We start from the raw sequence: 54239 nt of genomic DNA, 5'->3' as shown, positions 1-54239 counted from the left end.
GCAGGAACTGCTGTCGCAGGAGCTCGACATTGGCCGTTTGCAGGCAGCGCTGGCCCGCATGAAACGCCAGCATCTGCAGCTTCAGGTGCTGGACCGGCCCACGCCGTTTGCCTTTCCGTTGATGGTCGAGCGCTTCCGGGAACAGTTGTCGAACGAAAGCCTGGCGGACCGGATTGCGCGCATGGTGGCGCAGCTCGACCAGGCGGCTGACGGTCCGGCGGGCCATCAGAATGAAGGCAAGGCCAGCGGCGCCGCTGACGCCGCCGTCGAAAACGTTCGTCTGTCGGTGGCGTTTTCCCAGGACACCTTGTCCCGTCCCTCGGCTGGCCGCGCCAAGGGACGCAGGCCTGGATTGTGATGCTGGCCGAACAAGCTGCACCGGGCCGCCCGCTGGCGATTGAATGCGCCGGCGAGATGCTGTGGCTGCTGCCCGAGCGTGCGCTGTGGTGGCCTGCCGGGCGGGTGCTGTGGGTGGCCGATCTGCACCTGGGCAAGGCGGCGACCTACCGGGCCCTGGGCCAGCCGGTGCCTGCTGGCACCACGCGCGAAAACCTGGCGCGGCTCAGTGCCTTGCTGCACCACTACCAGCCGGCGCAGCTGGTGTTCCTCGGCGACTTTTTGCATGCGGCGCAGGCCAGGACGACTTCCCTGCTGGCGGAACTGGCCGGCTGGCGCCAAGGCCATGCGGCCTTGCCCTGCGTGCTGGTGCGCGGCAACCATGACAGCCGTGCCGGCGATCCGCCGCTGTTACTGGACATCGAAACGGTCGATGAGCCGTGGCCCATCGGGCCTTTCGCCGCCTGCCACCATCCGCAGAAAGTTGCGGCGCGCTACGTGATTGCAGGCCATCTGCATCCGGCACTGACGTTGCGCGGGCCGGGCCGCGACCATCTGCGGCTGCCGTGCTTCAGTTTTGACGAGCGCTGCGCCGTGCTGCCGGCGTTTGGCGAGTTCACCGGCGGCTGGCAGGTCGAGCGCCAGCCGGGGCGCACCCTGTATGCCGTGGGTGGCCAGGCCGTGTGGCGCGTGCCGGCGGGGCGCTGAAAGCCGCCGGCGGCAGGATTTATGAATGAAATATGCCTTTTGCGCACGCCCCGCAAGCGCAAGCAGCTATTGAAACAGTAGCGTTTACGGAGGGGCCATCCGGCGCGGCTTATTGCAGCAGCGGCGTGTCCGGGAGTTCGTTGGGATGGTCCGGGGACGCGTCGGTCCGCTCGAAATGCGCCACCAGCACCGCCGAGGTTTCTTCCAGCGCCTGCGTCAACCCGTCCTCATAGCGTCTTTCACGGAAGGCGCTGGCCATGTGCTCCACCACCGCCTGCCAGTGGCTGTCGCCGACATGGCGCCGCAGGCCCCGGTCGGCAACGATTTCAATCGCGTGCTCGGCCAGCAGCACATAGACCAGCACGCCGTTGTTGTGCTCGGTGTCCCAGACGCGCAGCTTGCCGAACATCGTCACGGCGCGCTGCCGGATCAGCTCGGCCAGCGACGTTTCGCCATTCAGCCGCCAGAGGTAGCTCATGGGCAGCGACGACTCGACGCAGATGCGGATCTGGCCGCTGTGGCGCTGTTCGCTGGCGCCGACGCGTTCGGCCAGGCGATGCACCATGTCGGGCGGAATCGCGCGCCGGGTGTCGGAGACATCGAGCCAGAGGTGCTTGAGGAGCAGGGTGAGCTTGTTCATAAGTCCGTTACCAGTTGCCCGAGGCCCCGCCGCCGCCGAAATTGCCGCCGCCGCCACTGCTGAAGCCTCCGCCGCCACGGCTGCCGCCGCCGAATCCACCGCCACCGAAACCGCCCCCGCCAAAGCCTCCGCCCCAGCCCGAAGACCGGCCGCCCATTCCTCCCATGCCGCCGCCAAGTCCTGAAATAAGCGCGAACACCATGCCGGCCACTGCCGCGATGCCGCCGATGACCAGGCTGCTGGTGAACAGCCAGGCCAGCACGCCGACCGCGCCGCCGGTGGCCACCGAACCCAGCTTGCGGCCCAGCACGCTCGACAAAATTCGCCCGCCGATGGGCACGGCAAAAAACAGGAAAACCGCCAGCGTCGTCCAGTCGAATCCGCCGTCGCTACCGCGCCCAGCATTGCCCTGCTGCGGCGCCGGCAGCTTTTCGCCAGTGATGCGCGCCATGATCTGGTCGGCGGCCGCGTCCAGGCCGCCGGCGAAGTCGCCCTGGCGAAAGCGCGGCGTGAGCGCGGTTTCGATGATCTGGCTGGCCGCCAGGTCGGGAATCGCGCCTTCCAGCGCCTTGGTGGTTTCGATGCGTACCGTGCGGTCGTTCTTGGCCACCACCAGCAGCAGGCCGTCGCCGATGTCCTTGCGGCCGATTTTCCAGCTGTCGCCGATGCGCTGCGCATAGGCGGCAATGTCTTCGGGCTGGGTCGTGGGCACCATCAGCATCACCACCTGCGCGCCGCGCGACTGCTCGAAAGCCGTCAGCTTGGCTTCCAGCGCGGCCTTCTGGGCCGCTGTCAGCGTGCCGGTGCCGTCCATCACATGCGCCGTCAGTGGCGGGACGGGCTGCACGCCACCCTGCGCCCAGGCGGCCAGGCTGGCGAAGGGTAGCCAGACCGCCAGTAACAGTGCCTGTAAAAGGAAACGGAACCGCATGGACAGCCCTTGCCGCTTATTTCTTGTTGAAATCGACCACCGGCGGCGTCGATATCTGCGCTTCATTGGCCACCGCAAAGTTCGGTTTCACCTTGTAGCCGAAGACCATGGCCGTCAGGTTGTTCGGGAAGCTGCGCGCCAGCACGTTGTATTCCTGCACCGTCTGGATGTAGCGGTTGCGCGCCACGGTGATGCGGTTTTCGGTGCCTTCAAGCTGCACCCGCAAATCGCGGAAGCCCTGGTTCGCCTTCAGGTCCGGGTAGCGTTCGCTGACCACCATCAGCCGGCTCAGCGCGCTGCCCAGTTCGCCCTGCGCCGCCTGGAACTTGGCGAAGGCGGCCGGGTCATTCAGCGTCTCGGGCGTCACCTGGATCGATGTCGCCTTGGCGCGCGCCTCGATCACCTTGGTCAGCGTGTCCTGCTCGAAAGCCGCTTCGCCCTTGACCGTGGCGACGATATTGGGCACCAGGTCGGCGCGGCGCTGGTACTGGTTCAGCACCTCGGACCAGGCCGACTTGGTCTGCTCGTCCAGGCTCTGGAACTGGTTGTAGCCGCAGCCCGAGAGCAGCAGGCTCAGCAGGGCGGCGAAAGATAGGCTGAATAAACGCAATGTCATGAAAATGCCTCCAAAAATTCAAGCCACAACACTACCATAGCCGGGGGCGATCCCTCCAGTTTTTGCCGGACAGGCGCACAATTCCGGACCGGGTCCCTTGCGCCCATCCTCTGACTGATTCGATTGTCCCCATGCGAAAACCCAAAGCACTCCCTGCCAGTACCGGCAACCCCGACGAAACCGAAGCGGCGTTTTACGACGCGCTGCAGCAAGGCGACATCGATAAGCTCATGGCCTGCTGGGGCGACGAGGACGAGATGGTCTGCGTGCATCCGGGCGGCTCCCGGCTGGTCGGCGCCGGCGCCATACGCAGCGCGTTCGACGCCATGTTTGCCAACGGCTCGCTGCGCGTGCAGCCCCTCAAGGTGCGCCGGGTGCAGTCGCTGGGCGCCAGCGTCCACAGCGTGCTCGAACGCATCGAAGTGCTGACCGAAGAAGGTCCGCGCCATGCCTATGTGCTGGCCACCAATGTGTACTTGCTCACGGCGCAGGGCTGGCGCATGGTAGCGCACCATGCGAGTCCCGGCAGCCTGCACGAGTTGCAGGAAGTCTCCGAATCGCCCGTGCTGCTTCACTGACCGGTGCATGCGGCCATGAACTACGGCGCCCCCTGGTGGCTGCCCGACGGGAATATGCAAACCATCTGGGCGGCTTTGCGCGCCCGGCGCTTTGACGGGCTGGCGCCCGTGTTCCAGCGGGAGCGCTGGGCCACGCCGGATAGCGACTTTGTCGATGTGGACTGGCTGGATGATGCCCCCACGCTCCCCGCTGCGCGTGGTTCGCTGCCCCCCGGGGTGGCGCTGCGCCTGCGGCCCGGCGAAGCCGGTTCCGCGGCCCCTGCTGGTGGGGAAATGGCCTCCACGCTCCCCGCTGCGTGTGGTTCGCTGTTGAATGTTGCGCCCCCACGGTCGCTCACTTCGTGTAGCTTCCTGCCCCCAGAGGGGGTCGCTGCGCCTGCAGCCCGGCAAAGCCGGTTCTGCGGCCCTGGCTTGAACGGTCCTGATGCGCGTGCTTCGGTACGCCCCGAAAAGGCATCGGAACAACCGCTGCTGGTGCTGTTTCACGGGCTGGAAGGTTCCTCTGGCAGCCACTATGCCCAAGCCTTTGCCGATGTGGCGGGCCGCCGGGGCTGGGCCTGCGCCGTGCCGCATTTTCGCGGCTGCTCGGGCGAGATGAACCTGGCGCCGCGCGCCTACCATTCGGGCGATTTTGCCGAGATCGACTGGCTGCTCAGGCGTTTTGCCAGCCGGCACCACGGGCCGGTCCTGGCGGTCGGTGTCTCGCTGGGCGGCAATGCGCTGATGCGCTGGGCCGGCGAAATGGGCCGGGACGCCGGCCAGGTGGTGGTCGCCATTGCCTCGGTCAGCGCGCCGCTTGACCTGGCCGCCAGCGGCCGGGCCATAGGGCGTGGCTTCAACCGGCAGGTCTACACCCGCATGTTCCTCAAGACCATGGTCCCCAAGGCGCTGCAAAAGCTGGCCCAGCACCCCGGCCTGTTCGACCGTGCGGCGCTCCTGGCGGCCCGCGACCTGTATGCGTTCGACCATGTTTTCACCGGGCCGCTCCATGGCTTCAAGGGGGTGGACGACTACTGGGCGCGGGCCTCGGCCAAGCCCCATCTGGGCCGGATTGCCGTTCCCGCGCTGGCGCTCAATGCCCTGAACGACCCCTTCATCCCGCCCGGCAGCCTGCCCGGGAGCGCCGAGGTCAGTCCCGACGTGACGCTGTGGCAGCCGGCGCAAGGCGGGCATGTCGGCTTCCCGTCGTCCGGTTTTCCTGCGCATGTGCGCGCCATGCCCGAGGCCGTGGCCGACTTTCTGGCCGCGCAGCTTCAGGCCGTGGCATGCCCCTGAAATGCCCAAGGCTGGCAAAGCAGCGCAAAATAAGCCCATGGATGACATTGTTCGACAAGCGATTGCCAAGTGGCCCAACGTTCCCGACTGCTTCGGCTGGCTCGGGCTGGATGCGCGCGGCAACTGGTATATGCGCGACGACCAGGCGCAGGCCGCCGGGCCTTTTGCGCCGGCAAAAAAGGGTGACAGCCACGCTGCCAGCAAAGGCTCGCTGCTACAGCACGAAAAGCTCATTGACTTCATCCAGCGCAATTACGAAAGCGATGCCAGCGGCCGCTGGTTTTTCCAGAACGGGCCGCAGCGCGTCTATGTGGAGCTTGAAGCCACGCCCTTCATCTGGCGTGTGAATCCGGCGCCCGGTTTTGGCGTGACGGCGCACACCGGCCAGCCCGCGCGCGTCCAGCGCTGCGTGCTTGACGAGCAGGGCCGGCTCTACCTGGAGACCGATCTGGGCTTCGGCCTGGTCCACACCCAGGACATGACGCATGCCGCCGATGCGGTGGCGCAGGGCTTGTGGGTGCCGCAGGAGCTGGAAACAAGCGCCTTGGCGGCACGGTTCGGCTATGTTTCCAGCCCGCAAGCTACCCAAAAAGCATAGCAGTATATGCTTGCGCAGCTTGCGTAAACGGTCATTTTCATTGAATTTTTACGAAAAAAAGCCGGTCAGTGACCGGCTTTTCTGGTTTGCGATGCTGCTGTGTTTATTTGGCAGCGTTCACCATGTAGACCACCGCTGAACGAATGTCTGCGTCCGAGCCGGCAGAGCCGCCCTTGGGTGGCATCGCGCCCTTGCCCTTGATGACGCTGGCGGTCAGGGCGTCAATGCCGGTCTGGATGCGCGGCGCCCAGGCTGCCTTGTCGCCAAACTTGGGCGAGCCGGCCACGCCTGCGGCATGACAAGCCACGCAAGCCTGTTTGTAAAGCGCTTCGCCAGCGCCTGGATTGGCGGCTGCCACCTGGACCGCTGCGGCAGGCGCCGTTGCGGCGGCGGGCGCTGCTGATGGCGCGGGCGTGGCAGCGGCCACCGCGGCAGGCGCCGCCGGCATGGCCGGAGCCGCCGCTGCAGCGGGCGCATCCGCTGCGCCTGCTGCTGGCACGGCGGGCTCTGCAAACTTGCCGCCTGCGGCGGCTGTCATGTACACCACGGCGCGGCCGATTTCAACGTCCTGAAAGTCGCCGCCGCCCTGCGCCGCCATGGCGCCCTTGCCCTTGAGCGCGGAAGTCAGCAGCATGTCGTAGCCGGTGGCAATGCGCGGCGCCCAGGCCGCGGCGTCGCCGAACTTGGGAGCGCCTGCCGCGCCCGCCGCATGGCAGGCAATGCATTGGGCTTTGTAGACTTCCTCGCCTGCGCGAAGGGGCCGGTTGGCGTCGCGGATTTCAACCATGCCGACTTTCTGGATGCGCTCGGCAATGGCGCGGCCGCCATCGTCGGCACCGGCCATGGGTTTGTCGGCCGAGGCGACGTAGTAAACCAGGCCGATAATTGCAAAAACCGGAACAACAAAAGAGAAAAAAACCGCTGCCAGCAACTGCTTGGGGGTTTTGATCGGGCCCGTGTGGGCTTCTTCATGGGCCGTGGTGTGATCGTTTGCGCTCATGGCGTCCTCAAAAACAGAAAGTCGGGGACTGTTGCGGGCTGCTTCAGTAGGCTCGCATTATAGCGGGGGCCATGGAAATCCTGACGTGGTCCGGGCCGGCTGATAGAATCCGTAGTTATGCCCGGTTTTGCTTGTCCAAGCCGGTCAGTCGCCTCAAGCTTCCGGATTTTGGCGAAAGTCGTTTATTTTCAGCGTTGCGGCTGTAGCTCAGTGGATAGAGTATTGGCCTCCGAAGCCAAGGGTCGTGGGTTCGATCCCCGCCAGCCGCACCAACATTACATAAGTCCTTGATTGAAAAGGGCTTTTATTTCTCTTTTTCGTCTGCTGCATCGCCTTGCTACAAAGGCAGTGCTAACTTAAGAAAGCAACCAAGCAAGCAAGCCAGTCAGTAACCTACAGGAGCCCAGAAGTAGGTGCTGATGGTGGGGTCGTAGCCCGGGTTGTCGAACTTGGCGACATAGGTCAGGCCATTGGAGTAGGTGGCGAGGGCGCCGGCGGCGTACTGCTGGCCCGAGACCCATGCAGCCGGCTTGGTGCAAGCCACAGGAGCCCAGAAGAAGGTGCTGATGGTGGGGTCGTAGCCGGGGTTGGCGAGCTTGGCGACATAGGGCAGGCCATTAGAGTAGGAGACGAGGGCGCCGGCCGCGTACTGCTGGCCCCTGACCCAGGCAGCCGGCTTGGTGCAGCAAGCAACCGGAGCCCAGAAGAAGGTGCTGATGGTGGGGTTGTAACCCGGATTGGCGAACTTGGCGACGTAGGTGAGGCCATCGGTATAGGTAACTCGGGCGCCGGCGACGTACTGCTGGCCCAGGACCCAGGCAGCCGACTCTGCGCAGCCAGCCGCCTCGGGCTTGTTTAAGCGCTGCATATAGACATCAAGCAGATTATTGGCGATCTCATTGGATGCAGACCAAGCCACTGTGACACTGCCGCCAGTCAGTGGCAAGATGTTCTTGGGCGTCGCGGCAATGGTAAAGACATCCCCAATCGGGTCGCCCTTGCTGGTGTACCTTTGACCCTTGTTGCCGCTCGCACCCGAGTACCAGAACAGCAAATAGCTTCCATCGACCAGCACGGTCCTTCCAGTGAAGATCGTAAACTCCGGGTTTCTGAATTCACTTCTGGCTGCTATCGGTTTTTGCGGACCGACCAAACTGCCATTGCCATCAATCAATTGACTGTAGGGGCCGGTGGCATTGGCGCCGAACATCATGTATTGATCGCCTTTTAACGGCATCAAAATACCACAATGGGTCGGCGCAAGTATTTGTTTAGGAACCAGGTTCTTGTCGTAATAAGACACTGACGTAATCGTTGGCTCACTCATTGCACCGAAGCATCCCGAGGAGTTCGCGGTGTCAATCATGCGCTTATAAACCAGGTATCCCCCATCAGGAGACGCTTGAATCGAGTAATCGATGGGCCTCGAAGGTGGAAAGCTGTCGGCTGACAGCACGACAGGGCTGCCGCTGCGTTGGCCCGAACTGTTATAACTCTGAGCGGAAAAACTGTTCCTTACGGTGCCTGAGGACTCGTCTCGCGATGTCCAGCTGACCACGAAGCCCCCGTCTGTCAATGGCACGACCGTTACAAAGCCATAGGTGGTAGAAGTTCCAAAGGTTGTGGCAACAGCGGTTTCCGGCATGATTTGAATGCCGCTGGCATTGAACTTCTGAATAAATGCACCAGATGAAGCGTTAGGCGACGTGATTACTTTGCCTTGCGCATCCCGTGCACCCTTGTACGCGACGACGATGTCACCGTTGGTTAGCACGGCAATGGAGCCGTCTTGAACAGTGAGCTGCAGTCGGGTTTCACCGCCTACCCTATTGCCTTCACTATCGAAGCGTTGGAGGTAAAAGCGCGATCCATCTCGTGCCGGGTTCATGGTGGTGGTGTCCCACACCAACAGATAGCCGCCATCAGCGAGCGCGCTGGAAGTCTTCAAATCCTGATAATCAGCAGTCGTGGTATTTACCAGCGTAGGTGGCTGGGGTACAAGCGTCGCGCTCACAGTCGAAACATTCACGCTGGACATGCCTTGGCCAACTGCAGAAGTCACTGATTGCTGGGCATGGGCTGCCTTGCCAACCACACTAACCGTAAGGGCCAAAGCGAGCGAAGCCGCTAAAACTGTTTTGTTCATCACATGCTCCTAGGGAAACGGATAAGGTCGTCAAATCAGGATAAGGCTGACAAAAGTTATTCAGCGGATCCAATGATGACGGGGCTTGAGCATGCCAAATCCCTGTGCCGCCCTCTACTTTTTTTACATCCAGTCGCAATCCTTTTGTTAACCGCTGTGGTGATAAATATTTCCCCTTGAGGTGACGTAGCAGAGTGCTGGCCGCCTACTTGGGCGGGTCATGCAAAGGAAATTCAGTCAAATTTTTGGGTAGAGCGTACTGAAGCACAGCGGTGTAATTTTCCTGTTCTATACCCCAACCCATGAGCTACACCAGCACCTTGTTGCAGACATCACCCAGACTGATGGGCAAGTTGATCGGTACGGTAAGTACAGCGACCTGCTGGTACTGCTCTGGTAACTGGCGCGTACAACTCCGTCAAATTTGCACCAGCTCAGTCGAGCTGCACGCTTAAATCATCGACCCTTCACGGCTGTCCGTAGGTTGTATCTGCAAGAATCTATTTAGAGAAACCGTGTTTCAGGTGTCGGACTTGATACGCTGCTTCACGAATTCGATCCCCGCCAGCCGCACCATTTTCGACATCCGGAAACCCTTGCGTTTCCTTGCCATCACGCCAACCGACCCGGTTGGCGTTTTTGTTTCCGGTTGCCGTGTTTGCGTGAACGCAGGAGTGCCTCAGGGCGAACGAACCGGCATCACATGCACCAGGTCCAGGTCGAGGCGAACGTTGACCGGCGTGCCCACCGCCAGGCTTTGACGCTGCACGCCCGAGAGCGTCAGCCGCAGGCGTGCGCCGGGGATGGCGGCCAGCGTCAAGGTGACCAGCGTGATTTCACCCAGGTGGCGCGCTTCCATCACTTCCGCGCTGAAATCGCCAGGACGCTCGGCTGCGCCTGGACCGAGCAGCGCAATGGCGTCGCTCGGCAGCACCCAGTTCACCGCTTGCCCCACGGGCAGCCTGCCTTTGTCGCGCACCTGGAGCACGGGCGCCTGCAAGGCTGCACCGCCTTCACCCGTCCAGCGCAGCAGCCCCTGGCCCGGTGCATCGGCAGGCCCCATCCATTGCCCCATGAAGCGGTTGTGAATGCCCACCAGGTCGGCGACCCGGGCGTTGCGCGGTGCGTGGTGAATGCTGGCCGGCGAGCCTTGCTGGAGCACCTGGCCCGCATCCATCACCACCAGCCGGTCGGCCAGCATGCGGGCTTCGTTCAGGTCATGCGTGACCAGGACGATGGGAATGAAAAGTTCGCGGCGCAAGTCCGCCAGCAGCCTGTACAGGCCCTGGCGGCTCATCTGGTCCACGGCGGAAAACGGCTCGTCGAGCAGCATCAGCCGGGGTTCGCGCGCCAGCGCCCGGGCGATGGCGACGCGCTGCTGCTGTCCACCCGACAGGCCCGCCGGCCGGCGCATCTGCTGGTCCGGGCTCAGGCCGACATGGTCCAGCCAGTGACGCGCCTGCGCCAGGCGTGCCTCAGGGGGCAGGTGCAGCAGCGGCAGCGAGACGTTGGCGATGGCGTTCAGGTGGGGCATCAAGGCATAGCTCTGGAACACCAGGCCGACGTGGCGGCGCTGCGGTGACAGGTACACGCCCCGCGCCGTGTCGCACCACACCTCGCCACCGACCACGATGCGGCCGCGCTCCGGCCGCATCAGCCCGGCCAGGATGCGCACCAGCGATGTCTTGCCCGCACCCGAAGGGCCGACCAGCGCCAGCAGTTCGCCAGGTCCGCAATGCAGACTGCCGCTCAGGGGCATGGGAAGCAATTGCTCGACTTCGACGTCAAGTGCCCGGGCCCGGCTGCTCATCGCCGTACGGACAGCCGCGCCGACGCGAAAAACGAGGCGCCCACCGCCGCCAGGGAGAACACCACCAGCAGCAAAGCCATCTGGTTGGCGCCCGCGAGATCGAAGGACTGCACCCGGTCGTAGATGGACACGGCAATGGTTCGGGTTTCCCCAGGAATGCTGCCGCCCACCATCAGCACCACGCCGAACTCGCCCAGCGTATGCACGAAGGTCAGCACCACCGCCGACAGCACGCCGGGCCAGGCCAGCGGCAACTCGACGCGCCAGAAGGACAGCCAGCCGTTCAGGCCGCTGACCGCTGCCGCTTCCGCCAGGTCACGCGGTATCGCTTCAAATGCCCGCTGGACCGGCTGCACCAGAAACGGAATGTTGAACACCAGCGACGCCACCAGCAGGCCCAGGAAGTTGAAGCTAAGGCTGATCCCCCAGGTGTCGGCCAGCCATCGGCCGATGGGCGACGCGCCGCCCAGCGACACCAGCAGGTAATAGCCCAGAACAGTCGGCGGCAGCACCAGCGGCAGCACCACCAGCGCCTCGATCCAGGCCTTGCCTGAAAAACGCGTGTAGGCCAGCCAGCGGCCCAGCAGCAGCCCGGCCGGCAACAGCACCAGCAGCGTGACCGCCGCCAGCTCAAGCGAAAGCGCCAAGGCCTGCCAGTCCATCATTCGGCCGTGCCGCGCTTAACGAGCAGGCATGGCAAAGCCATGGCGCTCCATGATCTCGCGGGCAGCGGGCGTGGAGATATAGGTGTAGAAGGCCTTCGCTTCTGGCGGCGCTCCCTTGAGCAGCACCATGCGCTGCCTGAGCGGCTGGTGCCAGTTCTCGGGGATGAGCTGGAAGGCGCCGAGTCTGGAAATCGCCGGAGCGCGCGCCAGCGACAGGGCAATGATCCCGCCCTGCGTCGAGCCCGACGTGGCGAACTGCGCCGTTTGCGAGATGTTTTCCCCCAGCACGAGTTTGCCCTGCAGGCTCTCCCACAACCCGGCGTGCTGCAGCGCTTCCCTGGCGCGTGCGCCATACGGCGCGTGTTCGGGGTTGGCGATGGCGAATTTCTGCAGCCGGCCGTCCTTGAGCGCGGCGGCCAGGTCCTTGAGCTCGCCGTCGGCCCTGAGCGGCGAGCCGGGCGGCACCATGATGCCGATGCGGCCTACCGCGTAGGCACGTCCCCGGTCCTGCGTCTTGCCTGCGTCAGCCAGTTCATAGACAAAATTCTCGTCCGCCGACATGAACAGGTGGAACGGTGCGCCTTGCAGGATCTGGGTCTTGAAGTTGCCCGAGGAGCCGAACACGAGCACCAGCTGGTGGCCGGTTTCCTTCTCGAAGCGTGCCGCCACTTCTTCCATGGCGAACTTGAGGTCGGAGGCCGCCGCGACCGTGGCTTTCCCGGCGTGGGCGGCCAGGCAGAGCAGCAAGGCGCTGGCGGCAAGAAGGTGCCTCGTGTGCTTCATCGCGTGTTTCCTGAGGTTGAAAACCCTGGCCGGGAACCGGCAAGGCACGCTTTTTCGGGCTGCGCGGTTCGCCAGGCCAAAAAAGATGCAGCGAAAAGCATAACGCATCCGCCGTGACGGAACGTGCCACTTGTCCATGCACGCGGGTCAGGCCCAGCCATCGCCGAAGGCCGGCGCTCCTGGAGTGCATCCGTTTTATCCAGGAAAACGCATTTTATGTATCAAACAGGCCTGTTGCGCACGGCTGGTATGCGCAAGCAGCTATAAATTCAGTAGCAAATATGTCAGGCTTTGCGCGACACTAGGGTTGCGCGTTGGCGGAATGCGCCTGCCCGCCGCTGACCAGGCGTTCCAGCGCGGCTTCATCTGCCTGCGGGTTGCCCTCGCTGAAGGTATCGGCATCCCGAAGCACGGAAGCAAACTCCAGGCCGGTGGCGCTCTCGACCCAGGAAAGCGGCACTTGCTGGAGCTTGAACAGCTTGTCGAAGTTCAGTGCCTCGAACGCGATGCCTTCGATCAGCGTGTCTTGCGACAGGTGAAAGGCCGTGGCCCGCAGCGCCCCGTCCTGGTTGAACCACGCCACCACCTTGAAACCGCCCAGCGCCACCTGGACCGATGCGTAGACCGGATCGTCGTCCAGGAAGACCGGGCCGCTGAAGACGCAGATGCGCGCGCTCTTGGCGGACTCGTTCTTCACGCCGGCCTCCAGCAGCTTCTTTTCAAGCTGGCCCCATTGGCCGTTGTAGCCCATCATGGCGCGGTTGAACGCAGGCACCTGCGGCACGGCGTTGGCGTAGGAGCAGGTGAGGTCTGCCGCCGCCTTGGCGAAGGCCAGGCTGGCGCCCCATTCGGCGTCTTCACGGCGTGAAAGGTGGCCCTTGTCAAAGCCGCTCTTGGCGTACCACCTGTCGTCGAGTTGCGCATCATGGTCAACGCGGCTGTCGCGCAGCCAGTGGTCTTGTCGCGTGCCGCTTCCGAGCGCGGCATAGCGGTGCTTTCCGTGCACATTGATGGCGCTGACCACCGGCACCCGGCGCACCGCGTGCAGGATCGTGCTGAAGTGGTGGTACTTGAGCGTGAACGAGCCGGGCGCGTCCTTCAGAAAAGCCAGCTGCCTGCGCAATCGGGCGCTGGGCACCGGCATGGGAATCCGGATTCCCATAAATTCTTCCTCGAATCCCGTGCAGGTCGAATAGTCCTGCGCGTCCTCCAGCTTTTTCTCGTTCTGGGTCAACAGCGAAACCGTTTGGACGGGGGTTTCGCCCACGATGGACTGCACGACGGGCGGTCCATTGCCAATGCTGACCCGGATCTCGATCAGGCTTGCCGGAAGCGGCGACATGCCGGCTGGCGATGCGGCAACGGGCGCGCCCCTGAACTCGGGTTCTTCCAGAATCCTGGGCCGTGGAAGCGTGGTGAACGGGCGGCTGTCGGTGTAGGCGGGGCTTGAGAAGACCTGGACCAGCGGATGCAGCGCCACGGCGCTTTCCGGGGCGAGCAGGTGCTTCATGAGGGCGCTGACACGCACCCCGCGATTGCTCAGCCAGACGACGCGCGACTCGTCGATCCGCCCGTTTTCGACCTCGATCACCTGGTCGCTTTTGTCAAGGTAGCGGCCGGCCGCGTCGGTCTTGGCAACCCCCGAGCTGTGAAGCGCAATCACCTGCCACTCGTTGTTGAACACCGGCGCGCCGCTGCTTCCGGGCGCCGTGTCGCTTTTGTAAATCAGGACATCGGGCAGATCGTTGTCGATGATTTCGTTGTTACGCAGCGCGATCTGCTTTTCCTTGCCATCGGGATGCTGAACGATGGTTGCGTAGTCGCCCGTGCCCGCCTTTCCCAGCCGGCCATTCAGGATGAGGTAGCCCTGGTCGCGCAGATCGCGCAGGCCGGTCACATCGCGCGGGCGAACGGCGACCAGCGCCAGGTCCAGCGCCTTGGAGGTGTGCAGGAAGGCCTCGGGGTCCAGCGCATGGACCACCGGCTCGCCCAGCTTTCCGAACGGATCGTATTCGTAGCCGAACTCGATGCCGGCGTCATCGGCCAGCGCTGCGAATTCGGCGACATCGGACACGGGGAACACATGGTGATTGGTCATCATGAGTTCAGGTGACACCATGAAGCCGGTGGCAAAGGCGGTCCGCCGGTCCTTCTTGTCGAAGTAGCGAATCCTGCCCACCGCGCGCGACTGCGCATAGCCGGTGAGCAGGTAGTTGATGGGCAGCAGATCGTTGGTGCCAAGGTAGCGCTCGAAAGCCAGGCTCGCGTTTTCCCGTGCCGACGCCGCAATCATCGCGCGCCGGCGCTCAAGGTGGTTCAGGCCGTCAAGCACCAGTGCGGAACGGGAAACGATGCGCGACTGGACGCTTCTGACCTGCGCGGGATTCTTCGGAAAGTCCGCCTCGGCCTTCAGGAGCAGTTCGACAGGTAGCTTCATACGAGAACCTCGATCTGGTTTGGGCAGTTGAAACTTTAATCCGGAACCAATCAGCCTGCACCATCAAAAAATGAAAGCATGGTATCTGTTGGCTTTGCCTTTTGGTGTTTCAATGCAAGGCGCGTAAGATGAAACGACCAACTGCCGACCAACTCTTGAGGGAGCCATGCCATGAGCAACCATGTCTACAAACTGCTGGAACTGACGGGTTCTTCCAGCGTCAGTATTGAAGAGGCCGTGAGCAACGCCATTGCCAAGGCGCATGAGACGGTGCGCAATATCCAGTGGTTCGCCATCACCGAAACCCGCGGCCATGTGGTCGATGGCAAGGTGGCGCACTGGCAGGTTTCCCTGAAAATCGGTTTCACGCTTGAGTAGCGGTTTTCATAGCCCTGGAACCTGCCATGTACCAACGAATCCTGCTGGCGTATGACGGCTCTGCTCCCGGACAGCAGGCCTTGCTGGACTGCCATGAAATTGCGCAGTGGAGCGGTGCCGAACTGACACTCATCGCTGTCATGCCGCTGCCCCTGAACAACCTCGGGCTTGAAGGCGGCATTTACGACGAAACGCTGCAGGAAAGCGAGAAGGAACGCTACCAGGCCATTCTTGACACGGGTCTGCGCAATCTGAGCGACGCCGGCCTGAAGGCCAGCGGGCAAGTCGTGACCGGCGATGCCGTGAGCGAAATCACCCACTCTGCCCGCCAGATCAAGGCTGACCTGATCGTGGTCGGCCACAAGCACCTGGACGGCTGGGCCGCCCGCTGGTGGAGGGGCTCTGTCTCCAAGGCATTGATTGAACAGTCGCCCTGCAGCGTGCTGGTGGTGATCACGCATTGAGCGGCTTGCCGCAGCTTTCATGCGACCTTGCGGTGCCCGTTTTTGCTGCTGAATTTATAGCTGCTTGCACATGCTGCGCGTGCCTTAGAGGCATATTTGATGCTAAAACGAATGCATTCCACCGTTTGTTTGCGAAATGCAGACAGAATCCTCGTTCTGCTGACTGACTTTCAAACCGAATGAATTCGATTCTTTTCCTTGACACCGCCGCCTACTGGGCTTTCCGGGTGGCGGGGTATGCGCTGCTCAATCTGGGGGAAGATGCTGCGCTGATTGCCCTGATGTTCTGCTGAACCAGGGCGCAGCCCGGAACGGTCCGGACTGCGAAAAGGCCTGCTTCAAGCCAGGCCGTGGCTCATCAGGCTTTTTTGGCCCAGGCGCTGCACCAGGCCTTGGCGCCAACCTGCTTGCCGGCAAACAGCGGGCAGGCCCCGGCGGCATCGGTCGGTTTGCCCTGGTACAGCGCGCAGTTGGCGCAGTTCTGGCCAGCGGCGTATTTCGGGTACTTGGCCTTGTCCGCTTTGGTGGCGTCGCTTTTATAGCCCAGGGCAACCGCCTGCGGCTCAGTTTCCTGAACCAGTGGCGCTGCCGCCTGGGCCTGAACCAGGCGGGTCGAGGCAAGCACGCCTGCGCCAACAATGGACTGGATGACAAAAATTCTACGATTTGATTTCATGTGGGTTCTCGATTTTTGAGTTGGACCTGACCGGATACAGTGAAAAATGCGTCGCCGCATCGTCAAGGCATCGATCAGGCAGCAGGGGTTTCCGCAAGGAATGAAGCCGATGCCGCCAGACCAGGCCATGTCCCGATTTCCTAGCCAATATAGGCAAAAACGAGTTTACAGCCAAGCTTTCAGAGTTGCTTGCAAACCAGCGTGTTCCCATGATCCATCGCAAAGTGTTTGTGCAAAACCTTGCCAGATTCGCTGTGGTGGCTTGTCTTTAGCAGTCCGGGGAAGGGACTTGCTTTGTGTTTGATATTAAATATATAGCAAACTATCTATATGAGTTGTGCGGAAAGCAGTTATTTGGCTTAAACCATGAATTGCCCCAAGGCACGGTACCCGCTTTTGACGCTCGGGCGCCGGGCCCGCGAAAACCTTGGGTGAAACCTGCCATTCCTGTGGAGTTGGAGACAAGGCCGGCATTGTCATTTTCAAGTAAGGCTATGCTTGGAGACCATCCTGGCCGGGTGCGGTATTGCCTTGGGAAGCCATCCTTTTCCCATAAGGCGATGGCGCACCCGGTCATTTCTTCACGTTAACGAGGGCTTTCACCATGAAGAGACAATTTTTACGCACGGTTCCAGCGCTGCTTGCCTTGTCACTGTCGCCAATGTTCGCGGCCGCACAGGCTGCCTGGCCCGCCAAGACCATCACGCTGGTTTCTCCTTATGCACCGGGCGGCACTACCGACGTGCTGGCGCGGATGCTGGCTGCCAAACTGCAGGGCGTCCTGGGACAGACCGTGATCGTCGAGAACAAGGGCGGCGCTGGCGGCAACATCGGCACCGACTATGTGTCCAAGTCCAAGCCTGACGGCTACACGTTCTTGCTGGCGGCCAGCGGCCCGCTGGTGATTGCGCCATCGCTCTATCCCAAACTGCCTTACCAGCCGACTACCGATTTCACCGCCGTGGCGCCGGTGGCCAGCGCCGCGTTCGTGATTGCCGTCAACGCCAAGTCGGGGCTGACAAGCGTCAAGGACATCATCGCCAAGGCCAAGGCCGGCAACCTGGCGTTTGCGTCCGCCGGTTCCGGCACGCCGCAGCACATCATCGGGGAAATGTTCAATGTGCAGGCCGGCGTCAAGATCCAGCACATTCCCTACAAAGGCTCGGGTCCGGCGATGAACGACCTGGTCGGCGGCCAGGTTCCCATGACGTTCGAGAACCCGGTGCCCATCATGCCGCAGGTCAAGGCCGGCAAGCTCAACGTGCTGGCGGTGACCAGCGCCAAGCGCTCGGCGGCGTTTCCCGACATTCCGACTGTTGCCGAACTGGGCCTCAAGGGCTTCGATGCGCAGCCCTGGTACGGCGTTCTCGGCCCGGCTGGCATTCCGGCCGAAATTGTCGAGCGCATGAACAAGGAAATCCGCACCATCCTGGCTTCGACCGACACCAAGGCGCGCCTGTTTGCCCTGGGCGCCGAACCGATGGACATGACGCCGCTGGCCTTCAAGAATTTCATTGCGGCGGACACGCAGAAATGGACCCGCGTGGTCAAGGCTTCCGGCGCCACGGTGGACTGAACGGCACCGGCAAGCCATGAGTTGCGACCTTCTTGATGCCCAGGCGCTGCGGCTGGCCTGTGCCGGCCGCCCGGCCAGGCCATGCACCTGCGCGCTGGGCGCCTGCCCCGGCTGGGAAAGCTTTACCGAAGACCGCTGGCCGGGCCCGTCGGTCCAGCGCCTGGGAACCTTGCGCGATCCGGCGATCGACGAGCCGACCCTGGAAGAATTTCACCCGGACGGCACGCGCTACGCATCGCCGGACGCGCCGCTGGCCGTCGGGTTTTTCCCCTGCAACCGCTGCGACGCCTATGCCTGCAACCGGTGCGGCCGCACCCTGCTCAGATACACGGAATACGGCGGCTACTATGTTGACCACCGGGTTCGCGAAGTGGACCCGGAACGGGTGGTCTGACGCGCATGCATTCTGGTCAGTCAAGCATTTTTAGCAAAAAAATGCCGTTTGCGCATACGCAGCATGCGCAAGCAGCTATGAATTAAATAGCAAAAACCATTTCGGCGCCTTGCGTGCCGAAATGGACGGGCAGGGTGATTTCCCTTCAAGCGCCGTGCAGGCCGCGCTCAGTCGGCCTGCCAGATCACCTTTTTGCCCGAGGCTTCCCAGCGTTCGTAATTGGCCGCGTAAATGTCCTCGATGCGGTTGCGCTTGACCTTGAAGGTCGGCGTGATGATGTCGTTGTCCACGGTCCAGGCGGTGGTCACGATGACGATGCACTGGAGCTGCTCATGCGGGTCCAGCGTGGCGTTGACCGTCTGCAGGTGCTGGGCCAGCGAGCTTTCCAGTGCCGCGCGCGCAGCGCCATCCTGCGTCCGCTTGACGGCCTCGGGATTGAGCATGACGATGCCCAGCGGCTGGCCCAGGTTGGCGCCGCTCACCACGCAGGCTTCGACCGACTCGTGCATCACCAGCTTGTCCTCGATCGGCGCGGGCGCCACGTACTTGCCCTTGCTGGTCTTGAACAGGTCCTTGACACGTCCGGTGATACGCAGGTTGCGCTGCGCATCGATAACGCCCTTGTCGCCCGTGCGCAGCCAGCCGTCCTCGGTGAACGCGGCCTTGGTTTGCACCGGGTCCTTGTAGTAGCCCATCATCAGCGCGGGGCTGCGCATCTGGATTTCGCCGGTTTGCGGGTCGATCCGGTCGTCGACGCCTTCGTACGCCGGCCCGACGGTGCCTTGCTGGTCTTTGCCCGGAAGGGTCAGGTGCGAGGCCGCCAGATTCTCCGTCAGGCCGTAGCCTTCGTTGATCGGCAGGCCGAGCCTGCGGTACCAGGCCAGCAGCGCCGCCGGCATGGGCGCCGCGCCGCCCGCCGCGATCCGGCACTGGTCAAGTCCGAGCGCCTTGAGCACCTTTTTTCGCACCAGTCCGCCAATCACCGGGATCGACAGCAGCAGCTGGAGCCTGGCCGGCGGCATCTTGTGGTGTACGCCCTGCTGGAACTTGACCCACAGCCGGGGAACCGAGAAGAAGATGGTCGGCCGGGCGCGCTGCAGATCGGCGGCAAAGGTGTCGAGCGACTCCGCAAACCAAAGCCGCATGCCGGTGCGCAGCCAGCCGTGCTCGACCAGCACGCGCTCGACCACATGGGCCAGCGGCAGGTAGGACAGCATCCGGTCCTGGCCGCTCATGCCGATGCGCCTGGCGCCGGCATCGAGCGCCCAGGCAATGCTGCCAAAGCTTTGCATCACGCCCTTGGGCTTGCCCGTGGTGCCCGAGGTGTAGATCAGCGTCGCCAGTTCGTCGGCGCCCCGAAGCACTTCGCCGGGCATCGGCGCCTGGCGGGCGCAGATGTCGTCCCAGCGGTCATAGTTCTGGATGGCGTCTTGCGGCGACAGCGGGTAGCTGATGCAGGGAAGACCGCTGGGCACGCCCGGCTTCATGTGCTCCCAGGCATCGAGCTTGCCGACAAAGCAGGCCTTGGCTTCGCTGTGCGCGAGGATGTGTGCGATGGTGTCGGGCGCCAGCGTGGGATACAGCGGCACCGAGACGTGGCCGGCCATCCAGATGGCCAGGTCGCTCATGAGCCACCAGGCGCAGTTTTTCGACAGGATGGCGACGTTCGAGCCGGGTTCCCAGCCCTGGGCCAACAGGTGCGCAGCCATGCGGCGTACCTGGTCGGCCACTTCGCCCCAGGTGTAATCCTGGACATTGCCGCCGCCCATGGGCTGGCTCAAGCTGATACTCCGGGGAGTTGTTTTTTCCCAGTGGTAAAGGCGCTGCAGCGCCAGCAGGTCGGGGGAAACGATTTCCATCGTTGAGTCTCCTGTCGTTGTTATGACTCTCGGGCTCCATGCCTTCACCTATTGAGGCTTCAATCGGTCAGGATGTCAATCCCCTGAAACGCTGGGAAAACCTTATGAACGCCCCGGGGGAACCCGCGTTTTCGGATTCCTGACAGACTGGAGGCCGTTGCAGGGCTTTCCGAATTTCCCGGGAAAAGCAAAAGGGGAAAAGGAACATTTTTCAACCGTAAGGCCCAAAAGCGCTTTATGCCCTAGGAGTGCATCATGAAGATTTTCAAGACCCTTGCCAGCCTGGCCGCCGCTGCGGCGCTCATGGCCGGCTGCGCCTTCACGCCGGTGCAGCCGGGCATGTCACGCGAGCAGGTGATGGCCAGTTACGGCACGCCGACACGCGTCGTGACACTGCCGGCGGGAACGCGGCTGCAGTATTCGCGGCAGCCTGCCGGCCAGAGCGCCGTGATGGTGGACCTGGATGCGGCGGGCAAGGTGGTGGCGGTGCGCGAGGTCATGAAGCTCCAGGAGTTCTTGCGCATCGAGCCCGGCCAATGGACGCGCGACGATGTGGAGCGCGAGTTCGGCCCGCCGGCACGGATCGACAAGGTAGCCTCCTGGTCGGGCGACATCATGAATTACCGCTGGCGCGATAACGTGCAGGACATGTTTTTCTGGGTGTACCTGGACGCTGGCAACCGCGTCCAGCGCACCGGCCAGGGAATTGAGCTGCCCGTTGAAACGCTGGACTGAGCCGGGCGCTACTGCACGGCGCGGCCAATTTCGGGCCAGCGGTGGTGCAGGTAGACCCAGGCCACCAGCCCGATGCACAGCATGCCAAGTGACACAGCGGCCAGCGCTGGCGTCGAATGCATGACCAGCGGCGCAATGACGCCAGCCACCAGGCCATTGGCCGTCGAGCCGATGAAGGCCTGCAGCGAAGACGCCATGCCGCGCCGCTCCGGGTACAGGTCGAGCACCAGCAGCGTGACGACCGGCACCATCAGCGCCCAGCCGAAGGCAAACAGGGCAATCGGAAACAGCGCCCACGACACATGGGCGTCAAACAGCAGATTGGCCGCCAGGTTGACGACGGCTGTCACCAGCATGATGACGAAGCCGTGGCGTATCTGCTTTTTGGGCGGAATCTTTCCGGCCAGGCGCCCGCTCAGCCAGGCGCCCGACATGATCCCCGAGATGGTCAGCATGAAGAACCAGAAAAACTGCGTGGGCTGCAGGGCCAGATGCTCGCCCAGGAAAGCCGGGGCTGCCAGCACGTACAGGAACATGCCATTGAAGGGAACGCCGCTGGCCAGCGCCAGCAGCAAAAACCGGGGGCTCGAACCCAGCTGCCAGTAGCCGCGCATCAGGTGCCGCACTTCAAACGGCTGGCGCGCCTCGGGCTCCAGCGTTTCCGGCAGATAGCGGTAGTTGGTCAGCCAGAGCACGACGCCCACCCCGGTCAGAAACCAGAAGATGCTGTGCCAGCCCAGATGCACGAACAGCCAGCCGCCGACGATGGGAGCAAGCGCCGGCGCAATGCCGAAGTAGATGGTGACCTGGCTCATGACCTGCTGCGCCTGCGCGGGCGGGAACATGTCGCGTATCACGGCGCGCGACACCACGATGCCGGCGCCGGTGGACAGCCCCTGCATGGCCCTGAAAAATACCAGTTGTTCAACGTTTTGCGACAGGGCGCAACCCGCCGACGCCAGCGTGAACATGGCAATGCCCCACAGCACGACCGGCCGGCGGCCGAAACTGTCGGCGAGCGCGCCATGGAACAGGTTCATGAAGGCAAAGCCGAACAGGTAGGCCGACAGCGTCTGCTGCATTTCCACCGGGGCCGCATTCAGCGACGCCGCCATGCCGGAAAAGGCCGGCAGGTAGGTGTCGATGGAAAACGGCCCCAGCATGCCGAGCACGGCCAGCAGGGCGGCCAGCGCCCAGCGCGGGCCGCGCCAGAGTTGGTCGGCGTTCGGATTCATTCGTTCTTGAGCTTCAAGGCGGTGTCGTAGAGTTCGTTGCGCGCCGCGCCGGTGATGTCGGCGGCGAGCTTGACGGCGGTCTTCAGCGGCAGTTCGGCCAGCAGCAGCTGGAGGATGCGCAGGCTGTCGTCAGGTCCTTCGGGCGCGCTGGCCGAGTGCAGCACCAGCGCGAACTCGCCGCGCGTGCGCTGCGGGCCGGCATCCAGCCAGGCGGCAAGATCCTGCGCCGGCAGGGTGGCGATTTCCTCGAACTGCTTGGTCAGCTCGCGCCCGACCGTGACGAGCCGGCCCTGCAGCACGGCCATGGCCCGCGCCAGCGCCTCGATGCGGTGCGGCGCTTCCAGAATCACCGTTGCGCGCGGGTCGGTTCGCAGCAACTCGATGGCCTGGTCGCGCTCGCCCGCCTTGGTCGGCAGGAAACCGGCAAAGACAAAACTGCTGCCGCTGCCCTCGCTGCCTTCGGCGCGGGTCACGCCGGCGGCGCTGAGCACGGTCGTCACGCTGCTGGCGCCGGGCAAGGGCATGACCTTGAACCCGGCGGCCCGCACCGCCGCCACCAGGCGCGCGCCGGGGTCGCTGACGGCGGGCGTTCCGGCGTCGCTGACATAGGCCACGCGTTCGCCGCGCTGCAGGCGCTGCACCAGGCCTTCGGCGGCCTCTGCTTCGTTGTGCTGATGCACGGCCAGAAGCGGCTTGTCGATGCCGTACTGGCGCAGCAGCGGCTGGGTGTGGCGCTTGTCCTCGCAGGCGATGGCATCCACCAGTTGCAGCACATGCAGGGCGCGCAGGGTGATGTCGGCCAGGTTGCCGATGGGCGTGGCCACGACATACAGCGTGGCTTGCGGATAATGCTGCATGCCCGCTGCGGCGCGTGCCGTGTCCAGGGCCAGTTCGAAAGAAGCGTTCAATGTGGTTTTCCAGAAAACAGGCGGATCAGTTGCCCACCCAGTGCGCGGCGGCCAGTGCTGCGCCAGCGCCGACGCAGGTTACCACCAAGTCCCGGGGTGATGCGGCCGAGGCGGCGGCGAAAGCCTGGCTGGCCAGGGCGGGCCTGCGATGGATCGAGTCCAATTATCGGACGCCGGGGCGCGGCGGCGGCGAGATCGACCTGGTCATGCGCGCGCCCGACGGGACTCTGGTGTTTGTCGAGGTCCGCCAGCGCGCCAGTGCGTCGCACGGCGGCGCCGCAGCGAGCATCAGCGGCGTCAAGCAGCGGCGCATCATTTTTGCGGCGCGCCATTACCTGCTGCGCTTTGCCAGCCCGCCGCCTTGCCGCTTCGACGTGGTGCTGGTCCATGGGACGCTGGGCGGGGGGGACGGCCCCGGACCGGACATCGAATGGCTGCCGGCTGCTTTCGATGCCTCCTGATCCCTGGCAGCCGCTGAAACTGGCCGCCCAAGGCATGGCGAATTTGTAACCAATCCTTCATGGCACCGCCGACGTGCGGTTGCCAGGACGGCGGCGCGCCATGACCCGCTATCATCAGTCCATGCTTGAACAACGAATCGAACAGCAATTCATCGACAGCGCCGACCTCAAATACCAGTCTGCGCAAATCCTTTCCAAACCCGTCGCCGCCGCAGTGCATGCCATCCTGGCCAGCGTCACCAGCGGCAACAAGGTGCTGGCTTGCGGCAATGGCGGTTCGGCCGCCGACGCCCAGCACTTCGCGGCTGAATTTGTCGGCCGCTATGAGCGCGAGCGGCCCGAACTGGGCGCGATTGCCCTGACCACCGACAGCTCCATCATCACCGCCATTGCCAATGATTACGATTTCAGCGTGATTTTCTCCAAGCAGGTGCGCGCCCTGGGCGTGGCCGGCGACGTGCTGCTGGCCATCAGCACCAGCGGCAATTCGGCCAACGTGCTCGCCGCCGTCGAAGCGGCGCACGAGCGCGAGATGACGGTGGTGGCGCTGACCGGCCGGGGCGGCGGCAAGATGAACCAGGCCCTGCGTGAAACCGATGTCCATATCTGCGTGCCGCATGAGCGCACGGCCCGCATTCAGGAAGTGCATTCCCTTGTGATCCACTGCATCTGTGATGGCGTGGATACCCAGTTACTAGGCGATCAGGAGTCTTCGACATGAGCCATGGTGTGATGAAACGACTGGCCGGCATGGCCGGCGCGGCAGTGCTGCTTTCGAGCCTGCTGTCGGCCTGCGTGGGCCCCCTGCTGGTGGGCGGCGCCATGGTCGGCGGCACGCTGGTGGCGGTGGACCGCCGGAGTTCCGGCGCCCAGCTGGACGACGAAGCCATCGAGGTGCGCGCCGCCAGCCAGATCCGCTCCAACCTCGGGACCCGGGTGCGCGCGAGCGTCACCAGCTACAACCGCCAGGTGCTGCTGACCGGCGAGGTGCCCAACCTGCAGGACAAGCAGCGGGTCGAGGACGTGGTCAAGTCGGTGGAAAACGTGGCGTCGGTGGTCAATGAACTGGCGGTCCTGAACAGCCCGTCGCTGATGGACCGTTCTGCCGATGCGCTGCTGACCGGACGCGTCAAGGCCATGCTGCTCGATGCAAGCGACTTGCAGTCCAACGCCTTCAAGGTCGTGACCGAACGCAACACGGTGTACCTGATGGGGCGTGTCACCCAGCGTGAGGCGGACCGGGCCACGGAAGTGGTGCGTGCGACGCCAGGCGTGCAAAAAGTGGTGCGGCTTCTGGAAATCATCAGCGAGCAGGAGCTGCAAAGGCTCGGAACCGTCCCTGCCGGCAGCGCCCAGCCGGCCCCTGCCACGAAGCTCTGAGGCGGCTGAAAAAGGCGTGGTGGCCTTCCAGCGGCTCCGGCAAGCCGGGCCGCTGCAAACCGCCTGGCCTTATTTCAGGCGCTTGACCAGGCTGGACGTGTCCCAGCGCTGGCCGCCCATGGCCTGCACGTCGGCGTAGAACTGGTCCACCAGCGCCGTGACCGGCAGCCGGGCGCCATTGCGCTTGGCTTCGTCAAGCACCAGACCCAGGTCCTTGCGCATCCAGTCCACGGCAAAGCCGAAGTCGAATTTGTCGGCGACCATGGTCTTGCCGCGGTTGTCGAGCTGCCAGCTTTGCGCCGCGCCCTTGCCAATCACCTCTAACACCTGGTTCACGTCAAGCCCGGCCTTCTGGCCAAAAGCCACCGCTTCGCTCAGGCCCTGAACCAGGCCGGCAATGCAGATCTGGTTGACCATCTTGGTCAGCTGGCCGGCGCCTGCCTCGCCCATCAGGGTGAAGGCCTTTGAAAAGGCCATGCCGACCGGCCGGGCCGCATCAAACGCCGCCGCATCGCCGCCGCACATGACCGTAAGCGCGCCGTTTTCCGCGCCGGCCTGGCCGCCCGACACCGGTGCGTCGATGAACTGCAGGCCGATGGCTTTCGCTGCGCTGTAAAGCTCGCGGGCAACGGTCGCCGACGCTGTGGTGTGGTCGACAAAGATGGCGCCCGGCTTCATGCCGGCAAACGCGCCGTTCGCGCCCAGCGTGACGGAGCGCAGGTCATCGTCGTTGCCGACGCAGCAAAACACCATGTCCGCACCCGCTGCGGCTTCGCGCGGTGTGGCGGCGGAAGCGCCCTTGAATTCATCGCGCCATCCCTGGGCCTTGGGGGCGCTGCGGTTGTACACCGTGACGTCGTGGCCCGCCAGCGCCAGATGGCCGGCCATGGGATAACCCATGACGCCTAGGCCGAGAAAGGCGACTTTGCAGGAAATGGAGGGCTCGTAGTTCTTGGTCGGCATGGTCATGGTGGGGCAACAGGGTTTTAAAAGAAGTTCACACAATCGCAAAGTGCTCGGTCCCGGCCGACAGGTCGGTGGACTTGGCGCGCTGCGAATACAGCTTGATCTGCAGCCGCAGGTCGTTGACCGAATCGGCGTTGCGCAGCGCGTCCTCGTAGGTGATGGCATTGCCCTCGAAAGCGTCAAACAGCGACTGGTCAAAGGTCTGCATGCCCATGTTGCGGCTTTTCTTCATGATTTCCTTGATCTCGCCGACATCGCCCTTGAAGATGAGGTCGGAAATCAGGGGCGAATTGAGCATCACCTCGACCGCTGCGAAGCGGCCCTTGCTGTCCTGACGGGGCACCAGGCGCTGCGACACCACGGCCTTGAGGTTGAGCGACAGGTCCATCAGCAACTGCGTGCGGCGCTCTTCCGGAAAAAAGTTGATGATGCGGTCCATCGCCTGGTTGGCGCTGTTGGCATGCAGTGTCGCCAGGCACAGGTGGCCGGTTTCCGAAAAAGCCAGCGCATGCTCCATGCTTTCGCGGTCGCGAATCTCGCCCATCAGGATCACGTCAGGCGCCTGGCGCATCGAGTTTTTCAGCGCCGATGCCCAGCTGTCGGTGTCCAGCCCGACTTCGCGCTGGGTTACCACGCAGTTCTTGTGCATATGCACGAATTCCACCGGGTCTTCAATCGTCAGGATGTGGCCGTAGGATTGATCGTTGCGCCAGTCCAGCATGGCGGCCATGGTGGTCGATTTACCGGAGCCGGTGGCGCCCACCAGAATCGTCAGGCCCCGCTTGGCCATCACCACGTCCTTCAATACCGCTGGCATGCCCAGGCCATCGAGCGTGGGAAGCACCGCCGGAATGACGCGCAGCACCATGCCCACCTTGCCCTGCTGCATGAAGGCATTGACGCGAAAGCGCCCGATGCCGGGCGGAGAAATGGCGAAATTGCATTCCTTGGTCCGCTCGAACTCGGCCGCCTGCTTGTCGTTCATGATGGCGCGCGCCAGCGTCATCGTATGGCTGGCGTTAAGCGGCTGGGACGACACCTTGGTCAGCTTGCCATCGACCTTGATGGCAGGCGGAAACTCTCCGGTGACAAAAAGATCGCTGCCGCCCCGGCTGACCATGAGCCGAAGCAGGTCGTTGATGAATTTACTGGCCTGATCGCGTTCCATGAATTCTCCTGGGTATTTTTTCAGCGGGTGAGGCGGGGCTTGATCAGCTCTGTTTTTCGCTCAGCCGGGCGCTGTGGGGCAGGGGTATTTCACCCAGAATGTCGCCTGGCCGTGCTTCGGCGAGGTGCAGGCGGTGGTCGCCCCGGGGTTGCGCGCGGTTGAACGGCAATGCTGCCGCGCCCGGCCGCCAGGCGCCCACCTCGTGGGCCCGGGCTTCCCACGGCACCATCGACGATGCGTCGGTTCCTTGGTCGGCAAAGGCGGGGGAAAAGAAAAACGTATCCGAAACGTCCTTGCCTACAGGGGCAGGCGGGTTCTGCCTGATGCGTCCGGGTAGGCTTTTCATGGTGCAATTTTCTTGTGGGGCGCGGGTCAGCCCGGGAAGTTGTCGGGAATTTTTGCTTTTCCGCGCGCTTCCGCTGATGAAATGAGGTTGCGCTTGACCAGGTCGTTCAGGTTCTGGTCCAGCGTCTGCATGCCCAGGCTGTTGCCGGTCTGGATCGACGAATACATCTGCGCCACCTTGGCCTCGCGGATCAGGTTGCGGATGGCGCTGGTGCCCAGCATGATCTCGTGCGCGGCCACCCGGCCCTGGCCGTCCTTGGTCTTGCACAGCGTCTGCGAGATCACCGCCTGCAGCGATTCGGACAGCATCGAGCGGATCATTTCCTTTTCCTCTGCCGGAAACACGTCGATGATCCGGTCGATGGTCTTGGCAGCGCTCGACGTGTGCAGCGTGCCGAACACCAGGTGGCCGGTTTCCGCCGCCGTCATCGCCAGGCGAATCGTTTCGAGGTCGCGCATTTCCCCCACCAAAATCGCGTCCGGGTCTTCGCGCAGCGCGGATTTCAGCGCGGCGGCAAAGCTCAGCGTGTGCGGCCCGACCTCGCGCTGGTTGATCAGGCATTTCTTGGATTCATGGACAAACTCGATCGGGTCCTCGACCGTGAGGATGTGGCCGTATTCGGTTTCGTTCAGGTAGTTGACCATCGCCGCCAGCGTGGTCGACTTGCCCGAGCCGGTCGGGCCGGTGACCAGCACCATGCCGCGCGGCTTCAAGGCCAGTTCACCGAAAATCTTCGGGCAGCCGAGCTGCTCCAGTGTCAGGATTTTCGACGGAATGGTTCGCAGCACCGCGCCGGCGCCCCGGTTGTGGTTGAAGGCGTTGACCCGAAAACGCGCCAGGCCGTCGATTTCGAAGGAAAAGTCGACTTCCAGGAACTCTTCGTACTGCTTGCGCTGGGTGTCGTTCATGATGTCGTACACCATGGCGTGGACTTCCTTGTGGTCCAGCGGCTCGATGTTGATGCGACGAACATCGCCGTGAACCCGGATCATCGGCGGAAGGCCGGCTGACAGATGCAGGTCGGATGCCTTGTTTTTGACGCTGAAGGCCAGCAACTGCGTAATGTCCATTCCGGCAAATCCCCTAGGTTGAATCTGAGTTTACAGTCGGATTATGACCACGATTTCGCACCATCTCCGACTTGTCCACGACCGAATTCACGCCGCCTGCCTGGCCTGCGGGCGCGACCCGGCCAGCGTGCGCCTGCTGGCGGTTTCCAAAACCTTTGGCGCTGACGCGGTGGCCGAGGCCGTTTTGGCAGGCCAGACGGCTTTTGGCGAAAACTACATTGCCGAAGGCGTTGACAAGATCGAGGCCTTGCGCGGCAGGCTGGCCGCTGTCGCCAAGGGGTCTGAAGCGCCTGTAAGCGCCCTGGAGTGGCACTGTATCGGGCCGGTCCAGAGCAACAAGACGCGGCTGGTGGCCGGGCATTTCGACTGGGTGCAGTCGGTGGACCGGCTGAAGATCGCGCAGCGGCTGAGCGAGCAGCGCCCGGCCGGCTTGCCACCGCTGCAGGTGTGCCTGCAGGTCAATATCGATGGCGGCGCCAACAAGTCGGGCGTGGCGCCCGAGGCGGCCCTGGCGCTTGCCTGGCAAGTCGCGCAACTCCCGCGCCTGGTGCTGCGCGGCCTGATGGCTATTCCCGAGCCTGCTATTGATTTTGTAGCTGCTTGCGCCCTGCACGCAAGCGCAAAAGCCTTGTTTGATCAAATAAATGCGTCTGGCGCGCTGGCGCTGCCAATGGACACGCTGTCGCTGGGCATGACGGCCGATCTGGAAGCCGCCATCCATGCCGGCAGCACCATGGTCCGGGTGGGAACCGCGATCTTCGGCGGGCGCGGCTGATCGCCTGCGAACGGCCTTGCATTCCGGCGAAGTCGGGAATGGCGCTTTCCCGGCGGGTGCGAAGGGAATGCTGCCCTGCAGGCCAGCCCGAAATGCGGGCTTCGGCGCAGCCTAACCCGGCAGCAAGGCCGCAGCCCGGACCTTGCGGTGCGTGCCCGGTTGCATGAGGTAAGCCTCCAGTTCCCTGATCGGCAGCGGAGCCGAAAACAAAAAGCCCTGGAACTGGTCGCAACCCTGCGCAATCAAAAAATCGAGCTGGTCCTGGGTTTCCACGCCTTCGGCGACCACCTCCAGGTTCAGGCTGTGCGCCAGCGTGATGATGGTGCGGGAAATGGCGGCATCGGCCCGGTCGGTCAGTATTTCCGCGACAAAGTTCTTGTCGATCTTGAGCTGGTCCAGCGGCAGGCGCTTGAGCGCCGACAGCGACGAGTAACCCATGCCGAAATCGTCAAGCGCCAGCGTCACGCCCAATGCCTTGAGCGTTCCCATGCGCGCCAGCGTGATGTCCATGCCGTCGGCCAGCAGGGTTTCGGTCAACTCTAACTTCAGGCGCTCCGGCTTGACGCCGGTGCGCCGGATCTCGGCCATCACCTGATCGACAAAATCCGGATGCCGGAACTGGCGCACGCTGACATTGACCGCGATGCTCAGGCCGGCGGCCTGCGGCCATTGCGCCCAGGCGGCGAGTTGCTCGCAAGCCGTTGCCAGCGCCCACTGGCCCAGCGGCAGGATCAGGCCGCTTTCCTCGGCCATCGGGATGAAGTCGGACGGCATGACCAGCCCGCGCCGGGGATGTTGCCAGCGCAGCAGGGCTTCGACGCCGGTCACGCAGCCCTGACGGTCAACCTGGGGCTGGTAATGCAGCACGAACTCCTGCTTGCGCAGGCCGGCGTGCAGCTCCGAGCTGACAGAAGCGTTGGCATTGACCGCCGCCTGCATTTCGGGATCGAAAAAGCACAGTGAATTGCGCCCCGTGGTCTTGGCCTGGTACATCGCCAGGTCGGCCTGCTTGAGCACCTCGCTCACGCTGTCGTGCGGGCCATTGAGCGATGTCACGCCGATGCTGGAGGTGGTGTAGTGCTGGTGCCCGCCCAGGTCAAAGGGTTCGCGCAGCGCTTCAAGCACCTTGTCGGCCAGCTTGCGGGTTTTGACGGTGGCATCAGCCGCATCGTCGCCCAGGTCTTCAAGCAGCACGACGAATTCATCGCCGCCCAGCCGCGCCACCGTGTCGGTGACCTCGACGCAGGCCGCCAGCCGTTCGGCGACCTGCTGCAGCAGCAGGTCGCCCTTGTGGTGGCCCAGGGTGTCGTTGAGCACCTTGAGCTTGTCCACGTCAATGAACATCAGCGCGCCGTTGCGCCGCAGGGCAACGCTCTGCGACATCACATGCTCCAGGCGGTTGAGCAGCATCAGCCGGTTGGGCAGGCTGGTCAGCGGGTCGTAGAAGGCCAGCTGGTGAATGGCGTCGGCCGCGACCTTGCGCTGGGTGATGTCCCGGCCGACGGCGACCCAGTGCGCCAGGTCGTCGGCCGTGTCGGCGACCTGGACGATTTCCAGTTCCAGCCAGAAGCAGCTGCCGTTCTTGCGGAAGACCAGCAATTCGCTGCGCGCCTGGCGCTTGCGCGCCAGCATCCGGGCCATGCGCTCGAATTCGTCCTGCGCCGCCCCGGGCCCCAGTAGCTTGCGCGGCGTCTGGCCCAGCACCTCATGGCGGCTGTAGCCCGTGTGCTCCTCGAAAGCGTGGTTGACGAACACGATGTAAGGCACTTTTTTGCGTGCGGGCTGGGCCTCGGCGATCAGCACGATGTCGTTGAGCCGTGCAACGCAGGTTTCCAGCAGCATCAGCTGCTCCTGCGATTTGCGCCGCTTGCTCACATCGCGAAAGTACACCGCCAGTCCTTCGGCGAAGGGGCAGGCGCGCACTTCCAGCCACTTGCCCAGTCCGGGGTAGAAGTCCTCGAATTCAATCTGCCGGCCGGTGGCGATCGACCGCTGGAGTTCCTGGCGCAGGCGCTGGTTCTTGTCATTGACCAGCACTTCCCAGATTTCCTTGCCCAGCAGTTCGGCGCTGGTGTGCCGCAGCAACTGTTCGCTTTCCTGGTTCAGGTGGGTAAAGCAGCACTGCCGGTCCAGCGTGACAAACGCTTCGGTGATGGTGGCCAGCGTCGTGGTCAGGCGCATGGCCAGCTGCAGCGTTTCCTGCTGCGCCTGCTTGCGGTCCGAAATATCCTGCAGCATGCCCTGCAGGTTCTTGACCTGGCCGCGCTGGTTCTGCACCGCCTCGCAGACCATGCGCACCCATTTGCGGCCGGAGGGCGTGTCAATCTGCATTTCCTCGTCAAAGCCGATGCCATGCCGGCTGCACTGCCCCAGCAGCCATCCGATGCGGTCCCGGCACTCGGGTGCAAACCGGGCGGTGAGTTCATCGCGCGTGATGGCGAGCTCCGGCAGCAGGCCGATGATGGCCGCAAATTCCATGGAGCAGGTCACCCATTGGGGGCTTTTCAGGTCCATCGTCCAGCTGCCGGCATGCGCAATACGCTCGGCCATGGCCAGTAGGTGGGTGGCCTGTTGGGAGGCTGAGGGCATGGAACTCCTGGTGATGACTAAAAGGACGCCAGCGGAAACAGGCTTTTGCCGGCGAGCAGCGTCTGCGCGATGCGCTCGCAGGCAAAACCGTCGTCATACGGATTATGTGCAAAAGCCATGGCTGCCTGACGGGCAAGCCGATTGCCAGCAGGTTCCGGTTGAAGGGCTCATTTCGGAGCTTGCCGATCGTCTCATTTCATTTCCGAAGCGCTCATTGACCAACTGGCCCTTGAATGCCTGGCAAGGGATGAAGTTCGCGCATAAAAGTCCTGCAGCGCCAAAATTAATTCGTTACTTCTCTTGCATGCCGCCGGAGATTTTTGGCAATTTCGCAACGTAGGATGAATCATTTTGGAGGACAGACATGGCAACACCGTTTTTTGGCAAGCGCGAGAATGAAATCCCGACCACCGGTGTGCGTCCTGCCACGGGCAGCAGCTATGCGGGTTCGGGCGCGGCGCCGGCCGGCACGCTGCATTCCGCTTCCCCTGCATCAGGGGCGCAAAACATGACCCGGCCGATGGGCAGTGAGCTCGCCGTGCCAGCCGTGGATGAGCGGGAAAGCGGCAGCAAGCTGACGGTCGGACCCAACATCAAGCTCAAGGGCGTCGAGATCACCGACTGCGACACGCTGGTCGTCGAGGGCACGGTGGAAGCCACCATGAATTCGCGCGTCATCCAGATTGCCGAGCAGGGCGCGTTCAAGGGATCGGCCGAGATCGAGATTGCGGAAATCCGGGGCGAATTCAACGGCAACCTGATTGTTCGCCAGAAACTGGTGATCTACGCCACCGGCAAGGTCACCGGAACCATCCGCTACGGCAAGCTGGTGGTGGAGGAGGGCGGCCAGCTTTCGGGTGAAATTGTCTTTGGCACCCAGGGCGGCAGCCTCAAGTCCGCCGTGGTGGTCAAGCCCGGCCTGCAGGCTGCATGACCGGTAAATATAGGCAAATAGTGGCTTTTGCGCATATCCAGCGGGTGTGAGCTGCTATTGATTCAGGACTTGACCGCAGGCTGTCCTGCTCGCGCCGGTTGCGAATGCCAGGCGCAGAGTGTGCTTAAAAAAGCTTGAAAACCAGCGGAATCAGCAGCGAGGCCAGCACCACCTGCATGCCCAGCGCCAGGCCCGCATAGGCCCCGGCATCGGCATCCACCTGCATCGCGCGCGCCGCGCCAATGCCGTGCGAAGCGGTTCCGAGCGCAAAGCCCCGGGCCGACCAGCCTTGCGTGTCGGTCGGTATGCCCAGGGCGGCAAACAGGTATTTGCCGCACAGCGCGCCGACCAGCCCGGTAATCACCGCAAACACCGCCGCCAGGGCCGGAATGCCGCCAATCTGCTCGGCAATACCCATGGCGACCGGCGCGGTGACTGACTTGGGCACCAGCGAAAGAATCAGTTCCCGGGGCAGGCCGAACATCCAGCCCAGCAGCAGTGACGAGGCTGCCGCCACGCTGCCGCCAGCCAGCGCCGCGACCAGCAGCCGGTGCCAGCGCTGGCGCAACTCGGCGCGGCGCAGCCACAGCGGCCAGGCCAGCGCCACCACCGCCGGGCCGAGCAGGAAGTGAATGAACTGCGCGCCGGCGAAGTAGGTCGGGTAGGACACGCCAGTGGCCACCAGCCCGCAGGCCAGCACCACGACCGACCACAGCACCGGATTGGCCCAGGGCGCATGCCCGGCGCGCAGGTAGAGGGCATGCGCCAGCACATACACCATCAGCGTCGCGGTCAGGCCAAACAGCGGCGTGGTCGAAAGATAGACCCACAGCTGGACAAAATCAGACATCGGCATCCTTTGGCGCGGACGTGGCGGCGGCAGGGCCGTTATCGCGGTCCCTGAACAGGTGCAAGGCCAGCACCGTTACCGCCAGACCCGCCATGGTGGACAGAACGACGACAGCCAGCAGGCGGATTCCGTACTGACTGACGAGCGAAAGATGGGTCATCACGCCCACGCCCACCGGAACGAAGAGTAAGGAAAGGTGCGAAAGCAGGAATTCCGCGCAGGCCGTCACCGGCTCTTGGACGGACGGCCAGCGCAGCGCCAGCAGCAGCAGCACCATGCCGATGACCGGGCCGGGTAGCGGCAGGGCCAGGCCGCGCCCCAGCAGTTCGCCCGCCGACTGGAAGATCAGCAGCCACATCATTCCGCGCAGGGCATTCATGTCATTGCATTTCCAAATCAATCCGATATGTCGTTGCTTCGCCTTGCCGTGCTGCAGCACTGTCCGCAGCTTCGCGTCTACTCTCGGACTGATTTGTAAACGGAATCATGGGCGCATCGGCGCGGTGGGTTTCAGAAACGCGGCAGGTCGGGGTGCGATATCTTGCCGCCGCGCACCAGCATTTTTCCGTACTCGGCGCAGCGGTTCAGCGTCGGGATCACCTTGCCCGGGTTGAGCAGGCCCTTGGGGTCAAAGGCGCGCTTGACGCCGAACATCTGCTCGTTCTCCTCGGCCGAGAACTGCACGCACATCGAGTTGAGTTTTTCCACGCCCACGCCATGCTCGCCGGTCACGGTGCCTCCCATGGCGACGCTGGTTTCCAGGATGTCGGCGCCAAACAGCTCGCAGCGGTGCAGCTGGTCGGCGTCGTTGGCGTCGAACATGATCAAGGGGTGCAGGTTGCCGTCGCCCGCGTGGAACACGTTGGCGCAGCGCAGGCCGTACTTGATCTCCATGTCGGCAATCGCCAGCAGGATGTCGGCCAGCCGCTTGCGCGGAATCGTCGAGTCCATGCACATGTAGTCGGGGCTGATGCGGCCCGACGCCGGAAAGGCGTTCTTGCGGCCGCTCCAGAAGCGCAGCCGCTCGGCTTCGTTCTGGCTCACGGCGATGGCGGTGGCGCCGTAGCGCGCCAGTACGGCGCTCATGCGGCCGATTTCCTCCTCGACTTCTTCCGGCGTGCCGTCGCTTTCGCACAGCAAGATCGCTGCCGCGCTCAGGTCGTAGCCGGCATGCACGAAGTCCTCGACCGCCGCCGTCATCGGCTTGTCCATCATCTCCAGCCCGGCCGGAATGATGCCGGCGGCAATCACGCCCGCCACTGCGTCGCCGGCCTTGCGCAGGTCGTCAAAGCTGGCCATGATGCAGCGCGCCAGTTGCGGCTTGGGAATCAGCTTGACGGTGACCTCGGTGGTCACGGCCAGCATGCCTTCGCTGCCGATCAGGATGGCCAGCAGGTCGTAGCCGGGGGCATCGAGCGCGTCGCTGCCGAACTCGACCTCGTCGCCCTCGATGGTGAAACCCTTGATCTTCAGCACGTTGTGTACCGTGAGCCCATATTTCAGGCAGTGCACGCCGCCCGAGTTCTCGGCCACGTTGCCGCCGATGGTGCAGGCAATCTGGCTCGACGGGTCGGGCGCGTAGTAAAGGCCGTGCGGCGCGGCGGCGTCGGAAATCGCCAGGTTGCGCACGCCGCCCTGCACCAGCGCCGTTCGGCTGGCGGCATCGACCTTCAGGATCTTGTTGAACTTGGCCAGCGACAGCGTCACGCCCAGCTTGTGCGGCATGGCGCCGCCCGACAGCCCGGTGCCCGCGCCGCGCGCCACCACCGGCACATCGAGCGCATGACAGGTCTTGAGCACCGCCTGCACCTCGGCATAGGTTTCAGGCAGCGCCACCACCAGCGGCCGCTCGCGGTACGCGGTCAGCCCGTCGCATTCGTAGGGCGTGGTGTCTTCGCGGTTCCAGAGCAGCGCATGTTTGGGCAGCACCGCCTCCAGCGCGCGCACGACCTGCGACTGGCGCTCGGCGCGTTCGATGGAGGAAATCTGTTGCGAGGAGGCTGGTGCGTTCATGGTTGGATTTTCCTGATGGAAGCGAGACTTTAGTCCAAATGGTCCGTGGCCGGGGGTGAAGATTTCTAAAGCCGGGTGTGAAATACGGCAGACGCGGGGCTGGCGGGGCCTCAGGCGCGCACCGCGTGTCGCGCAGGGGAAGGTGTCAAAATAACTTCTCGATTGACGCAAAGGACATCGCCATGGGACAAGCCGCATCCCAGTCATTTTTTACCGCCGCTGACTATCTGGCCTGGGAGGCAGCGCAGCTGGATCGCCATGAATACATCGACGGCGAAGTGTTTGCCATGGCTGGCGCCGAGGACCGGCATGTGACGGTGACCATGAACCTGGCTTTCGCGCTGCGCCAGCACCTCAGCGGCAGCCCGTGCCGCACATACATGAGCAACATGCGCCTGCATGTCGCCGCTGCCAACAGCTACTTTTATCCCGATGTTCTGGTGACCTGCAGCGCGCTCGACCTGGCCAGCCCGATGGTAAAGACCGAGCCCAAATTAATCGCCGAAGTCTTGTCACCCAGCACCGCCGCCTATGACCGTGGACTCAAATTCAGCCATTACCGCCGCATTGCCAGCCTGGAGGAATATGTGGTGATCGACCTCGACACGCGCAGCACCGACTGTTTCCGCAAGCGCGATGACGGGTTGTGGGTGCTGCACCCGTTTGCGCGCGGCGAGACGGTGGTGCTGGCCAGCGTGGCGCTGGAATTGAGCGCGGCACAGTTGTTTGCGGAAGTACCGGAAACCTGATTGCTACTTTATTGATAGCTTATTGCGCTTGTGCAGCAAGCGCAATAAGCTTGTTTGATTCTCAAACCAGGCTCTTGCGCAGCCAGTCGGCAAACGCCGCGCATTCCCAGCGGTCCATGGTGCCGGTGCGCCAGCACAGGTAGTGCGCATGCGGGCTGGGCACCTTGCGGCTGAAGATTTCGTTGGTGTCCAGGCGCACCAGCGAGCCGTTTTCCAGCCAGGGCGCGCCGAGCTTGAGGCGCACCAGGGCAATGCCCATGCCGGCGGCGGCGCAGTCGCACATCAGGCCGATGTCGTTGAATTGCGAGCCTTCGACCGGCTCGGGCCAGTCGAGGTTGTTGGCCGCGAACCAGGTGCGCCACGGCTCCAGCGGCGAGCGCAGCAGGTTTTCGCCGAGCAGGTCTTCGGCCGCTTCAAAAGGCCCGTGCTCGCGCAGGAAGGTTGGAGAGGCCAGCGGCGTGACCTCGTCGTTCATCAGGCACACATGCTCCAGGTCGGCATAGCGTCCGGTGCCGAAGCGCACGATCAGGTCGGAATCCTCGGCCACCACGTCGAGCAGCGGAATCGACACCTGCAGCGTCAGGTCGATCTCGGGATAGGCCTCGGTGAACTGGCGCAGGCGCGGAATCAGCACGGAGCGCGCAAAAGTCGGCGTGACCGCCAGCCGCAGCTTGCGCTTGCCCGGCGTGGCGCTCTGGCCGGCCGTGCCGGGAAACTTCTGCAGCGTGGCCAGTCCTTCGCGCACATGCGCGAGGTATTCGCTGCCCTCGGTGGTCAGCGAGAAATCCGCCCGGCCGAACAACTTGGTGCCGATGATCTGCTCCAGCTGCTTGACGCGGTGGCTGACCGCGCTGGGCGTGACGCACAGCTCCTCGGCCGACTGGGTGACACTGCGCAGCCGCGCCAGCGCCTCGAAGGTGAGCAGGCACTGGATCGGCGGAATGCGCTTGGCAGCCGCGCTGGGCACGGCGTAGGCCTCCATCGGCACCGGCCCCCTGACAAAGGGGGGAATGCCATTCTGGCCCGGAGGCGTTTCGGCAGTGGCCATGGAAATGCCCCTATTTGAAGATCACGGTCTTGTGGCCGTTGAGCACCACCCGGTGCTCGCTGTGCCATTTCACGGCGCGGGCCAGCACCTGGCTTTCGGTGTCGCGGCCCATCGCGGTCAGGTCTTCGACGGTCTTGCTGTGGTCGGCCCGGGCCACGTCCTGCTCGATGATGGGGCCTTCGTCCAGGTCGGCGGTCACGTAGTGTGCGGTGGCGCCGATCAGTTTTACCCCCCGGTCGTGCGCCTGGTAATAGGGTTTTGCCCCCTTGAAACTGGGCAGGAAAGAATGGTGGATGTTGATCGCCCGGCCGGCCAGCTGCTTGCACAGGTCGTTCGACAAAATCTGCATGTAGCGCGCCAGCACCACCAGCTCGGCGCCTTCGGATTCGATGATCTCCAGCTGCCTGGCCTCGACCTGCGCCTTGGTGGCGGCGGTGACGGGCAGGTGGTGAAACGGGATGTTGTAACTGGCCGCCAGCTGGTAGAACTCGCGGTGGTTGGAGATGATAGCGCGCACATCGAGGTGCAGCAGGCCCGACTTCCAGCGAAACAGCAGGTCGTTCAGGCAGTGGCCTTCCTTGCTGACCAGGATCACGGTGCGCATCGGCTGCGCGCTGTCGTGCAGTTTCCAGTCCATCTGGAAGGGCTCGGCAAAGGTCTTCAACTGGCTGGAGAGTTCGCCGTGCGTCAGCTGGTCGCAGGCAAACTGCACGCGCATGAAGAACAGGCCGGTGCCATGGTCGTTGTACTGCGCCGCTTCCTCGATATTGCCGCCATGCTCGAACAAAAAGCCCGATACGGCATGAACAATGCCCCGGCGGTCAGGGCATGAAAGGGTCAGGATATAAGCGTGATTCATAAGGGGTGAATTGTCGCAGGTGCTGCCTGGCGGCCGGGCCTGCGGCGGGTTTTGCACGGCATCTGGCCGCCGGGGGTGCCAGAATGCAGGGGCAGCTTGCGTTTGCACTTTCCAGAATCCAAAACGTTTCAACCTCTCGATTCACCCAGGAAACCGACATGGCCTACCAGAACTTCAACATGGACCACCAGTGGCTGCCGTTCACGCCCAACCGCAGCTTCATCAAGGACCCGCGCATCTTCGTGGCGGCCGACGGCATGCATTTCACGACGCATGACGGCCGCCAGGTGCTCGACGGCATTTCCAGCCTGTGGTGCGTGGCCGCCGGGCACAACCGCCGGCCGATCAACGAAGCCATCAAGAAGCAGCTCGACACGCTCGACTACGCCACCGCCTTCCAGGCCAGCAACGACCAGGCCTTCAAGGCGGCCGAAATGATTGCCGACATGGCGCCGGGCGACCTGAACAAGGTGCTGTTCTGCAATTCTGGCTCGGAGGCGGCCGACACCTCGCTCAAGGTCGCGCTGGCCTACCACCGGGCGCGTGGCGAAGGCCACCGCAATGTGTTCATCGGCCGGGAGCGTGGCTACCACGGCGTGGGGTTTGGCGGCATGAGCGTGGGCGGCATTCCGGCCAACCGCAAGGTGTATGGCGCAGCCTTGCTGCCGCGCGTGGACCATATGCGCTTCATCCATGACCCGGTCAGCCATGCCTACATCAACGGCGTCGAGCCCGAATGGACCGAAGACCTGCTGCTGGAACTGGAAAACCGCATCCTGCCGCTGCATGACCCGAGCAACGTGGCCGCCGTGATCGTCGAGCCGGTGGCGGGCAGCGCCGGCTGGTATTTGCCGCCCAAGGGCTACCTCAAGCGGCTGCGCGAGATTTGCGACAAGCACGGCATTCTCTTGATTTTCGACGAGGTGATCACCGGCTTTGGCCGCCTCGGCGTCAACTTTGGCGCCGACTACTACGGCGTCGTTCCCGACATGCTGAACTTTGCCAAGTGCGTGACCAACGGCGTGATTCCGCTGGGCGGCGTGATCTGTTCGGACCGCATCTACGACGCGATGATGAATGCCAACGCCAACAGCCCCGAATACGCGGTCGAATTCTTCCACGGCTACACCTATTCGGGCCACCCGGTGGCCTGCGCGGCGGCCATGGCCACGCTGGAGCTGTTCAAGCAGGAAAACCTGTTTGCTCGCGCCGGCGAAATGGGCAAGGTGCTGGGCGACGCGCTGCACAGCGGCCTGAAGGGCCTGCCCAACGTGATCGGCATCCGCGCCCTGGGGCTGGCCGGCGCGGTGGAACTGGCGCCGGTGGCCGGCGCGCCGGGCAAGCGCGCCTACGACATCTTCATGGAATGCTTCCACCACGGCGTGCTGGTACGGCCCGCCGCCGAGAACATCGTTGTCTGTCCACCCTACATCGTCGAGAAAGGGCACATCGACCGCATCGTCAATGTGGTGGGGGACGCGATCCGCAAGCACGCCTGAATGCTTGGCGGGCAGCGGCCTATTTCGCGGTGGAAGGCAGCTGCGCCTTGAGCCCGGCGCAATAGTCGGTATCGGGCAGGGCCGGTGTGGCCCAGACGCTGTCAAAGGCGTCTGCCCCGTCGGTGCCGGAAGCGTCGCCCGCGCGCAGTTGCAGCGCCTTGGCTGTCACGTCGGCGCGCAGGTGCTGCGGCACGCCCAGGCGGCGGTCCACATGGCCGTTGCCGGCCAGCAGCACCACCGTTTTTCCGGGCAGGAGCAACTGGTGAACCGTGTCGGCCATGGTGATGTCCTTGGCGATCTGGATGCGCGTCATCGGCTGAATCTGGCTTTCGGGCAGCAGGTTGCAGTGGCCGATGCGGATGCCCTGCTGCTGCGCCTTCAGGGCCGGGCCGGGCAACTGCGCATCGAGCTTGCTGTCGTTCATGCTGGCCGGCATCTGCGCGCGCGGCAGGTTGGCGCCCAGCACCGGCACCCCGGCGCGCACGGCGGTCATCACCGCAGGGCCGTAGGCGGTCCACGGCCAGGCCTTGTCGTCCCACTTGAGCGCCCGGCGCGCCTGCTCGTCGGTCGAACTGGGCTTGAGTTGCGCAGTGCTGGCGCCGACTTCGGCCATTTCCAGTGCCACGGCGGCCAGCAGGCCCCGGGTGGCCAGGCTGGAAATGATTTGCTGCTCCAGTTCATGGTGCGCCGGCGCATCATGCTGCTCGCCGACCAGCAGCACATCGGCAGGCAGCAGCGCCTCCAGCCGGCTGGCGGTCTGGGCGGCCGTGCGGCTGCCGGTCTGTTCAAGGATGGGAAGTTCGGGCCGGCCGGCACAGCCGCCGGCCGTCAGCAGCGATGCGGCTGCAAGTAGCAAGGCGAAACGCCGGGGCGGGAGGAGGCGGGAAGTAAAAAGCATGGCTGGATACTAAGGCCTTCGCCGCCGCGCTGCCCCGCGCCTGGCATCTTGCGGGCTTTCCGCAGGGGCCGGCCAAGTGGTCAGTGCAGCGAAACCGGCGTGTTCGCCAGACCGCTGTAGCCTTCGAGCGTGTCCTCGACCTCTTCCTGGGTGGGCGTGTCCTTTTCCCAGCCGCTCAGCCGCTGCTGGAACATTTCTGCCCAGGAGCCGTCAAGGTAGACCTGCTTGCCCGAGCGCTTGTCCACGATTTCATAGCCGTGCCGGGCCAGTTGGGGAACGGCCGGCCGGGGTGCCGAGGCTTCGGGCGCATTCGCGTGAATCTGCACCACCACAAAAGATTCCGAGTCGTAAAGCAGTTGCATGGATAAGTCCTTTGCCTGCAGATGGCCACGATCGTCCCGACTTCAAGGGCCGGGCAGCAGGTACATCCTCAAGGCCGTGTCAGGTCGCTCAGCTCCTGGTCCACAAAGTCGCCGTTGGCTTGCGTGATGCGGTTGCGCACCGGCAGGTAGCCCAGCGCCGGGGCATACCAGATTTCGACCTTCTGGTCGTATTCGCGCCGGGGCTGGCGCGACACCTTGAGCGTGGCGAGTTCGCCGAACGGCAGGCTCAGGATTTCCTCGCCATCGACCCGAAAGGTCCAGTTGTCCGCGCTGCGCGGCCCGACGGTGAGTGTTGAAATGGTCGAGCCGTCTGGAAAACCCGCCGGATTGCCCGCCAGCATGCCGCCAAGCTGCATGAACACGCTGACCCGGTCCTGCGCGCCCTGCACCCACGGCACCGTGGGTGTGTTCGCGCTGAAGCTGATCTGGCCCCTGTCGGGCTCGAAATGGGCCGCCACCTCGGTGCGCGACTTGTCGGAAAAGCGCGTGGGCGCCAGGCCTTCGGCGCCGACCTGGCCGGTGCTGCTCATGGTGCGCGAACCGATGAACAGTGCCTTGACCGTCATGCTCGCCTGGTAGCTGGCGCCGGCGTTTTGCCAGAGCAGTTCGCCTTTGGCGTGGTAGGTCAGGCCCTTGGCGCTGCCTGTCATGCGGTAGTCAAGCCGGGCGCTGGCCGGAAGCGCCATGGCCGTGACCGGCGTCTGGGTCGCCGGCGCCGAAGGCGCTGCCGCGTCGCTGGCGGGAGGCGTCGGGGCGGTGGCCGTGGCGCTGCTGGCGGGCAATGCGGGCGCGGTTTCGGCCTCCGGCATGGCCGTTGGTGGCGGGGCGCTGTCCGGTTCTGGCGGCGCCGCCAAGTCATGGGCGTTGCCGGCCAAGGGGTCGGGAGTTGCTATTGAATCAATAGCTGGTAGCGCAGGCTTGTCGTGCGCAAAAGGCACTTTTTTCTTGAAAACCGGCTTTTGTACAGGCTTGGTGACCGGTTTGGGCGGGGCTGGTGCGGGAGGCGTGGCCTGGGTCTGTGGCGGGCTGGCGGCCACGGGCGGCGGGGCAATGCTGCGGGTGGTCAACACCGCCACGCGGTGGGGCGGCGGCTCCTGCGCAGGGCCGAAGCGGACCGGCCGGGTTTGCAACAACAGCGCATGCACGGCCAGCACCCCCGCCGCCAGCAGGCCGAGGGTGCGCCAGGGCGGCGCGGCATGGCGCGGCACAATCTGGCCTGTTGCCGGCGTGTCGGAAGTCAGCCTGTCAGGACGCATCGCCCGGTCATTCATTTATTCTGGAATTTCATGAAACTCGCTACCTACAAGGACGCCTCGCGCGACGGCCAGCTGGTCGTGGTGTCGCGCGACCTGTCGACCGCGCATTATGCGACCGGCATCGCCAGCCGGCTTCAGCAGGCGCTGGACGACTGGCGCTTCATGGCGCCGCAGCTGCACGACCTGTATGAACTGCTGAGCAGCGGCAAGGCGCGCCATGCCTTTCCGTTCGATCCGGCGCGCTGCATGGCGCCGCTGCCGCGCGCCTACCAGTGGGTCAGCGGCCCGGCCTACGCCAGTCATGTCGAGCGCGTGGGAAAGCTGCCTGGGACCACGATGCCCCCGGGCCTGTATGCCGAGCCGCTGCTGCGCCAGGGCGGCAGCGACTGCTTCATCGGCCCGCGCGATGACGTGGCGCTGGCCAGCGAGGCGTTCGGCATCGACTTTGAAGCGCAACTGGCCGTCATCACTGGCGACGTGCCGATGGGCGCAAGCTCCGAGCGCGCGCTGGACGGCATTCGCCTGCTGATGCTGGCCAGCGACGTGTGCCTGCGCAGCCTGGGGGATGTGCAGGGCCGGCCGATGACCGCTTTCGGGCCGGTGGCCGTCACGCCTGACGAAGCCGGCGATGCTTGGCGCCAGGGGCGGCTCGGCCTGAACCTGCAAACCACCTGGAACGGCCGCAAGGTCGGCTTGTGCGACGCCGGCGCCGGCATGACGTTTCACTTCGGCCAGCTGGTCTCGCACCTGTGCCGGACGCGGCCGGTAAGCGCCGGCAGCATCGTCGGCTCGGGCCCGGCCAGCCACCCGGACTGGAGCCAGGGCTACAGCTGCATCGCCGAAAAGCGCGCGGTCGAGACGATGGATGCCGGCAAGCCGAAAATCCGTTTCATGAAGTTCGGCGACACCCTGCGCATCGAGGTCAAGGGCAGGAACGGCCAGTCGCTGTTCGGCGCGATCGAGCAGGAAATCACGCCGCTGCCCTGAAGCGCCAGGAACCGCAATGACACCCGGCGGGCGCGTCAAGCCGCGTAAAGCGTGTCCAGCGACCGAAAGCCCTTGACCTCGACCGGATTGCCGCACGGATCGCAAAAGAACATCGTCCACTGCTCGCCCGGCTGGCCTTCGAAGCGCACCCGCGGCGCCAGCACGAAGGCGGTCTTTGCCGCCTGCAGGCGAGCGGCCAGCGCCTGCCAGTCGGGCAGGGCCAGCACCACGCCGAAGTGCGGCATGGGAACCAGATGCTCGCCGACATGGCCGGTGCATTCGGTTTTGAACGGCTCGCCCAGGTGCAGCGACAGCTGGTGGCCGAAGAAATCGAAATCGACCCAGGTGGCAGTGCTGCGGCCCTCCGCGCAGCCCAGCACGCTGCCATAGAAACGGCGCGCCTCGTCCAGGTCGGTGACATTGAAGGCAAGGTGAAACAGGCTTTTCATGGCCCGAGCTTATCAGCCCGGCGTTGAAAAAAACCGGTTGACGCGATGCCCCCACGCTGCACAATCAGGCCGTGTGCCGGGGTTTTTTCATGCCCTTTGCGCCCACCGGGCCACCAGAGCCCGACCCCACAGACGCAACACTGCAACAACCGCCAGGAGACACTTCAATGAGCAATGCAAACATCCCGTCTTTTCCCGATTTTGGCAAATTGGTGCCCGGTTTTGACTTTCTGCAAAACCTGGCCAAACAGGCCGCCGGCAGCGCGACGAACGCCGTACCGCAGCTGCCCAACCTCGGAAACTGGATTGCGCCCACGCTCAATGTCGAGGAGCTGGAAAAGCGCGTGCAGGAACTGAAGGCGGTGCAGTTCTGGCTCGACCAGAACGCTGCGGCGCTCAAGGCCACCATCCAGGCGCTGGAGGTGCAGAAAATGACATTGAACACCCTCAAGGGCATGAACTTCAACATGGGCGATGTGGCCAATGCCTTCAAGCTCAAGGTCAGCGACAGCTTCAGTGGCGGCGTGCAGCGTGCGGCCGACAAGGCCAAGGGGTTCGTCGGGCTTGAGATTCCGCCTTCCACCTTTGAGTCCAACAGGGAAAAAGCCGACACCGGCTCTAGCGCAGGCGAAAAATCCTCAGCGTCCAGGGCCGATTCCGGTGAAGCGCCCGCCCCGGCGACCGGCCTTGCCGACCCGATGCAGTGGTGGGGCGCGCTGACCCAGCAGTTCCAGACCATTGCCACCGAGGCGATGAAGGAAGTGGCCAAGACCACCGCCATCGATGCGGGCAAGAGCATCGCCGCCGGCATGGCCAAGGACGCGGTCAAGACCGCCACCGATATGGCCAAGAACATGGCCGAAACCGCCACCAAGACCATGGCCGGCGGCACCCGCGCCGCCACCGCCCTGGCCGGCAGTTGGCCCAAGCCTGGCGCCGCGACAAAAGAAGCAGCAGTGAAAACGCCCCGAAAGACGGCCGCCTCGAAGTCGCCAGCGGCCAAGGCGGCACCCAAGGCCGCGACCAAGGCCAAGGCACCGGCACGCAAGACGACGCGCTGAAGCGGGTCCGGGCCCGAGCCGCTTCAGCGCGGCGGGCCTTGCGGGCGTCAGGCGTGACCGGGAAGCCGGCTTTCGGCAGGTTTGCGGTTGATGTGCCACATTGGAGGCTTGATTCCACCCTTAACGGCTTTCCTACTTTATGAAACTCTTCCCCTACGGCCACGCCACCCATCCGCAATGGGAAATGGCGGCCGCCCTGGTTCTGGCGCAGCTGCGCGGCTACCTGGCCCTGCCGGCCTATGCCTCGTCGCCGACGCTCGCGCTGCTCTACATCACCGACCACTATGCGGCCCAGGCGCAGGAAATCCTCGACCACCTGAGCGCCGAACTGCCCTTCATCACCGACTGGAGCGGCACCGTCGGCGTCGGCATCGCGTCAAACAACGTCGAGTATTTCGATGAACCGGCCATGGCGGTGATGCTGTGCGAACTGCCGCACGACCATTACCGCGTGTTTTCCGGCGTGTCGCCGCTGCCGCCGGCGCATGCCGGCGTTTTTACCGCGCACACCGCGCTGGTGCATGCCGATGCGGCCACGCCCGACGTGGCCGAACTGATTGCCGAGATGGCGGGGCGCACCGAAAGCGGCTACGTGTTCGGCGGCCTGGCGTCGAGCCGGAGCCGGACGGTGCAGTTCGCGCTCAGCGGCCACGGCAACCTCAAGGGGCAGGGCGCGGCCTGCGGCGTGTTCAGCGGCGGCCTGAGCGGCGTGGCTTTTGCGCGCGATGCGTCGGGCGGCATGGGCCTGATGTCGCGTGTCACCCAGGGCTGCCGGCCGGTGTCTGCTACCTACGCCATCACCGCCTGCGATGCCAACGTCGTCATCGAACTCGACGGCAGGCCGGCGCTGGAGGTGCTGCTGGCCGACCTGGGCGTGTCACTGGAGCAGCCGCGCGAGGCGCTGGCGAAAGTCCGCAAAACGCTGGTCGGTTTGAGCCATGACACGGACCTGCCGATTGACGCCGCCCGGCAGCGCTCGGGCCAGTTTGGCGCCGAGGTCATGGTGCGCCATCTGATCGGGCTCGATCCGGCGCGGCGCGGCATCGCGATTGCCGACGTGGCCAGCGTCGGCATGAAGCTGGCCTTTTGCGAGCGCAATGTCGAGGCCGCACGCGCCGACCTGGTGCGCATCTGCGCCGAAATCCGCGAAGAACTGGAGCCTGAAGAGCAGACGCTCGAAGTGGCGACGGCGCTGAACCTGCCCGAGGCCCAATCGGCGCCGCATCCGGCCCGGCGCATTGCCGGCGCCATTTACGTCAGCTGTTCCGGGCGCGGCGGGCCGCATTTCGGCGCGTCCAGCGCCGAGCTGCAGATCGTGCGGCGCGCCCTGGGCGACGTGCCGCTGGTCGGCTTTTTCGCCGGTGGCGAGATTGCCCGCAACCACCTGTATGGCTATACCGGCGTGCTGACGGTGTTCACGGCGGCGGAGTGAGTAGCTGGATTGTTCGGCAGCGGTTGCCCGCTTCGTATGTATCCAGAAAACGCCGGGTCACCTCCAGCGCGTCCTTCAGCACATCGAGCCGCCGCACCCAGGCATGCGGCACGTCCAGGATGCCGTGGCGGGCGCCGTAGAGCTGTCCGGCAATCGAGGCCGTGGAGTCGCTGTCGCCATCGTGGTTGGCGGCCAGGCGAACGGCGTCTTCAAAACTGTCCGCTGCCCCCGCTGCATAGACACCGATGGCCAGCGCTTCGTCGCCGGTCCAGCCTTCGCCCAGCTGCCTGAAGATTTCTGCGCGGGCGGGCGTGTTGCCCAGCAGTTCCAGCGCGGCGCCAAGGAGCCGCACCGTGCCGGAACTGCGCACAGCGCCGCGCTGGGAGTGCGGGTGTTCGGTCAGCAGGCGCAGCGCGTGGCATGCGGCCGGAACGAGGTCTTCCCCCTGGGCAATCAACCGAACCATCGCACTCAAGGCGCCGCCGGGAAGCCAGCCGTCGATATGGCCGTGCGTCAGCGCCCCGGCCGCGTCGCCCAGCGCCATCGCCAGTTCCGGGCTGATCTGTTCGATCAATCCGATGGGCGCCGTGCGCATCACGGCGCCGCAGCCTTTGGACTGGTTGTCAGGGCTCATCACGGTGCCGGTGGCGCCTGCGCGCACGGCTGACAGGCAGGTGTTGCCCGGTGCGCGTGACTGGCGCATGGCGGGGCTGAGGTGCAAGGTGGCGTTGTCAGCATCCTTGCCCGCTGCATGGATGCCCTGCGTGGTGCCCCAGCGCAGGTAAGCCCGCCGGCAGGCAGCCTGGAGCGGGCGTGCCAGCGTTTCGGCAAACAGCGGCGGCAACTGGCCGGACAGCGTCACGGCCATGGCCTCCAGCGTGAACAGCGTCATTTGCGTGTCGTCGCTGACCACCAGCTTGCCATGCCGCAACACCGGCTCGCACAGGCCGCGCGGTCCGTGCTGGCGGCAGATGGCGTCCCAGCGGTCGAATTCGATGGCATAACCAAACGCATCGCCGACCGCACCGCCCAGAATGCAGCCCAGTGCCCGGGCGGCGGCACTTTCGTCGGCGGGCGCAACTTGCGTGTTCAGCACATGCGCCTCCTGGGCACGGGTTTCGATGGCGCCGGGGCGCTGCGCACGCACTGCGCGGATGGCTTGTTGCGCGTCCCAGCCCAGTTCGACCAGCAAGCGCGCCGCAATGGTGCCGCTGCGCCCCAGGCCGCCCCGGCAGTGCAGCAGCACCTTGCGCCCGGCACGCAAGTGCGCGCGCAGGCGCAGCCCGGCATATAGCCAGGCGGTTTCAAAAGCGGCGTCGGGCACATCGACATCCTGAACCGGCAGATGGTGCCATTCCATGCCGCGCGCCTCGCAGGCCCCGCCGATGCCGCCCGCCTGCACCGCCTTGAGTTCATCCAGCGGCATCAGCGTGACCACGGCGGCGGCGCCCCAGCCCTGCAGCGCGTCCAGGTCGGTGGCCAGGTCGCGCTGCCAGACGCCCGAGACGGACACCGACTGCCATTTTCCGGGGCACAGCGTGATGCCGACGCTGCCCAGCGCCGGGCCGGCGTGAACCTGTGCCACGCGCAGCGGGCGGTTGAAACTGGTGAGAAGGGTGGCTGGGGACATGAGGCGGTTCCTTTGTGTTGATGAGTTGTATAGGGCAACTTTCAAAGTTGGATAATACACATTTGAAATCAAAGCGCAAGGAGATTGAATGACCGACCCTTCCGATTCACCCGCCCGGCGCACTGCGTATGCGGCCCGGGTAAAAGACATCGAGCGGCCGCTGGTGACGGTGGACGTGGTGATCTTCACGCTCATAGCCGACGCGCTACAGGTGTTGCTGGTCCAGCGTCCATCCGGCGCCAGGGAGCCGTTTCCGGGGCAATGGGCGCTACCGGGCGGTTTTGTGGACGTGGCGCACGACGAGGACCTGCGCGCCTGCGCGCTGCGCAAGCTGCGCGACAAAACCGCAGTTGAAAGCCCTTACCTGGAGCAGCTGGGAAGCTGGGGTGGACGCACGCGTGATCCGCGCGGCTGGTCGGTGACCCAGGTTTATTTCGCGCTGCTGCCATGGGCCAGCCTGCAGCCGCGCAAAGGCTCCAATGCCGCCGATGTGCGCTGGTTTCCGGTCGATGCGGCAAACGCTGCGCAAACGGCCGACGGGCTTGCGTTTGACCATGGACTTATCCTTGCGGCTGCCGTGGAGCGGTTGCGATCGAAGGTCGAATACACCTCGCTGCCGGCCTTCCTGCTGACCGAGCCGTTCACGCTGCCGCAATTGCAGCAGGTTTATGAAATCGTGCTGCGCCGTCCCCTGGATAAAAGCGCCTTTCGCACCCGCGCACTGGCCGCGCCGGATTTTCTGGAAGAAGCGGGGCTGCAGGCCACTGGCGCGCCGCGCGCCCCGATGGGCTACCGGCTGGTCAAGCATCTTCAGCCCGTCACGTTTCCCCGAACCTTCCAGTCCCGAGGCTAGAACGCATTCGACTTGGCCAGTCAACGGCCTTTTTGGGTAACTGCTGACGTTTCGGGTTTGATGGCTGCGGTTTTTGTTGATGGCCTTTGGCTTGGCGTGTTCTTCTTTTATTTGAGGGCTGAGCGCCTTCCCGGCGGGGGGTAACTTTCTTTTCTGGGCAAAAAAGAAAGCCCACCAAAGAAAGTTGCCCAGGGGTCGGGAGCGGGTTAGAGCTGAGCGCTCTGACGGGCCATCGCTTCGCTTGGCCCTGGGTTCTTTCATCCGCAGCCAGTGGCCCATGCAGGTGGCTGGCCGGTTCTACCGCTCGTTCGCCAACAGCTTCACGCTCTGCCTGATCGTTTCTTTTGTGCTTCAGGCACTGTTGGCAGTTTCTTGCTATCAAATATCCATTTTCCGCATACTCCGCTTGCTTAAGTAGCTATGAATTAAATAGCAAAAAAACTGACAGGCACTTGCCCCGACCCCACCGCCTTCAGCGCCGCAGTGCCGCGAAAGCCCCGAATTCCCAGCTGCGCATCGCCAGCAGCAGCGTGTAGCCTTCGCGGTCCTTCTCTGGCAACTTCTGGTCGGCCTGATGCTGCTGGGCAAAATCCTGCGCCACGCGCTGCATGCGTTCCATGAACGACGGCGCCAGGCCCCGGCTGATCGAGCCATGCACCAGCAGCAGGCCCTCGCCGGCGCCGTTGAATCCGCCGGAAAAATAGTCAAGCAGCGCATGGTCCCGAAAGTAGTCCATCACCGCGCCATGCGGGCGCCAGCGGAAGGTCTTGGCCAGCTTGAGCCGGTAGCGGCTCTGTGGCTTGAGTTCGATGATGCCGATGCGGTCCAGCTGCGCCAGGTAGGCGATGCATTCGGCCTCAGTCAGCCGGTAGCGGGCGGTGATCTGCTCCAGCGTCCACTGCGACAGCACGCAGATGGCGGCCAGCAGCAGTTTCTTGTCGGCCACCACGGCCTTTTCCTGCGCTTCGGTCAGCTGGGCCAGCAGCGGCTGATCATCGGCCACCTTGCGCGCCAGGTCGGCAAAGTCCAGTTTCAATGCGCGGCAGATCGCGTCGATGCGCGACAGTGGCATGTCGCCTTTGGCCAGCATGCGCTTGACGCTGGACTCGGCCATGCCCAGCGCCAGCGCCAGGTCGGCGTAGGTCATCCGCGCGGTTTTCAGTTCTTTTTTCAGGACGGCGACAAGGTCGGCAGTGGTGCTCATGGGTATCGATTATCAATACCCGGCGATTGAAATGAAGCCACTGTATTGAAAAAAGCGGCTTTCGGGCTTTGCTGGGCTGCACAGTCCAGGCATTCCCTGTCCATGTCCGCAAGGAGTTTCATGCCATCGACCTGTTCGCTCCCTTCCTTTTCGCCGCTGCCCGCCTTCATTCCTGCGGCGGCGCCATATGGCGCGGCCGCGCTGAAAATCAGGGCAGAATCCACAGGCTGCGCAGGCGCACGCCTTGTTACATGCGCGCTGCAAAGCCACCAAAAGAGGAATCCGGCATGAGTGTTGATCATCTGTCCACGGCGCATGCTTTGCCGGCCGCCATGCCTGCACCGTCCGCCAATGCGCATCCCAACCAGTTCGCGCTGCTGCGCCAGCGCCGCTTCGCGCCGTTTTTCTGGACGCAGTTCTCGGGCGCGGCCAACGACAACCTGTTCAAGTTCGCCTTCACCGTGATGGTGACCTACCAGCTCAGCGTCGGCTGGCTGCCGCCGGCGCTGGCCGGGCTGGTGATCGGCGCGCTGTTCATCCTGCCGTTTTTGCTGTTCTCGGCGACCAGCGGTCAGCTGACCGACAAGTTCGAGAAGACGCGCATCATCCGCTTCGTCAAGAACCTCGAAGTGGCCATCATGGGGATTGCTGCCGTGGGCTTTGTGAGTGGCGATGTGAACGTCCAGGTGCCGGTGTTGCTCGGGTGTACCTTCCTGATGGGGTTGCATTCGACGCTGTTCGGCCCGGTCAAGTTTGCCTATTTGCCGCAGGCTTTGGCCGAGCGCGAGCTGACCGGCGGTAACGGCATGGTCGAGATGGGCACCTTTGTCGCCATCTTGCTGGGCAACATCGTCGGCGGGCTGATGGTGGCGGTGCCCGGTGTCGGGCCGCAGTATGTGGCGGTGTCGTGCGTGGCGCTGGCGCTGGTGGGGCGCATGGTGGCGCAGTTCATCCCGGCCGCGCCGGCGACCGATCCGGGCTTGACGATCAACTGGAATCCGGTCAGCGAAACCTGGCGCAACCTCAAGCTGGCGCACGGCAACATCGTCGTGTTTCGCTCGATGCTGGGCATCAGCTGGATGTGGTTTTTCGGCGCGGTGTTTTTGAGCCAGTTCCCGAGCCTGGCCAAGGAAGTGCTGCACGGCGACGAGCATGTCGCGTCCTTGCTGCTGGTGGTGTTTTCCATCGGCATTGCCACCGGCTCGCTGCTGTGCGAGGTGCTGAGCCGGCGCCATGTCGAGATCGGCCTGGTGCCGCTGGGCGCCATCGGCATGAGCGTGTTTGCCATTGACCTTTACTTTGCCTCGCGCGGCCTGCCGGCCTCAAGCCTCATGGGCGTGGGCAGTTTCATCAGCCACCCGGCGCACTGGCGCGTGATGCTTGATCTGGCGCTGCTCAGCCTGTTCGCCGGCCTGTACAGCGTGCCGATGTACGCGCTGATCCAGCTGCGCAGCCAGCCCACGCACCGCGCCCGCATCATCGCCGCCAACAACATCTTGAACGCGCTGTTCATGATCGTCAGCGCCGTGCTGGCCGGCGCGCTGCTCAAGGCGAACTTCAGCATTCCGCAGATTTTCCTGTTCACCGGCCTGGCCAATGCGGTGGTGGCGTTCTACATCTTCATGCTGGTGCCCGAGTATTTGCTGCGCTTCGTGGCGTTCATCGCGTCGCGCTGCATCTACCGCTTCCGGGTCACGGGCGACGAGAACATTCCGGCGCAGGGCGCTGCGGTGCTGGTCTGCAACCATGTCAGCTTCATCGACCCGGTGCTCTTGATGGCGGCAAGTTCGCGGCCCATTTACTTTTTGATGGACCACCGGATTTTCAGGATGCCAGTGCTTGGCTGGCTGTTCCGGCTGGCCAGGGCGATTCCGGTCGCACCGCGCGCCGAAGACCCGGCCGCCTACGAAGCGGCCTTTGAAGCCGCAGCGAAAGTGCTGCGCAACGGCGATTTGCTGGCTATTTTCCCCGAGGGCGGCATCACCCACGACGGCCAGCTCCAGCCCTTCAAGGGCGGCATCATGAAAATCCTGGAAAACGCCGGGCGCGACGGCTTGAGCGTGCCTGTGGTGCCGATGGCGCTGACCAACCTGTGGGGCTCGTTCTTCAGCCGCGTCGAGCAGGTCGATGGCAAAAGCGTCGCCATGGTGCGTCCGTTCCGGCGCGGCGCGTTCAGCCGCGTGGGGCTGAACGCCGGTGCCGCCATGGCGCCGGCCGATGTGCAGCCCGGGGCATTGCAGGCGCGGGTGGCGGCGTTGATGACGGCTTGAACGCCTTTGTTACTCTTTTTTTAATAGCTGCCTGCGCAATACAGTCGTGCGCAAGAGCCATTTTTAATACACAGTTTTAGTCCAGGCGGCGGGCCTGGAGTGCTTTGGCCGATCGCCGGCCTGCCGGGGCGCTGCGTCTTTTTTTCCCCGGAAGTCCGCCTGGCTTATGCCAAACTTCAGCTTTTGTAACTTGCGTATCCACCTGTTTGCAATGTCAAGGAAAAAAACCATGTCCCTGCCCACCGATGAGGCCAGCCGCGCGCCGCTGACACCGCCCGACAGCTTTCAGCTGACGCCGCCCGACCTGCTGCGCCCGCTCAGCGACGCGGTGGCCCGCACGGCCGTGCCCCTGCCGGCGCAGACCGTTGCCGCCGTCGAAGACCAGGTGGCGCGTTTCATGGACGGCCTGCTGTCCGAAGACCTGCAAAGCGACGCCTTCAAGGCCCGGCTCGACAGCGCCTTTGCGCTGGGGCGCGAGGAGATTTCGCTGGCCGCCGGCCTGATGCAGGGGCGCTTCATGCAGCGCAATTTTGTCGGCCTGGAAGACAGCCCGGCCTTCAAGGCGGTGCAGGAAATGCGCGGCCACCTGGATGCGCTCAACCCTGGCAAGGACGGCGACCTGCTGCAGCCGCAAAAGCTGTTGGGGCTCATTCCCTTTGGCAACAAGCTGCAAAGCTACTTCCGCAAGTTTCAGAACGCCGGCGAGCAGATGCAAAAAAGCATGCAAGCCCTCTATGCCGCGCGCGACGACATGCAGCGCGACGTGGTCGAGATCGAGGCCACGCGCACCAAGATGTGGGACGGCCTGCAAAAGCTTGCCGCCGCCGCGCAGTTTGCCCAAAGCCTGGACCGCCAGCTGGCCGCCAAGGTGGATGCGCTGAAGGCCACCGACCCCGAGCGCGCCCGGGCGCTGGAGCAGGAAGTGCTGTTCTACGTGCGCCAGAACCTGGCCGACATCCTGACGCAGCAATCGGTCTGCACCAGCGGCTACCTGGCGCTCGACGTGCTGAAAAAGACCGGGCGCGAGATGATGAACGGCTGCTCGCGCGTGGCCACCACCGGCATGAGCGCGCTGGCCGTGGCGCAGACCGTGGCGCGCGCCACCGGCAACCAGGTCAAGGTGATGGAGATGCTGGGCGGCGTGAACAGCACGATTGAAAGCCTGATCGCCGAGACCGGCCGCCAGCTCAACACGCATGTCGAGAAAACCACCCAGTTCGCCAGCAACCCGCTGATCGGCATCGAGAAAATGAAGGAAATGTTCGACCAGACCTTCAAGGCCATGGACGCGATGGACACCTTTCGCGGCAAGATGGTCGAGGTGATGGGGCAGAACAACACCATCTTGCAGGAGCAACTGGCGCGCGCCGACCAGTACATCGACCGGGTGCGCCAGCAAAAGGCGCGTGAGGTGACGCAACGCACTCTCGGCGGGCCGGTCGCCCTCTGAACCCGATTTTTTTAACGCAAAAGGAATTTGAAAATGGCCACTCAATATGTGATGCAGCGCGACACCGGCGGCTGGCGCGCGCAGGTCTGGATTTCGTTCACGCTGGCGGTGCTGGCCAGCGGCACGGGCGTGATGCAGCTGCCCAGCCAGGAGCTGGACCGGGCTTTTCTGGCTATCGGGTTTTTCTTTTGCCTGTTCGCGGCTTTCGCCACGGCCAAGACGGTGCGCGACAACCGCGACGGCCGGGTCGATACCAACGGCTGGATCATCACCGTCTGGGTGTCGTTTGCGGCGGCGGTGTTTTTGACGGCCTGGGGCCTGTGGCGCATGAACATCGGCGACTGGCAAAAAGGCTACATGGTGGTGAGCTGGATGTTTCTGGTCAGCAGCACCTTCACGCTGGCCAAGACGATTCGCGACCGCCATGAAGCCGACCTGATGACGCGCAGCAACGAGCCTGCGCTTGAAACCCGGCCGGGCTGAGCGCTGGTTGGTTGAAAGCGGACTCAGCCGCGCGTTGCCTTGGATTGCAAAAAGCGCTGCTGGCGCCGCAAGGCCTCAACCGCGCTGCCATGCAGGCGCTGCTCGCGCTGCTCCAGTTCGGACTGCAGCAGCGCCAGTTGGTCCAGCAGCAGCGCATTGGCTGAAGGGCCGTCGGCGCCTGGCACGGCGCGTTGCGCGGCAGGCACCTGCAGGTAGGCGCCCAGCGTGTCGGGAATGTAGCGGCGCAGGGATTCGACCACGTACATGCGGTCTTCAAGGGTGAAATCGCCATCGACCGGCGTGCTGCCCAGTGCCTGCGCCATGCGCACCGCAGCGGCCTTGAGCGACAGCAGCGCGGCTAGCGCCGGCTCGGGCGCGGTGGTGGCGGTGGCTTCAAAAGCCTCGTCGATCCGGCGCAGGGCTTGGGC

Annotated in this window: 55 protein-coding genes and 1 tRNA gene (2 of these 56 running past the window's edge); 25 read left to right on the top strand and 31 right to left on the bottom strand. The window is 64.1% G+C overall.

What is annotated here, in order from left to right; translation table 11 throughout:
- Positions 1 to 358 carry the final stretch of a ligase-associated DNA damage response DEXH box helicase gene (locus EC86_RS29940; RefSeq protein WP_232229902.1) on the top strand. Its footprint begins 2594 nt before the window's first position, so only the last 358 of its 2952 coding nucleotides appear in the window; the start codon falls outside the window, past its left edge; it ends in the stop codon at positions 356 to 358.
- On the top strand, positions 358 to 1044 hold the full coding sequence (gene pdeM / locus EC86_RS0114845; RefSeq protein ID WP_029526493.1) for a ligase-associated DNA damage response endonuclease PdeM: 687 nt from the start codon (positions 358 to 360) through the stop codon (positions 1042 to 1044). Before EC86_RS29940 ends, pdeM begins: the two co-directional genes overlap by 1 nt.
- Positions 1045 to 1153: 109 nt before the next feature.
- On the opposite strand, the gene EC86_RS0114840 is transcribed toward pdeM, so the two are convergent.
- The 3 genes from EC86_RS0114840 to EC86_RS0114830 are packed head-to-tail and all read right to left on the bottom strand — an operon-like array spanning position 1154 to position 3231.
- Complete coding sequence (locus tag EC86_RS0114840) at positions 1154 to 1684, bottom strand: TPM domain-containing protein (protein ID WP_029526492.1); 531 nt, start codon at positions 1682 to 1684, stop codon at positions 1154 to 1156.
- A gap of 7 nt (positions 1685 to 1691) precedes the next feature.
- Positions 1692 to 2615 (bottom strand): TPM domain-containing protein, encoded by a 924-nt coding sequence (locus EC86_RS0114835; RefSeq protein WP_029526490.1) that lies wholly within the window; start codon positions 2613 to 2615, stop codon positions 1692 to 1694.
- A 16-nt stretch (positions 2616 to 2631) separates the two neighbouring features.
- Positions 2632 to 3231: a LemA family protein gene (locus tag EC86_RS0114830; RefSeq protein ID WP_029526488.1), complete on the bottom strand. Its 600-nt coding sequence runs from the start codon at positions 3229 to 3231 to the stop codon at positions 2632 to 2634.
- A gap of 131 nt (positions 3232 to 3362) precedes the next feature.
- On the opposite strand from EC86_RS0114830, the gene EC86_RS0114825 reads away from it, so the two are divergent.
- The 3 genes from EC86_RS0114825 to EC86_RS0114815 are packed head-to-tail and all read left to right on the top strand — an operon-like array spanning position 3363 to position 5682.
- Positions 3363 to 3809, top strand: coding sequence for a YybH family protein (locus tag EC86_RS0114825; protein ID WP_029526486.1), 447 nt, complete (start codon positions 3363 to 3365; stop codon positions 3807 to 3809).
- Between the two features lie 15 nt (positions 3810 to 3824).
- Positions 3825 to 5084: a YheT family hydrolase gene (locus tag EC86_RS0114820; protein ID WP_232229900.1), complete on the top strand. Its 1260-nt coding sequence runs from the start codon at positions 3825 to 3827 to the stop codon at positions 5082 to 5084.
- 37 nt (positions 5085 to 5121) lie between these two features.
- Entirely contained in the window at positions 5122 to 5682 is a 561-nt protein-coding gene (locus EC86_RS0114815; protein ID WP_029526484.1) for a DUF2946 family protein, read from the top strand.
- A gap of 103 nt (positions 5683 to 5785) precedes the next feature.
- Here EC86_RS0114815 and EC86_RS0114810 read toward each other — a convergent pair whose 3' ends face one another.
- Positions 5786 to 6682, bottom strand: a complete 897-nt coding sequence (locus EC86_RS0114810) for a c-type cytochrome (protein ID WP_029526483.1) — start codon at positions 6680 to 6682, stop codon at positions 5786 to 5788.
- Positions 6683 to 6878: 196 nt separating this feature from the next.
- Here EC86_RS0114810 and EC86_RS0114805 point away from each other — a divergent pair.
- Positions 6879 to 6954, top strand: a tRNA-Arg gene (locus EC86_RS0114805).
- Between the two features lie 113 nt (positions 6955 to 7067).
- Here EC86_RS0114805 and EC86_RS27075 read toward each other — a convergent pair.
- The 5 genes from EC86_RS27075 to EC86_RS27070 all read right to left on the bottom strand — a co-directional run bounded on the left by EC86_RS27075 (position 7068) and on the right by EC86_RS27070 (position 14523).
- A complete protein-coding gene (locus EC86_RS27075) occupies positions 7068 to 8828 on the bottom strand; it encodes a hypothetical protein (RefSeq protein ID WP_029526482.1) in 1761 nt (586 codons plus the stop codon).
- A 679-nt stretch (positions 8829 to 9507) separates the two neighbouring features.
- Entirely contained in the window at positions 9508 to 10587 is a 1080-nt protein-coding gene (locus EC86_RS0114795; RefSeq protein ID WP_232229899.1) for an ABC transporter ATP-binding protein, read from the bottom strand.
- Between the two features lie 47 nt (positions 10588 to 10634).
- On the bottom strand, positions 10635 to 11300 hold the full coding sequence (modB, locus tag EC86_RS0114790; protein WP_029526480.1) for a molybdate ABC transporter permease subunit: 666 nt from the start codon (positions 11298 to 11300) through the stop codon (positions 10635 to 10637).
- 18 nt (positions 11301 to 11318) lie between these two features.
- Positions 11319 to 12086, bottom strand: a complete 768-nt coding sequence (modA, locus tag EC86_RS0114785; RefSeq protein WP_029526479.1) for a molybdate ABC transporter substrate-binding protein — start codon at positions 12084 to 12086, stop codon at positions 11319 to 11321.
- A 301-nt stretch (positions 12087 to 12387) separates the two neighbouring features.
- The gene (locus EC86_RS27070) at positions 12388 to 14523 is read right to left on the bottom strand and encodes a DNA/RNA non-specific endonuclease (protein ID WP_029526478.1); all 2136 of its coding nucleotides are present in this window, start codon (positions 14521 to 14523) and stop codon (positions 12388 to 12390) included.
- A 171-nt stretch (positions 14524 to 14694) separates the two neighbouring features.
- Here EC86_RS27070 and EC86_RS0114775 point away from each other — a divergent pair, with 171 nt between their 5' ends.
- Both EC86_RS0114775 and EC86_RS0114770 read left to right on the top strand, forming a co-directional pair.
- The gene (locus EC86_RS0114775; protein ID WP_029526477.1) at positions 14695 to 14901 is read left to right on the top strand and encodes a dodecin; all 207 of its coding nucleotides are present in this window, start codon (positions 14695 to 14697) and stop codon (positions 14899 to 14901) included.
- Between the two features lie 26 nt (positions 14902 to 14927).
- Positions 14928 to 15365: a universal stress protein gene (locus EC86_RS0114770; protein WP_029526476.1), complete on the top strand. Its 438-nt coding sequence runs from the start codon at positions 14928 to 14930 to the stop codon at positions 15363 to 15365.
- A gap of 358 nt (positions 15366 to 15723) precedes the next feature.
- Here EC86_RS0114770 and EC86_RS0114760 read toward each other — a convergent pair whose 3' ends face one another.
- Complete coding sequence (locus EC86_RS0114760) at positions 15724 to 16041, bottom strand: high-potential iron-sulfur protein (RefSeq protein WP_029526475.1); 318 nt, start codon at positions 16039 to 16041, stop codon at positions 15724 to 15726.
- A gap of 604 nt (positions 16042 to 16645) precedes the next feature.
- Between EC86_RS0114760 and EC86_RS0114755 the strand changes: the two genes are divergently transcribed.
- The gene (locus EC86_RS0114755; protein ID WP_029526473.1) at positions 16646 to 17617 is read left to right on the top strand and encodes a Bug family tripartite tricarboxylate transporter substrate binding protein; all 972 of its coding nucleotides are present in this window, start codon (positions 16646 to 16648) and stop codon (positions 17615 to 17617) included.
- A 16-nt stretch (positions 17618 to 17633) separates the two neighbouring features.
- Complete coding sequence (locus EC86_RS0114750; protein ID WP_029526472.1) at positions 17634 to 18011, top strand: hypothetical protein; 378 nt, start codon at positions 17634 to 17636, stop codon at positions 18009 to 18011.
- A 167-nt stretch (positions 18012 to 18178) separates the two neighbouring features.
- Here EC86_RS0114750 and EC86_RS0114745 read toward each other — a convergent pair whose 3' ends face one another.
- Entirely contained in the window at positions 18179 to 19870 is a 1692-nt protein-coding gene (locus EC86_RS0114745) for an AMP-binding protein (protein ID WP_029526471.1), read from the bottom strand.
- 255 nt (positions 19871 to 20125) lie between these two features.
- On the opposite strand from EC86_RS0114745, the gene EC86_RS0114740 reads away from it, so the two are divergent.
- Positions 20126 to 20605: a hypothetical protein gene (locus EC86_RS0114740; RefSeq protein ID WP_029526470.1), complete on the top strand. Its 480-nt coding sequence runs from the start codon at positions 20126 to 20128 to the stop codon at positions 20603 to 20605.
- 8 nt (positions 20606 to 20613) lie between these two features.
- Here EC86_RS0114740 and EC86_RS0114735 read toward each other — a convergent pair whose 3' ends face one another.
- A complete protein-coding gene (locus EC86_RS0114735; RefSeq protein WP_029526469.1) occupies positions 20614 to 21840 on the bottom strand; it encodes a multidrug effflux MFS transporter in 1227 nt (408 codons plus the stop codon).
- Positions 21837 to 22697 carry a 16S rRNA (cytidine(1402)-2'-O)-methyltransferase gene (gene rsmI, locus EC86_RS0114730; RefSeq protein ID WP_198026847.1) on the bottom strand — a complete coding sequence of 287 codons (861 nt, stop codon included), beginning with the start codon at positions 22695 to 22697 and terminating at the stop codon, positions 21837 to 21839. Before rsmI ends, EC86_RS0114735 begins: the two co-directional genes overlap by 4 nt.
- 50 nt (positions 22698 to 22747) lie before the next feature.
- Here rsmI and EC86_RS0114725 point away from each other — a divergent pair, with 50 nt between their 5' ends.
- The 3 genes from EC86_RS0114725 to EC86_RS0114715 all read left to right on the top strand — a co-directional run bounded on the left by EC86_RS0114725 (position 22748) and on the right by EC86_RS0114715 (position 24589).
- The gene (locus EC86_RS0114725) at positions 22748 to 23209 is read left to right on the top strand and encodes a YraN family protein (RefSeq protein ID WP_029526466.1); all 462 of its coding nucleotides are present in this window, start codon (positions 22748 to 22750) and stop codon (positions 23207 to 23209) included.
- A 121-nt stretch (positions 23210 to 23330) separates the two neighbouring features.
- Positions 23331 to 23930 (top strand): phosphoheptose isomerase, encoded by a 600-nt coding sequence (locus tag EC86_RS0114720; protein ID WP_029526464.1) that lies wholly within the window; start codon positions 23331 to 23333, stop codon positions 23928 to 23930.
- Complete coding sequence (locus tag EC86_RS0114715) at positions 23927 to 24589, top strand: BON domain-containing protein (RefSeq protein WP_029526462.1); 663 nt, start codon at positions 23927 to 23929, stop codon at positions 24587 to 24589. The genes EC86_RS0114720 and EC86_RS0114715 overlap by 4 nt, the downstream gene beginning before the upstream one ends.
- A gap of 69 nt (positions 24590 to 24658) precedes the next feature.
- Here the strand turns inward: EC86_RS0114715 and EC86_RS0114710 are convergent, their stop codons facing one another.
- The 4 genes from EC86_RS0114710 to EC86_RS0114695 are packed head-to-tail and all read right to left on the bottom strand — an operon-like array spanning position 24659 to position 28139.
- Complete coding sequence (locus EC86_RS0114710) at positions 24659 to 25552, bottom strand: NAD(P)-dependent oxidoreductase (RefSeq protein ID WP_029526461.1); 894 nt, start codon at positions 25550 to 25552, stop codon at positions 24659 to 24661.
- 34 nt (positions 25553 to 25586) lie between these two features.
- The gene (locus tag EC86_RS0114705) at positions 25587 to 26723 is read right to left on the bottom strand and encodes a PilT/PilU family type 4a pilus ATPase (RefSeq protein ID WP_029526459.1); all 1137 of its coding nucleotides are present in this window, start codon (positions 26721 to 26723) and stop codon (positions 25587 to 25589) included.
- 43 nt (positions 26724 to 26766) lie between these two features.
- Entirely contained in the window at positions 26767 to 27069 is a 303-nt protein-coding gene (locus tag EC86_RS0114700; RefSeq protein ID WP_051675941.1) for a hypothetical protein, read from the bottom strand.
- A gap of 26 nt (positions 27070 to 27095) precedes the next feature.
- Positions 27096 to 28139 (bottom strand): type IV pilus twitching motility protein PilT, encoded by a 1044-nt coding sequence (locus EC86_RS0114695; RefSeq protein WP_029526455.1) that lies wholly within the window; start codon positions 28137 to 28139, stop codon positions 27096 to 27098.
- A gap of 43 nt (positions 28140 to 28182) precedes the next feature.
- Between EC86_RS0114695 and EC86_RS0114690 the strand changes: the two genes are divergently transcribed.
- A complete protein-coding gene (locus EC86_RS0114690; RefSeq protein WP_029526454.1) occupies positions 28183 to 28914 on the top strand; it encodes a YggS family pyridoxal phosphate-dependent enzyme in 732 nt (243 codons plus the stop codon).
- A 111-nt stretch (positions 28915 to 29025) separates the two neighbouring features.
- On the opposite strand, the gene EC86_RS0114685 is transcribed toward EC86_RS0114690, so the two are convergent.
- Positions 29026 to 31503 (bottom strand): sensor domain-containing protein, encoded by a 2478-nt coding sequence (locus EC86_RS0114685; protein ID WP_036772218.1) that lies wholly within the window; start codon positions 31501 to 31503, stop codon positions 29026 to 29028.
- Between the two features lie 364 nt (positions 31504 to 31867).
- On the opposite strand from EC86_RS0114685, the gene EC86_RS0114675 reads away from it, so the two are divergent.
- Positions 31868 to 32437: a bactofilin family protein gene (locus tag EC86_RS0114675; RefSeq protein ID WP_029526451.1), complete on the top strand. Its 570-nt coding sequence runs from the start codon at positions 31868 to 31870 to the stop codon at positions 32435 to 32437.
- Between the two features lie 124 nt (positions 32438 to 32561).
- On the opposite strand, the gene EC86_RS0114670 is transcribed toward EC86_RS0114675, so the two are convergent.
- The 3 genes from EC86_RS0114670 to EC86_RS0114660 form a co-directional block, all read right to left on the bottom strand.
- Positions 32562 to 33287, bottom strand: a complete 726-nt coding sequence (locus tag EC86_RS0114670) for an LrgB family protein (RefSeq protein WP_029526450.1) — start codon at positions 33285 to 33287, stop codon at positions 32562 to 32564.
- Positions 33280 to 33666, bottom strand: coding sequence for a CidA/LrgA family protein (locus tag EC86_RS0114665; protein ID WP_029526449.1), 387 nt, complete (start codon positions 33664 to 33666; stop codon positions 33280 to 33282). Before EC86_RS0114665 ends, EC86_RS0114670 begins: the two co-directional genes overlap by 8 nt.
- A 131-nt stretch (positions 33667 to 33797) precedes the next feature.
- A complete protein-coding gene (locus EC86_RS0114660) occupies positions 33798 to 35300 on the bottom strand; it encodes an FAD-linked oxidase C-terminal domain-containing protein (protein WP_029526448.1) in 1503 nt (500 codons plus the stop codon).
- Positions 35301 to 35482: 182 nt separating this feature from the next.
- Here EC86_RS0114660 and EC86_RS0114655 point away from each other — a divergent pair, with 182 nt between their 5' ends.
- Entirely contained in the window at positions 35483 to 36049 is a 567-nt protein-coding gene (locus EC86_RS0114655; protein WP_029526446.1) for a Uma2 family endonuclease, read from the top strand.
- A 61-nt stretch (positions 36050 to 36110) separates the two neighbouring features.
- Here EC86_RS0114655 and EC86_RS0114650 read toward each other — a convergent pair whose 3' ends face one another.
- Together EC86_RS0114650 and purU are read right to left on the bottom strand one after the other, a co-directional pair.
- Positions 36111 to 37031 carry a LysR substrate-binding domain-containing protein gene (locus tag EC86_RS0114650; protein ID WP_029526445.1) on the bottom strand — a complete coding sequence of 307 codons (921 nt, stop codon included), beginning with the start codon at positions 37029 to 37031 and terminating at the stop codon, positions 36111 to 36113.
- A 76-nt stretch (positions 37032 to 37107) separates the two neighbouring features.
- A complete protein-coding gene (gene purU / locus EC86_RS0114645; RefSeq protein ID WP_029526444.1) occupies positions 37108 to 37956 on the bottom strand; it encodes a formyltetrahydrofolate deformylase in 849 nt (282 codons plus the stop codon).
- A 158-nt stretch (positions 37957 to 38114) separates the two neighbouring features.
- Here purU and EC86_RS0114640 point away from each other — a divergent pair, with 158 nt between their 5' ends.
- Complete coding sequence (locus tag EC86_RS0114640) at positions 38115 to 39455, top strand: omega-aminotransferase AptA (RefSeq protein WP_029526443.1); 1341 nt, start codon at positions 38115 to 38117, stop codon at positions 39453 to 39455.
- 19 nt (positions 39456 to 39474) lie between these two features.
- On the opposite strand, the gene EC86_RS0114635 is transcribed toward EC86_RS0114640, so the two are convergent.
- From EC86_RS0114635 to EC86_RS0114625, 3 genes are all read right to left on the bottom strand, one after another.
- On the bottom strand, positions 39475 to 40311 hold the full coding sequence (locus EC86_RS0114635) for a ChaN family lipoprotein (protein ID WP_232229897.1): 837 nt from the start codon (positions 40309 to 40311) through the stop codon (positions 39475 to 39477).
- Between the two features lie 122 nt (positions 40312 to 40433).
- The gene (locus EC86_RS0114630) at positions 40434 to 40715 is read right to left on the bottom strand and encodes a BTH_I0359 family protein (RefSeq protein WP_029526441.1); all 282 of its coding nucleotides are present in this window, start codon (positions 40713 to 40715) and stop codon (positions 40434 to 40436) included.
- Positions 40716 to 40783: 68 nt separating this feature from the next.
- Positions 40784 to 42007, bottom strand: a complete 1224-nt coding sequence (locus EC86_RS0114625) for a DUF3108 domain-containing protein (protein ID WP_232229895.1) — start codon at positions 42005 to 42007, stop codon at positions 40784 to 40786.
- Between the two features lie 15 nt (positions 42008 to 42022).
- On the opposite strand from EC86_RS0114625, the gene EC86_RS0114620 reads away from it, so the two are divergent.
- Positions 42023 to 42979 (top strand): fumarylacetoacetate hydrolase family protein, encoded by a 957-nt coding sequence (locus EC86_RS0114620; RefSeq protein WP_029526439.1) that lies wholly within the window; start codon positions 42023 to 42025, stop codon positions 42977 to 42979.
- A gap of 35 nt (positions 42980 to 43014) precedes the next feature.
- Here the strand turns inward: EC86_RS0114620 and EC86_RS0114615 are convergent, their stop codons facing one another.
- Entirely contained in the window at positions 43015 to 43428 is a 414-nt protein-coding gene (locus EC86_RS0114615; RefSeq protein WP_029526438.1) for a VOC family protein, read from the bottom strand.
- A 167-nt stretch (positions 43429 to 43595) separates the two neighbouring features.
- Between EC86_RS0114615 and EC86_RS0114610 the strand changes: the two genes are divergently transcribed.
- Both EC86_RS0114610 and EC86_RS0114605 read left to right on the top strand, forming a co-directional pair.
- Positions 43596 to 44489, top strand: coding sequence for a PhaM family polyhydroxyalkanoate granule multifunctional regulatory protein (locus EC86_RS0114610; protein WP_036772215.1), 894 nt, complete (start codon positions 43596 to 43598; stop codon positions 44487 to 44489).
- 139 nt (positions 44490 to 44628) lie between these two features.
- Positions 44629 to 45921 (top strand): FIST signal transduction protein, encoded by a 1293-nt coding sequence (locus EC86_RS0114605; protein ID WP_029526436.1) that lies wholly within the window; start codon positions 44629 to 44631, stop codon positions 45919 to 45921.
- Here the strand turns inward: EC86_RS0114605 and EC86_RS0114600 are convergent.
- On the bottom strand, positions 45905 to 47551 hold the full coding sequence (locus EC86_RS0114600; protein WP_051675938.1) for an ADP-ribosylglycohydrolase family protein: 1647 nt from the start codon (positions 47549 to 47551) through the stop codon (positions 45905 to 45907). The two genes, EC86_RS0114605 and EC86_RS0114600, sit on opposite strands and share 17 nt — an antisense overlap.
- An 88-nt stretch (positions 47552 to 47639) precedes the next feature.
- Between EC86_RS0114600 and EC86_RS0114595 the strand changes: the two genes are divergently transcribed.
- Positions 47640 to 48404: an NUDIX hydrolase gene (locus tag EC86_RS0114595; protein ID WP_029526434.1), complete on the top strand. Its 765-nt coding sequence runs from the start codon at positions 47640 to 47642 to the stop codon at positions 48402 to 48404.
- A 472-nt stretch (positions 48405 to 48876) separates the two neighbouring features.
- On the opposite strand, the gene EC86_RS0114585 is transcribed toward EC86_RS0114595, so the two are convergent.
- The gene (locus EC86_RS0114585) at positions 48877 to 49608 is read right to left on the bottom strand and encodes a helix-turn-helix domain-containing protein (RefSeq protein ID WP_029526433.1); all 732 of its coding nucleotides are present in this window, start codon (positions 49606 to 49608) and stop codon (positions 48877 to 48879) included.
- Positions 49605 to 49910 carry a hypothetical protein gene (locus tag EC86_RS28865; RefSeq protein WP_156955326.1) on the bottom strand — a complete coding sequence of 102 codons (306 nt, stop codon included), beginning with the start codon at positions 49908 to 49910 and terminating at the stop codon, positions 49605 to 49607. Before EC86_RS28865 ends, EC86_RS0114585 begins: the two co-directional genes overlap by 4 nt.
- Here EC86_RS28865 and EC86_RS0114580 point away from each other — a divergent pair.
- The 3 genes from EC86_RS0114580 to EC86_RS0114570 all read left to right on the top strand — a co-directional run bounded on the left by EC86_RS0114580 (position 49896) and on the right by EC86_RS0114570 (position 53811).
- Entirely contained in the window at positions 49896 to 51878 is a 1983-nt protein-coding gene (locus EC86_RS0114580; RefSeq protein WP_029526432.1) for an MFS transporter, read from the top strand. The genes EC86_RS28865 and EC86_RS0114580 overlap by 15 nt on opposite strands.
- 229 nt (positions 51879 to 52107) lie before the next feature.
- Positions 52108 to 53328 carry a toxic anion resistance protein gene (locus EC86_RS0114575; protein ID WP_232229894.1) on the top strand — a complete coding sequence of 407 codons (1221 nt, stop codon included), beginning with the start codon at positions 52108 to 52110 and terminating at the stop codon, positions 53326 to 53328.
- A gap of 33 nt (positions 53329 to 53361) precedes the next feature.
- A complete protein-coding gene (locus EC86_RS0114570; protein WP_029526430.1) occupies positions 53362 to 53811 on the top strand; it encodes a YiaA/YiaB family inner membrane protein in 450 nt (149 codons plus the stop codon).
- Between the two features lie 23 nt (positions 53812 to 53834).
- On the opposite strand, the gene EC86_RS0114565 is transcribed toward EC86_RS0114570, so the two are convergent.
- Positions 53835 to 54239, bottom strand: the 3' end of a protein-coding gene (locus EC86_RS0114565) for a hypothetical protein (protein WP_029526428.1). 408 nt of this gene lie beyond the right edge of the window; 405 of the gene's 813 nt are visible here — the last part of the coding sequence; the start codon falls outside the window, past its right edge; it ends in the stop codon at positions 53835 to 53837.

Source organism: Polaromonas glacialis (genome assembly GCF_000709345.1).
GTDB lineage: Bacteria > Pseudomonadota > Gammaproteobacteria > Burkholderiales > Burkholderiaceae_C > Polaromonas > Polaromonas glacialis.
Note: the sequence above shows the minus strand (reverse complement) of the source record. Positions and strands in the feature narration are given on the sequence as shown.

Excerpts from the sequence above, each read along its gene's own strand:
- EC86_RS0114770 (WP_029526476.1), top strand. The coding sequence starts at position 14,928 with ATGTACCAACGAATCCTGCTGGCGTATGACGGCTCTGCTCCCGGACAG.
- EC86_RS27075 (WP_029526482.1), bottom strand. The coding sequence starts at position 8,828 with ATGAACAAAACAGTTTTAGCGGCTTCGCTCGCTTTGGCCCTTACGGTT.
- EC86_RS0114820 (WP_232229900.1), top strand. The coding sequence starts at position 3,825 with ATGAACTACGGCGCCCCCTGGTGGCTGCCCGACGGGAATATGCAAACC.
- EC86_RS0114695 (WP_029526455.1), bottom strand. The coding sequence starts at position 28,139 with ATGGACATTACGCAGTTGCTGGCCTTCAGCGTCAAAAACAAGGCATCC.
- EC86_RS0114725 (WP_029526466.1), top strand. The coding sequence starts at position 22,748 with ATGTGGTTTTCCAGAAAACAGGCGGATCAGTTGCCCACCCAGTGCGCG.
- EC86_RS0114665 (WP_029526449.1), bottom strand. The coding sequence starts at position 33,666 with ATGAATGCCCTGCGCGGAATGATGTGGCTGCTGATCTTCCAGTCGGCG.
- EC86_RS0114795 (WP_232229899.1), bottom strand. The coding sequence starts at position 10,587 with ATGCCCCTGAGCGGCAGTCTGCATTGCGGACCTGGCGAACTGCTGGCG.
- EC86_RS0114720 (WP_029526464.1), top strand. The coding sequence starts at position 23,331 with ATGCTTGAACAACGAATCGAACAGCAATTCATCGACAGCGCCGACCTC.
- EC86_RS0114605 (WP_029526436.1), top strand. The coding sequence starts at position 44,629 with ATGAAACTCTTCCCCTACGGCCACGCCACCCATCCGCAATGGGAAATG.
- EC86_RS0114835 (WP_029526490.1), bottom strand. The coding sequence starts at position 2,615 with ATGCGGTTCCGTTTCCTTTTACAGGCACTGTTACTGGCGGTCTGGCTA.
- EC86_RS0114650 (WP_029526445.1), bottom strand. The coding sequence starts at position 37,031 with ATGGAGGCCTACGCCGTGCCCAGCGCGGCTGCCAAGCGCATTCCGCCG.
- EC86_RS0114735 (WP_029526469.1), bottom strand. The coding sequence starts at position 21,840 with ATGAATCCGAACGCCGACCAACTCTGGCGCGGCCCGCGCTGGGCGCTG.
- purU (WP_029526444.1), bottom strand. The coding sequence starts at position 37,956 with ATGAATCACGCTTATATCCTGACCCTTTCATGCCCTGACCGCCGGGGC.
- EC86_RS0114700 (WP_051675941.1), bottom strand. The coding sequence starts at position 27,069 with ATGAAAAGCCTACCCGGACGCATCAGGCAGAACCCGCCTGCCCCTGTA.
- EC86_RS0114660 (WP_029526448.1), bottom strand. The coding sequence starts at position 35,300 with ATGAACGCACCAGCCTCCTCGCAACAGATTTCCTCCATCGAACGCGCC.
- EC86_RS0114610 (WP_036772215.1), top strand. The coding sequence starts at position 43,596 with ATGAGCAATGCAAACATCCCGTCTTTTCCCGATTTTGGCAAATTGGTG.
- EC86_RS0114640 (WP_029526443.1), top strand. The coding sequence starts at position 38,115 with ATGGCCTACCAGAACTTCAACATGGACCACCAGTGGCTGCCGTTCACG.
- EC86_RS0114840 (WP_029526492.1), bottom strand. The coding sequence starts at position 1,684 with ATGAACAAGCTCACCCTGCTCCTCAAGCACCTCTGGCTCGATGTCTCC.
- EC86_RS0114750 (WP_029526472.1), top strand. The coding sequence starts at position 17,634 with ATGAGTTGCGACCTTCTTGATGCCCAGGCGCTGCGGCTGGCCTGTGCC.
- EC86_RS0114715 (WP_029526462.1), top strand. The coding sequence starts at position 23,927 with ATGAGCCATGGTGTGATGAAACGACTGGCCGGCATGGCCGGCGCGGCA.
- EC86_RS28865 (WP_156955326.1), bottom strand. The coding sequence starts at position 49,910 with ATGATCAACACTCATGCCGGATTCCTCTTTTGGTGGCTTTGCAGCGCG.
- EC86_RS0114825 (WP_029526486.1), top strand. The coding sequence starts at position 3,363 with ATGCGAAAACCCAAAGCACTCCCTGCCAGTACCGGCAACCCCGACGAA.
- EC86_RS0114655 (WP_029526446.1), top strand. The coding sequence starts at position 35,483 with ATGGGACAAGCCGCATCCCAGTCATTTTTTACCGCCGCTGACTATCTG.
- EC86_RS0114775 (WP_029526477.1), top strand. The coding sequence starts at position 14,695 with ATGAGCAACCATGTCTACAAACTGCTGGAACTGACGGGTTCTTCCAGC.
- EC86_RS0114705 (WP_029526459.1), bottom strand. The coding sequence starts at position 26,723 with ATGGAACGCGATCAGGCCAGTAAATTCATCAACGACCTGCTTCGGCTC.
- modB (WP_029526480.1), bottom strand. The coding sequence starts at position 11,300 with ATGGACTGGCAGGCCTTGGCGCTTTCGCTTGAGCTGGCGGCGGTCACG.
- EC86_RS0114625 (WP_232229895.1), bottom strand. The coding sequence starts at position 42,007 with ATGAATGACCGGGCGATGCGTCCTGACAGGCTGACTTCCGACACGCCG.
- EC86_RS0114760 (WP_029526475.1), bottom strand. The coding sequence starts at position 16,041 with ATGAAATCAAATCGTAGAATTTTTGTCATCCAGTCCATTGTTGGCGCA.
- EC86_RS27070 (WP_029526478.1), bottom strand. The coding sequence starts at position 14,523 with ATGAAGCTACCTGTCGAACTGCTCCTGAAGGCCGAGGCGGACTTTCCG.
- EC86_RS0114690 (WP_029526454.1), top strand. The coding sequence starts at position 28,183 with ATGACCACGATTTCGCACCATCTCCGACTTGTCCACGACCGAATTCAC.
- EC86_RS0114630 (WP_029526441.1), bottom strand. The coding sequence starts at position 40,715 with ATGCAACTGCTTTACGACTCGGAATCTTTTGTGGTGGTGCAGATTCAC.
- EC86_RS0114810 (WP_029526483.1), bottom strand. The coding sequence starts at position 6,682 with ATGAGCGCAAACGATCACACCACGGCCCATGAAGAAGCCCACACGGGC.
- rsmI (WP_198026847.1), bottom strand. The coding sequence starts at position 22,697 with ATGCAGCATTATCCGCAAGCCACGCTGTATGTCGTGGCCACGCCCATC.
- EC86_RS0114600 (WP_051675938.1), bottom strand. The coding sequence starts at position 47,551 with ATGTCCCCAGCCACCCTTCTCACCAGTTTCAACCGCCCGCTGCGCGTG.
- EC86_RS0114685 (WP_036772218.1), bottom strand. The coding sequence starts at position 31,503 with ATGCCCTCAGCCTCCCAACAGGCCACCCACCTACTGGCCATGGCCGAG.
- EC86_RS0114830 (WP_029526488.1), bottom strand. The coding sequence starts at position 3,231 with ATGACATTGCGTTTATTCAGCCTATCTTTCGCCGCCCTGCTGAGCCTG.
- pdeM (WP_029526493.1), top strand. The coding sequence starts at position 358 with ATGCTGGCCGAACAAGCTGCACCGGGCCGCCCGCTGGCGATTGAATGC.
- EC86_RS0114595 (WP_029526434.1), top strand. The coding sequence starts at position 47,640 with ATGACCGACCCTTCCGATTCACCCGCCCGGCGCACTGCGTATGCGGCC.
- EC86_RS0114745 (WP_029526471.1), bottom strand. The coding sequence starts at position 19,870 with ATGGAAATCGTTTCCCCCGACCTGCTGGCGCTGCAGCGCCTTTACCAC.
- EC86_RS0114585 (WP_029526433.1), bottom strand. The coding sequence starts at position 49,608 with ATGAGCACCACTGCCGACCTTGTCGCCGTCCTGAAAAAAGAACTGAAA.
- EC86_RS0114670 (WP_029526450.1), bottom strand. The coding sequence starts at position 33,287 with ATGTCTGATTTTGTCCAGCTGTGGGTCTATCTTTCGACCACGCCGCTG.
- modA (WP_029526479.1), bottom strand. The coding sequence starts at position 12,086 with ATGAAGCACACGAGGCACCTTCTTGCCGCCAGCGCCTTGCTGCTCTGC.
- EC86_RS0114815 (WP_029526484.1), top strand. The coding sequence starts at position 5,122 with ATGGATGACATTGTTCGACAAGCGATTGCCAAGTGGCCCAACGTTCCC.
- EC86_RS0114580 (WP_029526432.1), top strand. The coding sequence starts at position 49,896 with ATGAGTGTTGATCATCTGTCCACGGCGCATGCTTTGCCGGCCGCCATG.
- EC86_RS0114620 (WP_029526439.1), top strand. The coding sequence starts at position 42,023 with ATGAAACTCGCTACCTACAAGGACGCCTCGCGCGACGGCCAGCTGGTC.
- EC86_RS0114570 (WP_029526430.1), top strand. The coding sequence starts at position 53,362 with ATGGCCACTCAATATGTGATGCAGCGCGACACCGGCGGCTGGCGCGCG.
- EC86_RS0114755 (WP_029526473.1), top strand. The coding sequence starts at position 16,646 with ATGAAGAGACAATTTTTACGCACGGTTCCAGCGCTGCTTGCCTTGTCA.
- EC86_RS0114675 (WP_029526451.1), top strand. The coding sequence starts at position 31,868 with ATGGCAACACCGTTTTTTGGCAAGCGCGAGAATGAAATCCCGACCACC.
- EC86_RS0114740 (WP_029526470.1), top strand. The coding sequence starts at position 20,126 with ATGAAGATTTTCAAGACCCTTGCCAGCCTGGCCGCCGCTGCGGCGCTC.
- EC86_RS0114575 (WP_232229894.1), top strand. The coding sequence starts at position 52,108 with ATGTCCCTGCCCACCGATGAGGCCAGCCGCGCGCCGCTGACACCGCCC.
- EC86_RS0114710 (WP_029526461.1), bottom strand. The coding sequence starts at position 25,552 with ATGCCGACCAAGAACTACGAGCCCTCCATTTCCTGCAAAGTCGCCTTT.
- EC86_RS0114615 (WP_029526438.1), bottom strand. The coding sequence starts at position 43,428 with ATGAAAAGCCTGTTTCACCTTGCCTTCAATGTCACCGACCTGGACGAG.